51 protein-coding genes (2 of these 51 cut by a window edge) are annotated in these 57,671 nt (G+C 31.0%); 30 read left to right on the forward strand and 21 right to left on the reverse strand.

Translation table 11 applies throughout. The annotated features are described in order from the left end of the window. The 4 genes from pfkA to IEW41_RS07140 all read left to right on the forward strand — a co-directional run. Positions 1 to 244 carry the 3' end of a 6-phosphofructokinase gene (gene pfkA / locus IEW41_RS07125; RefSeq protein ID WP_188605651.1) on the forward strand. It extends 743 nt beyond the left edge of the window, so 244 of the gene's 987 nt are visible here — the last part of the coding sequence; the start codon falls outside the window, past its left edge; its stop codon occupies positions 242 to 244. A gap of 28 nt (positions 245 to 272) precedes the next feature. Beyond that, on the forward strand, positions 273 to 1,274 hold the full coding sequence (gene gap, locus IEW41_RS07130) for a type I glyceraldehyde-3-phosphate dehydrogenase (protein ID WP_188605652.1): 1,002 nt from the start codon (positions 273 to 275) through the stop codon (positions 1,272 to 1,274). Between the two features lie 80 nt (positions 1,275 to 1,354). Then, the gene (locus IEW41_RS07135; RefSeq protein WP_188605653.1) at positions 1,355 to 2,215 is read left to right on the forward strand and encodes an N-acetylglucosamine kinase; all 861 of its coding nucleotides are present in this window, start codon (positions 1,355 to 1,357) and stop codon (positions 2,213 to 2,215) included. Further along, positions 2,215 to 2,577, forward strand: a complete 363-nt coding sequence (locus IEW41_RS07140; protein WP_188605654.1) for a methylglyoxal synthase — start codon at positions 2,215 to 2,217, stop codon at positions 2,575 to 2,577. The genes IEW41_RS07135 and IEW41_RS07140 overlap by 1 nt, the downstream gene beginning before the upstream one ends. 6 nt (positions 2,578 to 2,583) lie before the next feature. Here IEW41_RS07140 and IEW41_RS07145 read toward each other — a convergent pair whose 3' ends face one another. Continuing rightward, complete coding sequence (locus tag IEW41_RS07145) at positions 2,584 to 3,624, reverse strand: GMP reductase (RefSeq protein WP_188605655.1); 1,041 nt, start codon at positions 3,622 to 3,624, stop codon at positions 2,584 to 2,586. Between the two features lie 217 nt (positions 3,625 to 3,841). Here IEW41_RS07145 and IEW41_RS07150 point away from each other — a divergent pair, with 217 nt between their 5' ends. Together IEW41_RS07150 and IEW41_RS07155 are read left to right on the forward strand one after the other, a co-directional pair. Continuing rightward, entirely contained in the window at positions 3,842 to 4,615 is a 774-nt protein-coding gene (locus IEW41_RS07150; protein ID WP_188605656.1) for a hypothetical protein, read from the forward strand. 197 nt (positions 4,616 to 4,812) lie between these two features. Further along, positions 4,813 to 4,995 (forward strand): hypothetical protein, encoded by a 183-nt coding sequence (locus IEW41_RS07155; RefSeq protein ID WP_188605657.1) that lies wholly within the window; start codon positions 4,813 to 4,815, stop codon positions 4,993 to 4,995. 68 nt (positions 4,996 to 5,063) lie between these two features. Here the strand turns inward: IEW41_RS07155 and IEW41_RS07160 are convergent, their stop codons facing one another. The 4 genes from IEW41_RS07160 to prfB all read right to left on the reverse strand — a co-directional run bounded on the left by IEW41_RS07160 (position 5,064) and on the right by prfB (position 9,483). Next, on the reverse strand, positions 5,064 to 7,520 hold the full coding sequence (locus tag IEW41_RS07160; RefSeq protein WP_188605658.1) for a TonB-dependent receptor: 2,457 nt from the start codon (positions 7,518 to 7,520) through the stop codon (positions 5,064 to 5,066). A 5-nt stretch (positions 7,521 to 7,525) separates the two neighbouring features. Continuing rightward, entirely contained in the window at positions 7,526 to 7,942 is a 417-nt protein-coding gene (locus IEW41_RS07165; RefSeq protein WP_188605659.1) for a hypothetical protein, read from the reverse strand. Between the two features lie 92 nt (positions 7,943 to 8,034). Then, complete coding sequence (arsC, locus tag IEW41_RS07170) at positions 8,035 to 8,376, reverse strand: arsenate reductase (glutaredoxin) (protein ID WP_188605660.1); 342 nt, start codon at positions 8,374 to 8,376, stop codon at positions 8,035 to 8,037. Further along, positions 8,373 to 9,483, reverse strand: a protein-coding gene (gene prfB / locus IEW41_RS07175) for a peptide chain release factor 2 (RefSeq protein ID WP_188605661.1) whose coding sequence is annotated in 2 segments (ribosomal slippage) — positions 8,373 to 9,419 and positions 9,421 to 9,483 — 1,110 coding nt in all. Because the reading frame shifts where the segments join, the coding sequence is not laid out codon by codon here. The genes arsC and prfB overlap by 4 nt, the downstream gene beginning before the upstream one ends. Before the next feature lie 107 nt (positions 9,484 to 9,590). On the opposite strand from prfB, the gene IEW41_RS07180 reads away from it, so the two are divergent. Next, on the forward strand, positions 9,591 to 12,008 hold the full coding sequence (locus IEW41_RS07180; RefSeq protein ID WP_188605662.1) for a zinc-dependent metalloprotease: 2,418 nt from the start codon (positions 9,591 to 9,593) through the stop codon (positions 12,006 to 12,008). Between the two features lie 8 nt (positions 12,009 to 12,016). Continuing rightward, positions 12,017 to 13,042 carry a threonine aldolase family protein gene (locus IEW41_RS07185; RefSeq protein WP_188605663.1) on the forward strand — a complete coding sequence of 342 codons (1,026 nt, stop codon included), beginning with the start codon at positions 12,017 to 12,019 and terminating at the stop codon, positions 13,040 to 13,042. Positions 13,043 to 13,075: 33 nt separating this feature from the next. Here IEW41_RS07185 and IEW41_RS07190 read toward each other — a convergent pair whose 3' ends face one another. Then, a complete protein-coding gene (locus IEW41_RS07190; protein ID WP_188605664.1) occupies positions 13,076 to 13,399 on the reverse strand; it encodes a YbaB/EbfC family nucleoid-associated protein in 324 nt (107 codons plus the stop codon). 126 nt (positions 13,400 to 13,525) lie between these two features. Here IEW41_RS07190 and IEW41_RS07195 point away from each other — a divergent pair, with 126 nt between their 5' ends. The 3 genes from IEW41_RS07195 (at position 13,526) to capB (ending at position 18,199) form a co-directional block, all read left to right on the forward strand. Continuing rightward, positions 13,526 to 15,589 carry a S9 family peptidase gene (locus IEW41_RS07195; protein WP_188605665.1) on the forward strand — a complete coding sequence of 688 codons (2,064 nt, stop codon included), beginning with the start codon at positions 13,526 to 13,528 and terminating at the stop codon, positions 15,587 to 15,589. Positions 15,590 to 15,661: 72 nt separating this feature from the next. After that, positions 15,662 to 16,702, forward strand: coding sequence for a cysteate synthase (gene capA, locus IEW41_RS07200; RefSeq protein WP_188605666.1), 1,041 nt, complete (start codon positions 15,662 to 15,664; stop codon positions 16,700 to 16,702). Positions 16,703 to 16,939: 237 nt separating this feature from the next. Then, positions 16,940 to 18,199: a cysteate-C-fatty acyltransferase gene (gene capB, locus IEW41_RS07205; RefSeq protein ID WP_188605667.1), complete on the forward strand. Its 1,260-nt coding sequence runs from the start codon at positions 16,940 to 16,942 to the stop codon at positions 18,197 to 18,199. A 53-nt stretch (positions 18,200 to 18,252) separates the two neighbouring features. Here the strand turns inward: capB and IEW41_RS07210 are convergent, their stop codons facing one another. Further along, positions 18,253 to 19,374 (reverse strand): GTP cyclohydrolase, encoded by a 1,122-nt coding sequence (locus IEW41_RS07210; RefSeq protein ID WP_188605668.1) that lies wholly within the window; start codon positions 19,372 to 19,374, stop codon positions 18,253 to 18,255. Continuing rightward, positions 19,371 to 20,345 (reverse strand): transporter, encoded by a 975-nt coding sequence (locus IEW41_RS07215; RefSeq protein ID WP_188605669.1) that lies wholly within the window; start codon positions 20,343 to 20,345, stop codon positions 19,371 to 19,373. Before IEW41_RS07215 ends, IEW41_RS07210 begins: the two co-directional genes overlap by 4 nt. A gap of 113 nt (positions 20,346 to 20,458) precedes the next feature. Between IEW41_RS07215 and IEW41_RS07220 the strand changes: the two genes are divergently transcribed. The 4 genes from IEW41_RS07220 to IEW41_RS07235 are packed head-to-tail and all read left to right on the forward strand — an operon-like array spanning position 20,459 to position 25,916. Beyond that, positions 20,459 to 20,734, forward strand: a complete 276-nt coding sequence (locus IEW41_RS07220; protein ID WP_308419847.1) for a DUF4834 family protein — start codon at positions 20,459 to 20,461, stop codon at positions 20,732 to 20,734. A 31-nt stretch (positions 20,735 to 20,765) separates the two neighbouring features. Further along, positions 20,766 to 23,189: a YfhO family protein gene (locus IEW41_RS07225; RefSeq protein ID WP_188605671.1), complete on the forward strand. Its 2,424-nt coding sequence runs from the start codon at positions 20,766 to 20,768 to the stop codon at positions 23,187 to 23,189. Beyond that, positions 23,182 to 24,459 carry a glycosyltransferase family protein gene (locus IEW41_RS07230; RefSeq protein WP_188605672.1) on the forward strand — a complete coding sequence of 426 codons (1,278 nt, stop codon included), beginning with the start codon at positions 23,182 to 23,184 and terminating at the stop codon, positions 24,457 to 24,459. Before IEW41_RS07225 ends, IEW41_RS07230 begins: the two co-directional genes overlap by 8 nt. Further along, positions 24,459 to 25,916: an oligosaccharide flippase family protein gene (locus tag IEW41_RS07235; protein WP_188605673.1), complete on the forward strand. Its 1,458-nt coding sequence runs from the start codon at positions 24,459 to 24,461 to the stop codon at positions 25,914 to 25,916. Before IEW41_RS07230 ends, IEW41_RS07235 begins: the two co-directional genes overlap by 1 nt. Positions 25,917 to 25,998: 82 nt before the next feature. Here the strand turns inward: IEW41_RS07235 and IEW41_RS07240 are convergent, their stop codons facing one another. Further along, positions 25,999 to 27,192 (reverse strand): hypothetical protein, encoded by a 1,194-nt coding sequence (locus tag IEW41_RS07240; protein WP_188605674.1) that lies wholly within the window; start codon positions 27,190 to 27,192, stop codon positions 25,999 to 26,001. Positions 27,193 to 27,390: 198 nt separating this feature from the next. Between IEW41_RS07240 and IEW41_RS07245 the strand changes: the two genes are divergently transcribed. Continuing rightward, positions 27,391 to 29,235, forward strand: coding sequence for a hypothetical protein (locus IEW41_RS07245; protein WP_188605675.1), 1,845 nt, complete (start codon positions 27,391 to 27,393; stop codon positions 29,233 to 29,235). Between the two features lie 111 nt (positions 29,236 to 29,346). Here IEW41_RS07245 and IEW41_RS07250 read toward each other — a convergent pair whose 3' ends face one another. Continuing rightward, positions 29,347 to 30,018, reverse strand: a complete 672-nt coding sequence (locus IEW41_RS07250; protein ID WP_188605676.1) for a hypothetical protein — start codon at positions 30,016 to 30,018, stop codon at positions 29,347 to 29,349. A 128-nt stretch (positions 30,019 to 30,146) separates the two neighbouring features. Between IEW41_RS07250 and IEW41_RS07255 the strand changes: the two genes are divergently transcribed. Continuing rightward, complete coding sequence (locus tag IEW41_RS07255) at positions 30,147 to 31,313, forward strand: DUF3667 domain-containing protein (protein WP_229660193.1); 1,167 nt, start codon at positions 30,147 to 30,149, stop codon at positions 31,311 to 31,313. Between the two features lie 34 nt (positions 31,314 to 31,347). Here IEW41_RS07255 and IEW41_RS07260 read toward each other — a convergent pair whose 3' ends face one another. Together IEW41_RS07260 and uvrA are read right to left on the reverse strand one after the other, a co-directional pair. Continuing rightward, positions 31,348 to 31,668, reverse strand: coding sequence for a GIY-YIG nuclease family protein (locus IEW41_RS07260; RefSeq protein WP_188605677.1), 321 nt, complete (start codon positions 31,666 to 31,668; stop codon positions 31,348 to 31,350). A 101-nt stretch (positions 31,669 to 31,769) separates the two neighbouring features. After that, positions 31,770 to 34,553, reverse strand: coding sequence for an excinuclease ABC subunit UvrA (gene uvrA, locus IEW41_RS07265; protein ID WP_188605678.1), 2,784 nt, complete (start codon positions 34,551 to 34,553; stop codon positions 31,770 to 31,772). A 228-nt stretch (positions 34,554 to 34,781) separates the two neighbouring features. Here uvrA and IEW41_RS07270 point away from each other — a divergent pair, with 228 nt between their 5' ends. Both IEW41_RS07270 and IEW41_RS07275 read left to right on the forward strand, forming a co-directional pair. Beyond that, positions 34,782 to 35,366: an RNA polymerase sigma factor gene (locus IEW41_RS07270; RefSeq protein ID WP_188605679.1), complete on the forward strand. Its 585-nt coding sequence runs from the start codon at positions 34,782 to 34,784 to the stop codon at positions 35,364 to 35,366. A 57-nt stretch (positions 35,367 to 35,423) separates the two neighbouring features. Then, the gene (locus tag IEW41_RS07275; protein WP_188605680.1) at positions 35,424 to 35,570 is read left to right on the forward strand and encodes a hypothetical protein; all 147 of its coding nucleotides are present in this window, start codon (positions 35,424 to 35,426) and stop codon (positions 35,568 to 35,570) included. Positions 35,571 to 35,598: 28 nt separating this feature from the next. Here the strand turns inward: IEW41_RS07275 and IEW41_RS07280 are convergent, their stop codons facing one another. Continuing rightward, positions 35,599 to 36,255 carry an endonuclease III domain-containing protein gene (locus IEW41_RS07280; protein ID WP_188605681.1) on the reverse strand — a complete coding sequence of 219 codons (657 nt, stop codon included), beginning with the start codon at positions 36,253 to 36,255 and terminating at the stop codon, positions 35,599 to 35,601. 37 nt (positions 36,256 to 36,292) lie between these two features. Between IEW41_RS07280 and bcp the strand changes: the two genes are divergently transcribed. Further along, a complete protein-coding gene (bcp, locus tag IEW41_RS07285; protein ID WP_188605682.1) occupies positions 36,293 to 36,745 on the forward strand; it encodes a thioredoxin-dependent thiol peroxidase in 453 nt (150 codons plus the stop codon). Between the two features lie 30 nt (positions 36,746 to 36,775). On the opposite strand, the gene IEW41_RS07290 is transcribed toward bcp, so the two are convergent. Then, positions 36,776 to 38,227 (reverse strand): TonB-dependent receptor, encoded by a 1,452-nt coding sequence (locus IEW41_RS07290; RefSeq protein WP_188605683.1) that lies wholly within the window; start codon positions 38,225 to 38,227, stop codon positions 36,776 to 36,778. A gap of 90 nt (positions 38,228 to 38,317) precedes the next feature. Between IEW41_RS07290 and IEW41_RS07295 the strand changes: the two genes are divergently transcribed. Both IEW41_RS07295 and IEW41_RS07300 read left to right on the forward strand, forming a co-directional pair. Further along, positions 38,318 to 39,079: an MBL fold metallo-hydrolase gene (locus IEW41_RS07295; RefSeq protein ID WP_188605684.1), complete on the forward strand. Its 762-nt coding sequence runs from the start codon at positions 38,318 to 38,320 to the stop codon at positions 39,077 to 39,079. A gap of 2 nt (positions 39,080 to 39,081) precedes the next feature. After that, positions 39,082 to 39,585 (forward strand): hydrolase, encoded by a 504-nt coding sequence (locus IEW41_RS07300; RefSeq protein WP_229660194.1) that lies wholly within the window; start codon positions 39,082 to 39,084, stop codon positions 39,583 to 39,585. Here IEW41_RS07300 and IEW41_RS07305 read toward each other — a convergent pair. The 4 genes from IEW41_RS07305 to IEW41_RS07320 are packed head-to-tail and all read right to left on the reverse strand — an operon-like array spanning position 39,582 to position 43,744. Beyond that, positions 39,582 to 40,229, reverse strand: a complete 648-nt coding sequence (locus tag IEW41_RS07305; RefSeq protein WP_188605685.1) for an alpha/beta hydrolase — start codon at positions 40,227 to 40,229, stop codon at positions 39,582 to 39,584. The genes IEW41_RS07300 and IEW41_RS07305 overlap by 4 nt on opposite strands. Position 40,230: 1 nt before the next feature. Beyond that, the gene (locus IEW41_RS07310; RefSeq protein ID WP_188605686.1) at positions 40,231 to 40,563 is read right to left on the reverse strand and encodes a magnetosome magnetite crystal formation protein family; all 333 of its coding nucleotides are present in this window, start codon (positions 40,561 to 40,563) and stop codon (positions 40,231 to 40,233) included. 5 nt (positions 40,564 to 40,568) lie between these two features. Further along, positions 40,569 to 41,822, reverse strand: a complete 1,254-nt coding sequence (locus IEW41_RS07315; protein WP_188605687.1) for a dihydroorotase — start codon at positions 41,820 to 41,822, stop codon at positions 40,569 to 40,571. Further along, on the reverse strand, positions 41,819 to 43,744 hold the full coding sequence (locus IEW41_RS07320; protein WP_188605688.1) for a BatA domain-containing protein: 1,926 nt from the start codon (positions 43,742 to 43,744) through the stop codon (positions 41,819 to 41,821). The genes IEW41_RS07315 and IEW41_RS07320 overlap by 4 nt, the downstream gene beginning before the upstream one ends. Positions 43,745 to 43,957: 213 nt before the next feature. Between IEW41_RS07320 and IEW41_RS07325 the strand changes: the two genes are divergently transcribed. After that, complete coding sequence (locus tag IEW41_RS07325; protein ID WP_188605689.1) at positions 43,958 to 45,847, forward strand: M61 family metallopeptidase; 1,890 nt, start codon at positions 43,958 to 43,960, stop codon at positions 45,845 to 45,847. A gap of 65 nt (positions 45,848 to 45,912) precedes the next feature. Here the strand turns inward: IEW41_RS07325 and IEW41_RS07330 are convergent, their stop codons facing one another. Continuing rightward, positions 45,913 to 46,689: a TIGR02757 family protein gene (locus IEW41_RS07330; protein ID WP_188605690.1), complete on the reverse strand. Its 777-nt coding sequence runs from the start codon at positions 46,687 to 46,689 to the stop codon at positions 45,913 to 45,915. Positions 46,690 to 46,937: 248 nt separating this feature from the next. Between IEW41_RS07330 and IEW41_RS07335 the strand changes: the two genes are divergently transcribed. Then, on the forward strand, positions 46,938 to 47,795 hold the full coding sequence (locus IEW41_RS07335; protein WP_188605691.1) for a transglutaminase domain-containing protein: 858 nt from the start codon (positions 46,938 to 46,940) through the stop codon (positions 47,793 to 47,795). A gap of 164 nt (positions 47,796 to 47,959) precedes the next feature. Next, on the forward strand, positions 47,960 to 48,733 hold the full coding sequence (locus IEW41_RS07340) for a hypothetical protein (protein WP_188605692.1): 774 nt from the start codon (positions 47,960 to 47,962) through the stop codon (positions 48,731 to 48,733). Positions 48,734 to 48,887: 154 nt separating this feature from the next. Here the strand turns inward: IEW41_RS07340 and IEW41_RS07345 are convergent, their stop codons facing one another. Together IEW41_RS07345 and IEW41_RS07350 are read right to left on the reverse strand one after the other, a co-directional pair. Beyond that, positions 48,888 to 49,268, reverse strand: a complete 381-nt coding sequence (locus IEW41_RS07345; RefSeq protein ID WP_188605693.1) for a RidA family protein — start codon at positions 49,266 to 49,268, stop codon at positions 48,888 to 48,890. Positions 49,269 to 49,372: 104 nt separating this feature from the next. After that, positions 49,373 to 52,126 carry a putative LPS assembly protein LptD gene (locus IEW41_RS07350; RefSeq protein ID WP_188605694.1) on the reverse strand — a complete coding sequence of 918 codons (2,754 nt, stop codon included), beginning with the start codon at positions 52,124 to 52,126 and terminating at the stop codon, positions 49,373 to 49,375. A 112-nt stretch (positions 52,127 to 52,238) separates the two neighbouring features. On the opposite strand from IEW41_RS07350, the gene IEW41_RS07355 reads away from it, so the two are divergent. The 5 genes from IEW41_RS07355 to serB all read left to right on the forward strand — a co-directional run. Next, positions 52,239 to 53,390, forward strand: a complete 1,152-nt coding sequence (locus IEW41_RS07355) for an N-acetylmuramoyl-L-alanine amidase family protein (protein ID WP_188605695.1) — start codon at positions 52,239 to 52,241, stop codon at positions 53,388 to 53,390. Positions 53,391 to 53,445: 55 nt separating this feature from the next. Next, a complete protein-coding gene (locus IEW41_RS07360) occupies positions 53,446 to 54,399 on the forward strand; it encodes an MlaD family protein (protein ID WP_229660195.1) in 954 nt (317 codons plus the stop codon). A 12-nt stretch (positions 54,400 to 54,411) separates the two neighbouring features. Then, positions 54,412 to 55,719 (forward strand): 4Fe-4S dicluster domain-containing protein, encoded by a 1,308-nt coding sequence (locus IEW41_RS07365; RefSeq protein ID WP_188605696.1) that lies wholly within the window; start codon positions 54,412 to 54,414, stop codon positions 55,717 to 55,719. A gap of 105 nt (positions 55,720 to 55,824) precedes the next feature. Further along, positions 55,825 to 56,616 (forward strand): (Fe-S)-binding protein, encoded by a 792-nt coding sequence (locus tag IEW41_RS07370; protein ID WP_188605697.1) that lies wholly within the window; start codon positions 55,825 to 55,827, stop codon positions 56,614 to 56,616. A 49-nt stretch (positions 56,617 to 56,665) separates the two neighbouring features. Further along, on the forward strand, positions 56,666 to 57,671 hold the 5' portion of the coding sequence (gene serB / locus IEW41_RS07375) for a phosphoserine phosphatase SerB (protein WP_188605698.1). It continues 218 nt past the right edge of the window; the window shows 1,006 of its 1,224 coding nt (coding positions 1–1,006); its start codon is at positions 56,666 to 56,668; its stop codon lies off the right edge, out of view.

A 57,671-nucleotide genomic window follows, 5' to 3' on the forward strand; every position in this document is an offset into this window, starting at 1 on the left:
ATATGAAGTTAGAGTTTCAGTTTTAGGCCATATGCAAAGAGGAGGTTCTCCTTCTTGTTTTGATAGAGTTTTAGCAAGTAGAATGGGAGTAAAGGCTGTTGAAAGTTTATTAGAAGGTAAAACTAATTATATGGTTGGTCTTCTTAATGATGAAATAGCATTAACACCTTTAGAGCAAGCAGTAAAAGGAAAATCAAAAATTAATAAAGAATTATTACGCGTGTCAGACATCATGTCGACATAATAAACAATTAAAAAAGAAAGAAATTAAGATGTCAAATTTAAAATTAGGAATTAACGGATTCGGTAGAATTGGACGTATAGTATTTAGAGCAACTCTAAAAAAACCAGGAGTAGATGTAGTTGCAATTAACGATTTATTAGAAGTAGAACATTTAGCATATTTATTAGAGTACGATTCTGTTCATGGCAGATTTGATGGTACTATTGAAGTGAAAGATGGACATTTAGTTGTTAACGGAAAAACAATTAGAGTGACTGCAGAAAGAGATCCAAAAAACCTAAAATGGGATGAAGTAGGAGCAGATGTTGTTGCAGATTGTACAGGTATTTTTACCACTTTAGAAACTGCAAATTATCATATTATAGCTGGAGCTAAAAAAGTAGTTATTTCAGCACCAAGTAAAGATGCTCCAATGTTTGTAATGGGAGTAAATCACAAAGAAGTAAAGACCTCAGATAAAATTGTATCTAACGCATCTTGTACAACAAATTGTTTAGCTCCAATGGCTAAAATACTAGATGATAATTTTGGTATCGAAGAAGCTTTAATGACAACTGTACATGCTACTACAGCAACACAATTAACGGTTGATGGTCCTTCTAGAAAAGATTATAGAGGTGGTCGTAGTGCTTTAGTTAATGTTATTCCTGCTTCAACAGGAGCTGCAAAAGCAGTAGGTAAAGTTATTCCTCATTTAAACGGAAAATTAACAGGAATGGCATTTCGTGTACCAACAGCTGATGTTTCAGTGGTAGATTTAACATTCAGAACCAAAAAAGAAACATCATTAGAAGAAATTAAAAAAGCATTTAAAGAGGCTTCTGAAGGATCAATGAAAGGTATTGTTGGCTATACTGAAGAAATGGTGGTTTCATCTGATTTTATTGGTGAAACTTGTACTTGTGTTTTTGATGCTGATGCTTCAATAGAGTTAAATTCTAGATTCTTTAAAACAGTAGGTTGGTATGATAATGAGTTTGCATATTCAACTAAATTAGTTGAGTTAGCACAACACATACATTCTTTATAATTATAACAATATATTCCGTGAAAGTTCTGCTATATTTGTTATAGTGATAATTTTTACGGAATTTTTTATTCATAAAATATATGATTTTAATTGTTGATAGTGGTTCTACAAAAGCAGATTGGATTTCTGTAGATAATAATGGAAAACAGCTTTTAGAAAAAATAAGAACACTTGGTTTAAATCCAGCAATTCTTAAAGAGAAAAAGATTTATAAAATAATTAAATCTAGTGATGAATTAATGCAGCATAGAAAAGATGTCACACATATCTTTTTTTATGGAGCAGGCTGTGGTACAGAAAAACCACGTTTACAATTAAAAGCTATACTAGAAGATATTTTTATTAATGCTGAAGTAGATGTGCAAGAAGATACTTATGCAGCAGTAAGAGCAACGTTAAGTCATGATGATGAAGCTGCAGTAGTTTGTATTTTGGGGACAGGTTCTAATTGTAGTTATTATGATGGAGAACGTTTACATCAAAAAATAAAGTCGTTGGGTTACACGCTTATGGACGACGCTTCAGGGAATTATTATGGTAAAGAATTAATAAGAGATTATTACTTTAATCATATGCCAGAAGTTATTAAAGTATCATTTGCAGATAAGTATAATCTAGATGCAGATTATATTAAATACAACCTTTACAAACAGCCAAATCCTAATGCGTATTTAGCGAGTTTTGCTGAATTTTTATTTTTGAATAAAGACTCAGAATACATTCAAAACCTTATTAAACAAGGTATAAGACGTTTTGCAAAAAACATGATTTTACAGTTTAAAAATGAAATTGAAGTTGTTCCTGTACATTTTGCAGGTTCGATTGCATTTTTCTGTAAAGATGAAATACATGAAGTAGCAAAAGAACTTAATTTTAAAGTCGGTAACATTGTTAGAAGACCAATTGAAGGATTGGTAACTTATCATACAAATCAATTATAATGGAAATTGCATTAATTGCTCATGATGGAAAAAAAGCCGAAATGGTTCAGTTTTTAAATGAGCATAGAGAGATATTACATCAAAAAGAAATTACACTTGTATCTACTGGTACAACAGGTAAAAAGGTAAAAAAAGCAGGTTTTGAGGTTTTAAGATTGTTGTCTGGACCTTTAGGTGGAGATGCTCAAATAGCTGCAAGAGTCGCTGAAGGTAAATGCAATATGGTTTTGTTTTTTAGAGACCCTTTAGAAAAGCATCCTCATGAGCCAGATGTTTTAATGCTTATGCGCTTATGTGATGTACACGACGTACCATTAGCTACAAATCCTGCTACTGCTGCATTATTAATGAAAGGGCTTTAAACTTAACTATTCATTGTAAACCCTGTTTTCTTGCTCTTCAACTCTTATAAAAGTTGTACGTTTTGTCAGTTCTTTAAGTCGTTGTGCTCCAACATAAGTACAGGTGCTTCTAACGCCTCCTAAAATATCTTGTAATGTAGTTTCTACTTTACCTCTGTAAGGTACTTCAACAGTTTTACCTTCGCTTGCTCTATATTCTGCAACACCACCAACATGCTTATCCATTGCTGTTTCAGAGCTCATGCCATAAAATAGCTTATAAGTTTTTCCGTTTTTCTCAACAATGTCACCACCACTTTCATCGTGTCCAGCAAGCATTCCACCAAGCATAACAAAATCTGCTCCAGCACCAAATGCTTTAGCAACATCACCAGGAGTTGCACAACCACCATCACTAATAATTTGTCCTCCTAATCCATGAGCAGCATCAGCACACTCAATAATAGCAGATAATTGCGGATAACCAACACCTGTTTTTACACGTGTTGTACAAACCGAACCTGGACCAATACCAACTTTTACAATATCTGCTCCAGCAAGCAAAAGCTCTTCAACCATTTCGCCAGTAACTACATTACCAGCAATAATAACTTTATCAGGATATTGGTTTCGAGTTTGTTTTACAAAGTTTACAAAGTGCTCAGAATAGCCATTTGCTACATCTATACAAATAAATTTAAGATCGTTTTGCAACTCTAAAATAGCTTTTAGCTTTTCAGCATCATGTTTTCCTGTTCCTGTGCTTATAGCAATGTAATCGTGTAAGTACTTAGGAGCGTTAGATAAAAATGCTTCCCATTCTTGTATAGAGTAGTGCTTATGTATTGCAGTAAAAAGTTTGTGTTTTGATAGCGTTAAAGCCATTTCAAAAGTGCCAACAGTATCCATATTTGCAGCCATAATAGGTATGCCTTTCCAAACAGTTGTACTATGTAAAAACTTAAATTCTCTATCTAAATTTACCTGAGCTCTACTTTTTAGGGTAGAACGTTTAGGTCTAATCATAACATCTTTAAAGCCTAGCTTTATATCATATTCTATTCGCATTGTCGTGACATATTTGGTTACTATCAAATGTACGTACTATGCATAAATTTTAAAGCTATAATTTACTATTTTGAAGAACGATTTATTAACAACTGTTTATATAATGGTTAATATCGTAAATGTAAGTTTATTGATTATAAAATTAAAAAAAGCTAACTTCGTTTAACTAGTGATATAGATAATTAAAACAATCTATATTGTTGCATTAGCTACAATTATGAGTAAAATCGATAAGAAAGAAATATTAGTTAGTAGTGCAAAATCCATTTTTGGAGTAATTCCATTTGCTGGTACTGCACTTAATGAACTTTTTTTTGAATATAATGGTTCCATAAAACAAAAGAGGCTAAATAATTTTATTGATATTCTATCAGAATATTTTGCGAAAAATTCAGATGTCAAAATTGAGAATATAAAAACAGAAGATTTCAATGATATCTTTGAGTCTGTTTTAAGAAGAGTTGTACAAACAAAATCAGAATTGAAATTAATTCGCTTTAAGGATATATTAATTACTCAACTAAATAATCCAATTCAAGAAATTGAGCTAGTGGAGTTATATTTAGATTTGATAAGTTCTTTGTCTGAAGAAGAAATTTCCATTTTACATGGCCACAGAAATTTTGACCTTAACTATGAAGAAGAAATAAATAATCTCAACAAACTACGAGACGAGTTGAATCAAATAACTGAAAAACAAAAACGAGAAACGATAATTATTAATCAATCTAGATACCATGATGATGAAGTTAGAGTGAAATCTGGAATTGAAGAAATTGAAGACAAAATTGAACCACTAAAAAAATTAAGAACATCTGAATATTACGAATTATCATATCAAAAATTTGAATTCTATAAACAAAGATTATTTTCAAAAGGTTTACTAGTTGATAATCGTATGAATAGAAATGGAAGTTTTGCTTTTCAAAATATGGGAATCACTGAATTTGGACTTGAGTTTCTTGATTTTATAATTAATAGTGAAAAATAACAGTAGCTAACAACGTGTATAATTAATTACTACGAATTTTATAGTCGGAAAATGATTCGCGCACTTTTCCGTAACAAGCCATACACAACAGTGTTAAACAACTCTCTTAAAAACTCTGTTAATAAATCTTAAATTTGGTATTGTGTAACAAATTGGTTTGACTTATCTTTGCCATAGTTATAAAAAAAGAACACCACATGTTTGAATTTGATCAATATTTAGGATTTTTAGCATTTTTAACCATATTAACTATCGGTTTTTGGTTAATGATATTTTTAATAACTTTTGTAATTCCTTATTGGATTGGTGGTTCATTAATTGAGCGCCTTAAAGAAATAAGAGAAGAAAAGAAAGCAAAACGTGATGCTGCAACACATTAATTGTGTTTAAATAATATAAAAAAAAGGAAGCTAAATAGCTTCCTTTTTCTTTTTATAGTGTTTTGGGTTTATCCTTCAAATTCAAAATCATCTCCACCACCATTGTTTTGACCTCTGTCTCTTTGTTGTTTCTTTTGTTGATTAAAACGGTAAGTAAACGATACATTAAAGCTACGTTGTCTCCATTGAAACTCAGAATAGCTATCAAAAGTAGACGTAAATGAATCTGTAACACGTTTTCTGGTGTTAAACACATCACTAATATTAAATGCTATTGACGCTTGATCTTTAAAAATATCTTTACTAAACGCTAAATCTGTAGAGAACATTCCTTTGCTTTTATTTTGTGCATCTTCACGTGGTCCCATATAAAATAAACGTGTTTGCCAATCTATATTTCCAGGTAATGTGTATTTGTTATTTAATCTTACAAACCAGCTTAAGTTTTCTGCACCATAATCTACACCATTATAAAAACCTTCTGTAATAGATTGGAATAAGTTGAAATTTCCATTAATATTCCAGTCTTTAGTTGGTCTGTATGTTAATGTAAACTCAAATCCATAACGATCGTTAGTTGCCAAATTTATTGGAGAACGTCTAATAACTGGTACTTCTGTACCATTAACTGTTGCTGTTTCACCTGTATCTTCAGTTATAAACGTAAAAGCATCAGTACCTCTTTCATAATAAATAGAAGAGTTTAAAGTTACTTTTCCGAAACGGTTTAAATATCCTAAATCTACTTTGTTAGAATAACTTGGGTCTATATCAGGATTTCCTTGAAATAGGTTAGTAGCACTACTTCTTGAAGGGAACGGATTGATAAATCGAGAACGAGGACGACTAATTCTTCGGTTGTAACCTAATTGTAAACTTTGTTTATCTGAGATTTCATAACCTAAATTAACAGTAGGAAATAAACCTATATAGTCTTTTTTCTGTAAATCATTAGTAGTTAATTGGTTTATACTAATACGTGTAGATTCCATTCTTAAACCAAGTAAATAAGAGAATTTGGTTTTTATTTTGCTACCAAACTGTGAATACACAGCATTTATTTGTTCTTTATAAATTAAGTTATTACTAACATCTGTATCTAAAACAAAGTCTCCATTTTCATTAAACTCTAAAGTATAATCAGTATCTAACTCATTAAAATTACCTCTATATCCAACTTCAAATTGGCTGTTTTCACCAATTGGTAAAACATAATCTGCCTGTAATAATACCTCATTTTGTTCTTGTATTGTTTTTACACGCTCTGCATCATTACCATCTTGAGAAATTAAAGATTTTTCAGTTTCATCATTAGTTTCATATTGAAAGTCGAATGTTAACTTATGTTGACTATTACCACCAAATTGCTTATCAAAATTTAGCGCATATTGGATTGTTTTGTCATCTTCAAATTCTGGATCGAAACGAAATGAACGGTTAATTAGGCTACCATCTGTATCTAATCTATCAATTGTATTTGTAGTATTATTTTCTTCATCACTATTTCTGTATACAATAGAAGTAGTTAGTGAAGCAGTATCAGTTATATACCATTCTACACCAAAATTAGTGCTTAACCCTTTACTTTGACGATCTGTTTTTCGTGTTTCATTTAAAAAAGTATCTGGATCGTCAGAAATTAAGTTTCCGTTATCATCAAAAACTCTATTAAAATACTGTGTTTCGGTTAATGATCTTCCTGGAGACTCTCTATAGCTATAACCTGTAGTATTAAAAAAGTTAAAATCACCTGTTCTGTAGTTAATGTTTCCTGAAATACCTGCACTTGTAGGATGACCAGCATTTGCTGTTATAGCACCATTTAAACCTTGAAGTTTACTTCTTCTTAAAATAATATTTAAAATACCAGCAGTTCCTTCGGCATCATAACGTGCTGAAGGAGATGTGATAACTTCAACACGCTCAATAGATTCAGCAGGTAATTGACGTAAGGCATCAGTGGAGTTTAAACCAACTAAACCAGAAGGTTTACCATTAATTAAAATTCTAACATTTTCATTACCTCTAAGTGATACATTACCTTCAACATCAACTGAAACAGAAGGTACATTATCTAGTACATCACTTACAGTACCACCACGAACAGTTAAATCTTTACCAACATTATATATTTTTTTGTCTAGCTTTATTTCTACTGTAGTACGTTCTGCAATAACTTCAACTTCACCTAACGATTCAACATCTATTGCAATTCCTAATATACCTAAATCGGTATCTTTATTTAATATTTTATTAGGTATTGATTTGGTTTTATATGAAATATACTCAACACTCACATCATAAGTGCCAGAAGGAACTGTAATGCTAAAATTACCTGAAGCATCTGTAATTCCTCCTGTTATTATTTTGTTTTCTTTTTTACTAAAAAAGACAATAGTTGCATATTCTAAAGGTTGGTTTACATCTTTATCTAATACAGTCCCTGTAACGGTAACTTCGGTTTGTGCAAAAATAAAACTTGTAAATAATGATAAAATAATGGTTAATTTAAATGGATTCTTCATAGTAATTAGTTAGATTTTTTATTTCTTTTCTTCTTCTGTTTTTTTATTTCTGAATTGTTATTCTGGGTGAAGTTTTTAATAGCATTCATTGTATCTTCTGAGACAATATCCTTTATATCAGCAAAATGATTAATGTCTAAAGACTTTAATTGCTCTTCTTTTTCAAAATATTTTAAATCAGCTGTTTGTATTGCCTTTTTTTCTTGGTAATACGATTGAATTTTTTGCTTAATAATTTCTTTTTGAAAATCATCAGCATTTAATAGCTTAATAAATTCTAGAATACGATCATTATGATCTTCTATAAATTTTTTTTCAAGACGTTCTCTTTGTATTTGTTCATCACTTTTGTTTTGCGCATGAGATTGCGAAACAGATATTAGAAGTAATAAACCAATGGTGTAAAAAATTCTTACAGACATAAACCTTGTATTGACATTATATTAAAACATAAGACTACAAAAATAGAGCTTGGTTTAATGCCTATTGGTTAAAGTTCTGTTAAAGAAAAAACTTATAAAATGTCTAAAACCTTTTCTGTAGGACGACCTATAACTGCCTGATTACCATTGATTACAATTGGTCGCTCAATAAGTTTAGGGTTTTTGGTCATTAAAGTGATTAGTTTAGCATCAGAAAGATTGAGGTGTTTGTAACTTTCTTTCCAAAGTGCTTCATTAGTTCTAATAAGCTCAATTGGCTTTAGTTTTAGAAGTTTTAAGAGATTTTTGAGTTCATCTCTTGTTGGTACATCATCAAGATAGTTGATAATTGTATAAGGTTTTCCAGAATTTTTAAGTAATTCTAAAGCACATCTCGATTTGCTGCACCTATTATTATGGTAAATAGTAATCATAAATTGTTGTTATCTTCTTCTTTTTGACCCATCATCATTAAATATGCTTTCAAAAACTCGTCAATATAACCATCCATAACATCATCAACATTACCAGTCTCTTGACCAGTTCTTACATCTTTTACTAATTTATATGGATGCATCACATAATTACGAATTTGACTTCCCCATTCAATTTTCATCTTACCAGCTTCAATATCATCACGTTGTGCTAATTGTTTTTGTAGTTCAATCTCATACAATTGTGATTTTAACATTTGTAAAGCTCTTGCTCTATTGTCATGTTGTGAGCGTGTTTCTGAACATGAAATTTGAATGCCAGTTGGTTTATGTGTTAACTGCACTTTAGTTTCTACCTTGTTTACATTTTGTCCACCAGCTCCACTAGAACGAGCAGTAGTAATTTCAATATCAGCAGGATTGATTTCTATTTCAATTGTATCGTCAACTAAAGGATACACATAAACAGATGCAAAACTTGTATGACGTTTTGCATTACTATCAAAAGGAGAAATACGTACCAATCTGTGCACTCCATTTTCGCCTTTAAGCCAACCAAAAGCAAAATCACCTTCAATTTCTAATGTTACCGTTTTTATACCTGCAACATCACCTTCTTGAAAGTTAAGCTCTTTAACCTTAAAACCACTTTTTTCAGCATACATTAAATACATACGCATAAGCATACTTGCCCAATCGCAACTTTCGGTTCCGCCAGCACCAGCAGTAATTTGCAAAACAGCACTCAATTTATCACCTTCATCAGAAAGCATGTTTTTGAATTCTAGCTTTTCAATTTGGTCTGAAGCTTTATTGTATTGTGTATCGACTTCTTCGGCTGAAACGTCATCAGCCTTATAAAACTCATAAAAAACTTCTAATTCTTCAATTAGAGTTTTGGCAGTAGTGTAATCTTCAACCCATTTTTTCTTTTCTCTAAGCGATTGCATAATAAGTTCAGCTTGCTTGGAATCGTTCCAGAAATTTGGGTCAAATGTTTTTTCTTCTTCGTTAGATATTTCAATAGTTTTGGCATCTATGTCAAAGATACCTCCTCAACGCTCCAAGGCGTTCTACAAGATCCTTTATTTGATCAGATGTAGTCATAGTAGTTTAAATTTTAAGCAAATGTAAAGCTTAATGTTTCATTGTAAAACCATTTTTCATTAAATTTTTAAAGTAATTTATGTAGTTTTATGAATTAATTATCCATTATGAAAAAAATCACAAGTATCCTCGTATTTCTTATCGTTGTAAGTAATTCATTTTCACAAGTTTTAAAAGATAAAAAACTTCAGAATTATAAAGGTTATTTTAATTTTTATTATGAAGAATCTCAAGATAAAATCTATCTAGAAGTGGATAAATTAGACCAAGAGTTCTTATATATAAGTTCTTTAGCAAGTGGTGTTGGTTCTAATGACATTGGATTAGATAGAGGTCAACTAGGAGCAGAGCGAATTGTAAAGTTTGTTAAAGCAGGAAATAAGCTTTTATTAGTGCAGCCAAATCAAGACTATAGAGCCATAACAGATAATGCTCTAGAGAAAAAAAGTGTAGAACAAGCGTTTGCAAAATCAGTTCTATTTGGATTTAAGATTGAAGAGCAAAGTGAAGGTAAGTATATTATTGATTTTACGCCATTTTTAATGGTCGATAGACATGAAGTTGCAAATAGACTTAAAGCGCAAAATGAAGGTGTTTATAAATTAGATTTAAGCAAAAGTGCATTATCATTAGAACGAACTAAAGCATTCCCTAAAAATGTAGAGTTTGAAGCTTTATTAACATTTGAAGGTGAACCTAAAGGTAGAAATATTAGAAGTGTTACACCTACATCATCTTTAGTAAGTGTTATTCAACATCATTCGTTTATTGAGTTGCCAGATAATAATTATAAACCAAGAGGATTTGATACGCGTAGTGGTGCAATTTCTATTTCATATATGGATTATGCTACACCAATTCAAGAATCAATTACCAAACGTTATGTGACACGTCATCGATTGGAAAAGAAAAACCCTGAATTAGCTATTAGTGAAGCTGTTGAGCCTATTATTTATTATCTCGATCCAGGAACTCCAGAGCCAGTACGTTCTGCTTTATTAGAAGGTGCGCGTTGGTGGAATCAAGCTTATGAAGCGATAGGTTTTAAAGATGCGTTTCAGGTGCAAATGCTACCTGATGATGCAGATCCAATGGATTGTAGATATAATGTAATACAATGGGTTCATCGCTCAACAAGAGGGTGGAGTTATGGTGGTAGTGTTACAGATCCACGAACAGGAGAAATTATTAAAGGTCATGTAAGTTTAGGAAGTTTACGTATACGTCAAGATTTTTTAATTGCTCAAGCGTTGCTAAACAAACCATTTGCTGAACGAGACGATAATTATCAACCAATGTTAGACATGGCTTTGGCTAGAATTCGCCAATTAAGTGCTCATGAAGTTGGTCATACAATAGGTTTTGCTCATAATTTTGCAGCAAGCACAAATAACCGAGCATCTGTTATGGATTATCCACATCCTTTAGTGAGTTTAACTAATGGCAATATCGATTTAAGTAATACTTATGCTACAGGAATTGGCAATTGGGATAAAGTCACTGTTGCCTATACTTATACACAATTTGATAAGAATACAAACGAAAAAGAAGCGCTAAATTCTATTTTAGAGAAAGCACAACAAGACGGATTGCGATTTATATCAGATTCTGATGCTCGTGCTGAAGGTGGAGCACATGCTTACGCTCATTTATGGGATAATGGTAAAAGTGCTTCAGAAGAATTAGAAAATGTATTAAAGGTCAGAGAAAAAGCAATTTCTAATTTTTCAAAAGACAATATTCGTACAAATGAGCCTTATTCAGTTTTAGAAGATGTGTTTGTGCCTTTGTATTTCTTTCATCGTTATCAAACAGAAGCTGCAGCAAAAGTTGTTGGTGGTTTAGATTATAATTATTCAGTTAAAGGAGACAATCAATTTACTTCTAGAGTTGTTGATGTTAATTTACAGAAAGCGGCTTTAAATGCGCTTTTAAAAACAATCTCAGCTGAAACATTAACTATTCCAAAGGAAAAACTCAATTTATTTCCTCCTAGAGCTTTTAATTACTCGCGTACTCGTGAGTCGTTTGCAAGTAAAACTGGTGTTGCTTTTGATCCTTTAAGCGCTGTATCAACATCTAGTGATATGACATTAGGTTTATTACTTCATCCTCAACGTGCAAACAGATTAATTCAACAAAAAAGTTTGGATAACACTCAAATTGGATTGGATGATGTTTTTAAAAGCCTAATAGACAATTCATTCAAAAAAGCATATAAAGATGATTATTTAAACGAAGCACAACAGATGATTAATGCTAATGTGCTTAAATATATAATGAATTTGGCTGTTAATGATAATGCATTCTTACAAGTAAAAGCTTTGGCAAACGATGCTATTTATGAAATTTCACAAAGTTTGTATGCTAAAGATAAAAAGTATGAGAATAAATATGCTTCGCAATATGGACGTTTAATTTCAGAATTTAGAGAGCATCCTGAAAAATTTAAACTTGAAGAATCACCTAAAATTCCTGATGGTTCACCAATTGGAACTGATATATGTAGTTATACCTCAAATTAAAAAATAAAATGATAATAGATTTAAGAAGCGATACGCTTACAAAACCAACACAAGGCATGTTAGATGCTATGATGAGTGCCAAAGTTGGTGATGATGTATATAAAGAAGATCCAACAGTAAATGAGTTAGAAGAGCGCATTGCTGATATGTTTGGCAAACCTAAAGCACTGTTTTTTCCAACTGGGACAATGGCAAACCAAACAGCAATTAAATTACATACTAATCCTGGAGATCAAGTTATTTGCGATTCTAATGCACATATTTATCATTATGAAGGAGGTGGTGCTTCATTTAATAGTGGTGTGTCTTGTAAATTGCTTCAAGGTGAAAGAGGTATGTTTACAGCAGAGCAGGTTATTGAAGCTATAAATCCACCAGATTTTTATCATAGTCCGCTAACAGCTTTGGTTGAAATTGAAAACACAGCAAATAGAGGAGGAGGTTCATGTTGGGATTTTGAAGAACTTAAAAAAATAAGAACCGTTTGTAATGAACACGAATTAGGATACCACCTCGATGGAGCTCGTATTTGGAATGCTTTAGTAGCAAAACCAGAAACTGGTAAAGATTACGGACAAATATTTGATACTATGTCGGTTTGTTTAAGCAAAGGTTTAGGTTGCCCAATTGGTTCAGTATTAGTTGGAGATGAAGACATTATGGAAAATGCTATTAGAATTCGTAAAATACTAGGAGGTGGAATGCGCCAAGTTGGATTTTTAGCAGCTGCAGGATTATATGCATTAGACAATCATATAGATAGATTAGCTGAAGATCATCAAAAAGCTAAAGAAATTGGGCAAGAATTATTTGCTTTAGATTTTATAAAAAGAGTTGAGCAAGTTGAAACCAACATCATCATTTTTGAGTTAGAAAACAAAGCTGATGAGCCTAAATTTTTAAAAACACTTGCAGATAAAAATATACGTTTAAGTGGTATGGGAAATGGAAAACTTCGCATTGTTACTCACTTAGATTACACCAATGATATGCACGAATATTTTTTAAATGAATTGAAAGGTTTAAAATTTTAAATAATAAAAAAAGAAGCTTGAGAGCTTCTTTTTTTATTTAAACATATCTAATCCAGGAATATTAGGCATTCCATCTTTCGCAACAGCAGCTAATTCAGTTTCATTAACTCTAGTTGCTTTTTCTATGGCTTTGTTTAAGGTAAGAATTAAATAATCTTCCAACATATCTTTATCTTTCAATAAATCATCATCAATTGATATTGACTTGATGGTTCTATTGGCTGTCAACGTGACTTTCAGTTTATCGTCGTTGCTTTTTTCGTCAACTAGCACATGATTTAAGCGCTCTTTAGTTTCTTCAACTTTCTTTTGGGTTTCTTTGAGTTTATTCATCATTCCCATCATATCTCCAAACATAATCTTGCTGTTTTAAAATTAGATGTCAAAATTAATAAAAGATTGAAAATATATTTGTCTTTTTCTACCTATTCTTTATTCTGAATAAAACCCTATTTTTGCAAACTTCTTAATGGGATTAATACAATGACAAAAACAGTGGTTTTGCCTCCAAAAGCAAAAAAAATACCTAAAGAACTTATAGCACATAACGATGTTAGAGTTGATGATTACTTTTGGTTGAACGATAGAAAAAACAAAGAGGTTATTAAATACTTGAATGACGAAAACGAGTATTATGATGCAATGACTTCTAAATACAGAGATTTTGAGAGTTCTCTTTTTGAAGAAATGAAGGCTCGCATAAAGGAAGATGATGAGTCTGTACCATATAAATATAATGGCTATTGGTATATTGTTAAGTACGAAACAGGTAAAGATTACCCAATATATATACGAAAAAAAGATACTTTAAAAAATCCTGATGAGTTGTTATTTGACTGTAATGAAATGGCTATAGGTCATGATTACTTTAAGTTAGTAGGATTGAGTGTTAGTCCAGATAACTCTATGATTTCGTTTGCAATTGATTTAACAGGACGACGAAACTATACATTACAAGTTAAGAATTTGGTTACTGGTGATATTATGCTTGATGCTATTAAGAATACAACAGGTTCTTCAACTTGGGCTAACGACAACAAAACCCTATTTTATACTAAAAAGGACTTAAAGACCTTACGTTCAGATAAAATTTACAAACATAAGCTAGGCACAACTTCAAGAAAAGATACTGTTGTTTTTCATGAAGAAGATGACACGTTCGGAGTGGCAGTTTATAAATCGAAATCAAGAAAATATTTAGTTATTGCTTGCTATAGCACTCTTACAAACGAATATCATGTTTTAAATGCAGATACTCCAGATGAGCCATTTAAAGTATTTCAAGAGCGTGTTAGAGGTTTAGAGTATAGTATATCACACTATGACAATCATTTTTATATAGTTACAAACCTGAATAACGCAACTAACTTTAAATTAATGAAAACTCCAGAAACAGCAACCCAACTTGCTAATTGGACAGATGTTATTCCTCATAGAGACAATGTATTGTTAGAAGATATTGACATATTTAAAGACTTCCTTGTTATTAGTGAAAGAACTAATGGATTGAATCTTATAAGAATTAAAAGTTGGGATAATTCTGAAGATTACTATTTGCCATTCGATAACGAAACGTATTCGGCTTATACATCTACAAATGTAGATTTCGATACAGTTATTTTACGTTATGGTTATAATTCCATGACAACACCTTCATCAACTATCGATTTTAATATGGTTACCAAAGAAAAAACTGTATTAAAAGAACAAGAAGTACTAGGAGGTAAGTTTGATAAAAACAATTATGAATCTGAGCGTGTTTGGGCAACTGCTGATGATGGTACAAAAATTCCAATATCAATGGTTTATAAAAAAGGAATGCAGCACGATAGTAACAATCCTACATTGCTTTATGCTTATGGTTCATATGGTCATACAGTCGATCCTTATTTTTCTAGTATAAGATTAAGTTTGTTAGATAGAGGCTTTATTTATGCCATTGCACATGTTAGAGGAGGAGAATACCTTGGTAGAAATTGGTATGAAGATGGGAAATTACTTAAAAAGAAAAACACATTTTCAGATTTTATAGCTTGTTCAAAGTTTTTAATCAATGAAAAATATACTTCATCAAAGCATTTGTATGCATTAGGAGGTAGTGCTGGAGGTTTACTTATTGGAGCAGTCATAAACCAAGCACCAGAATTATACAATGGAGTTATTGCTGCTGTTCCCTTTGTTGATGTGGTAACAACAATGTTAGATGACAGCATTCCGCTTACTACAGGAGAATATGACGAATGGGGAAATCCTAACGACAAAACATATTATGAGTATATGAAATCATATTCGCCGTATGACAATGTAAAGCGTCAAAATTATCCACATATATTAGTAACTACAGGATTGCACGATTCGCAAGTACAGTATTGGGAACCAGCAAAATGGGTTGCTAAACTTCGTGACTATAAAACAGATAGTAATAAATTGCTTTTAAAAACCAATATGAAAGCAGGACATGGTGGTGCTTCAGGGCGATTTGAAGCTTTAAAAGAAGATGCAGAAGAGTATGCTTTTTTACTAGACTTGGAGAATGTTAATACTTAATTAAAAAAAATCTTGTATTTTTGCGAGGTTTTAGGTTACATTTTTATAAATTGGAACTGGTAAATAGCATTTATGAAAGAAAATATTCAGGTATTTGATAACGTTTTACAGTTAATAGGTAAAACTCCACTTATCAAATTAAATAGTATGACTTCTGGGTTTAATGGTGAGTTTTACGCAAAAGTAGAAGGATTTAATCCAGGTCATTCATCAAAAGATAGAATAGCATTACACATTATTGAAGAAGCTGAACGTCAAGGTATTTTAAAACCAGGCGACACTATTATTGAAACTACTTCAGGTAATACTGGTTTTAGTATAGCTATGGTAAGTATTATCAAAGGTTATGAATGTATTTTAGCTGTAAGCTCAAAATCGTCAGCAGATAAAATAGATATGTTAAAATCTATGGGAGCAAAAGTTTATGTGTGCCCAGCACATGTTAGCGCAGACGACCCAAGGTCTTATTATCAAGTAGCAAAACGATTACACGAAGAACTTAAAGGTTCAATATATATAAATCAATATTTTAATCAATTAAATATTGATGCACATTATAGCTCTACTGGTCCTGAAATATGGAAACAAACCGAAGGAGAGATTACACATTTAGTAGCTTGTAGTGGAACAGGAGGAACAATTTCTGGAACAGCAAAATTCTTAAAAGAGCAAAACCCAAATATTAAAGTAATTGGAGTTGATGCATTTGGTTCTGTATTGAAAAAATATCATGAAACAAGAGAGTTTGATGAAGCAGAGATTTATCCTTACAGAATAGAAGGTTTAGGTAAAAACTTAATTCCTACTGCAACAGATTTCGATCTTATAGATAAGTTTATTAAAGTAACAGACGAAGAAAGTGCACATACTGCAAGAGAAATCTCAAAATCTGAAGGTTTATTTGTAGGTTACACAAGTGGAGCAGCAATGCAAGCACTTAAGCAGCTAAATGAAGAAGGAGAATTTAAAAAAGGAGATAAGATTGTTGTTATTTTTCCAGATCATGGTTCACGTTATATGAGTAAAATATATAGTGATAAGTGGATGGAAAAGCAAGGCTTTTTTGATAGCGAAAACGAAGCTACAGTAGAAGCAATTCAATATATAAAATAGCAAAATGATAAATAAAAATGTCCTATTGCATTGTATAATGCGGTAGGATTTTTTTGTGATGAAAATGTTATAAACTGATGTTTATAATTAAATTATGCTATGAAAAGATATTTATTTAATTTTGTCCCAACTAACAAAGACTAATTTAAGTTAAATGGAAACCCTAATGATTGAATATGTTCCAATTTGTTCAATACTTATAGTTACATCTGACCGCTAAAAACAATTGATTGATTTATGAAAGATTTATTTGAGAAAATATACAAGGATAAAGGTCCTCTTGGCAAATGGGCTGCTCAAGCAGAAGGTTATTTTGTCTTTCCAAAATTGGAAGGTCAAATTTCTAACAGAATGCAATTTCAAGGCAAAGATGTTATTACTTGGAGTATTAATGATTATTTAGGTTTGGCAAACCATCCAGAAGTTCGTAAAACAGATGCTCAGGCAGCAGCAGATTATGGTTCTGCTTATCCTATGGGAGCACGTATGATGTCTGGTCACACAAACCTACACGAAACTTTACAAAAAGAGTTAGCTGAATTTGTTAATAAAGAAGCGGCTTACTTATTAAATTTTGGTTACCAAGGAATGGTGTCTACTATAGATGCATTGGTAAGCAAAGACGATATTATTGTTTATGACGTAGATGCTCACGCTTGTATTATTGATGGTGTGCGTTTACACATGGGAAAACGCTTTACTTACAAGCATAATGATGTAGAAAGTTTAGAAAAAAACCTGGAGAGAGCTACCAAAATGGCTGAACAAACTGGAGGAGGAATTTTAGTGATTTCTGAAGGTGTATTTGGAATGCGTGGAGAACAAGGAAAACTTAAAGAAATTGTAGCGCTTAAGAAAAAATACAATTTCAGATTTTTAGTTGATGATGCTCATGGTTTTGGTACATTAGGTAAAACTGGTGCAGGTGCAGGAGAAGAACAAGGCGTTCAAGATGATATTGATGTATACTTTGCAACATTTGCTAAATCATTAGCTAGTACTGGTGCTTTTATTGCAGGTGATAAAGAGATTATGGATTATTTAAAGTATAATTTACGTTCTCAAATGTTTGCAAAATCACTACAAATGCAATTGGTAGTTGGTGCTCGTAAGCGTTTAGAAATGCTTAAAACAATGCCAGAACTTAAAGATAAGCTTTGGGAAAACGTAAATGCACTTCAATCTGGTCTTAAAAAACGTGGATTTGATATTGGAACTACGCAAAGTTGTGTAACTCCTGTGTATTTAAAAGGAAGTATTCCAGAAGCCATGGCTTTAGTTAAAGATTTACGTGAAAACTACGGAATATTCTGTTCGATAGTTGTGTATCCAGTGATACCAAAAGGATTAATTTTATTACGTTTAATCCCTACTGCTACACATACTATGGAAGATATTAATGAGACACTTAATGCTTTTGATGGAATTAGAAGCAGATTAGAAAACGGTACCTATAAACGCCTTTCTGCTGCAGTTGCTGCTGCTATGGGTGAATAGAGAATACCATTTTATATATAAATAAAAATCCGATGCTAAAACATCGGATTTTTTTATATAATATCTTTCTTTACAGTTTTTCGTCGCTTAAAAACTTCTGGAGAAAAATGCTTCCATATTTGGTGAATTGCATAATTATCTTCTAGCTCAGGAGTTCTAATACAATTTTGAATGCCTTTTTTTGTAAATATATTGTAGTATTCATTAAAAATTACTGCATGAACGCCTTTGTTTTGATATTCTGGATGCACACCTATTAAGTAAAACACTACATCTTTACTGTTCTTTTTTGCACTTATAATATGTCTAAACCCAAACGGAAATAACTTTCCTTTAGTTTTTTGTAATGCTTTTGAGAAAGAAGGCATAACTATAGCAAATGCCACTAAATTATCTTCTTTGTCAACAACAAACTTGATATACTCAGGATTTATAAAACTGATAAACTTCTTTTTAAAATATTCTTTTTGAATATCTGTAATAGCCACAAACGATGATAAAGAGGCATATGAAGCATTAAATAAATCAAACATTTTGTCTGCATAAGGCATAACTTCCGAAGTCTTTTTAAAATCTAACGCTCTTAATTCATAGCGTTTTTTAATAAGCTCTTGTGCTTTTAAGAAAAATTCTGGTTTTACATTTTTAAAAGGGAATCTGCTTTCAGAGTATAGTTTTTCATCTTTAAAACCTAGCTCTGCAAAATGGTCAACATAATATGGATAATTATACCAAGTAATCATATTACCTAGATGCTCATATCCTTCGGTCATTAAACCAACTTTATCTAAATTTGAAAATCCAACAGGACCTTCTACATACTCAAGATTATTGGCTTTACCTATTTCAAAAACTTTATCTAAAAGCGCTTTAGTAACCTCTACATTATCAATAACATCAAACCATCCAAAACGCATTTTTTTCTGACTCTGATTTTTTACCTCCAACCAGTTAATTATAGCAGCAACACGACCAACAACTTCATTGTTCTTGTAAGCTAAAAAGAAACGAGCCTCTGCATCATTAAAAATTGGATTTTTCTTCTTGTCAAAAGTGTCTAACTCTTGCGATATAATGGGAGGAACCCAATATTTAGAATCTTTATATAAGTTAAAAGGAAACTTAACGAACGTAAGCATATCCTTTTTGGTTACTGCTTCTTTAATTTCAATCATAAAGTGCCATCATCTTTAAAATCAACATCTTTTTTATTCTTTTTATTTCTAGATTGACGTTTTCCTTCTTCTTTAGCTGAATTACCATTATCAACTTCCTTATCTCTATGAAAATCCAGTCTATAAGAAGCACCAAAATTAACACTAAATACAGAAGGAGTATCTTTTGTATTAAATGTTAAAGCAGTATCTAATTGAAAATCTTTACTCCATAAATAAGCGCCTCCAAAACGGAATAAATTATCGGCATAAAAATCACTTTTAATTCCTTGTGCTTCTCCAAAAATCACCCATTTAGGATTAAATGAATGTGTAAGTGTTAATATATATTGAAAATCTGAATAATCAGAACCAATTCTGTCTTTAACTAAATTCATAACAAAAACCCATCCACCATTAAAATTATTTTGTGTAATAATAGCAACTTTAGGGCTAAAGCCTTCTACATCTGGAGCCACATAAGGATTGTTTTTAGTATCATAATTTGCACCAGCATAAACCGCTACAGCAGGAATTAAACTTTTCCATTTAAACTTTTGATTTGCTTTCCAGCTGTATATATTTGGTTTTTCCTCGCCAGCTTTTCTATAAGGATCGTAGACCATGTATTTTGCTCCAAGTGTAAAGTTTTTAAAATTAGAGCGTTTATCTTCAAATGGAATAGACGAACTATTATAAGTTTTAGTATCATTCTGGTAAGTCCCTTGAAGATTTATTTCTAATTCTTCTAATAAAAGACCATATCGCGCTGCAAAATCAATTCCAAAACCAGACACGTCATACCTTAATGGTGTATGCTCTTCCTTTAGTATGTATGGTCCTGCTTCAAATTGAATTACTCCTGGTCCAACAGCAAATGCACTTTGCGAGACACCTGGTCTGTTAGAATTAATAACCTCTGTATACTGGCTATAAGCAGAGTAGGTTGCTACTAAAAAAAGTAAAGTCAAATAGGGTTTAATTGAATTCATAGTGCTTCAGATTAAGTTCAAATATAGAGATTTTATATTTTTTTTAAGAATATATAACTGTTTTTAAATAGCGATAATTGTATTTTTGAAAAAATATTTTTTTCATGTTACAAATGGCATCCTTTACAGGTTTTTTAAGAACCATTTTAATTATTTTATTAATCTATTACGGATTAAAAATATTAATGCGAATTTTTGCTCCTTTTTTAGTTCGTTATATGTCTAAAAAAATGCAGGAACGCTTTGGAGATCAGTTTCAACAGCAGCAACATGCTAATGACAGAAACCGTCCAAAAGAAGGTGAAACAGTAATTGATAAAATGCCTAACAAAGCCAAAACTTCAGATAAAAAAGTTGGTGAGTACATAGATTACGAAGAAATTGATTAATTTTCACATCAATTTTACATCATAAACATTCATGCAAGCATCCTTAAAAAAGCTATTACCTCATATTTTAGTAAGTATTGGGTTTATCGTTATTTCTTTATTATACTTTAATCCTGTTTTGAGTGGAAAGCAGATATTTCAGAGTGATATAATGCACTATATTGGGATGTCTAAACAACAAAACGATTTTAGAGCCAATAATCAGGAAGAAACTTATTGGACCAATAGTGCTTTTGGTGGTATGCCAACGTATCAATTAGGTGCAAAATATCCTCATAATTATATAAAAAGTTTAGATTCTGCGTTACGCTTTTTACCAAGACCTGCTGATTATCTGTTTCTGTATTTTTTAGGGTTTTATATTCTATTGTTAACGTTAAAAGTAGATTTTAAACTCGCAGCACTTGGTGCATTAGCCTTTGGCTTTTCTACATATCTTATTATAATTCTTGGTGTAGGTCATAACAGTAAAGCACACGCTATTGCATATATGCCTTTAGTGTTAAGCGGAATATTACTCACTTTTCAACAAAAATATGTATTAGGTTTTTTACTCACAACTGTAGCTATGGCTTTAGAAATTGGTGCAAATCATTTTCAGATGACCTATTATTTAATGCTATTGGTTATTGTATTAGGAATTGTATACTTAATTGATGCTTACAAAAAGAAAATATTACCTCATTTTTTTAAGGCTGTAGGCTTATTGGTTGTTGCTGTAATTATTTCGGTAGGACTGAATGCTACAAATATTATGGCTACACAAGAGTATGTTAAAGAAAGTACTCGTGGCAAAAGTGAAATTACAATTAATCCTGACGGAACAGCAAAAGAAGTTACAACAGGATTAGATAAAGACTATATTACAGAATACAGTTACGGAATATTAGAGACTTTTAACTTGTACATTCCTAGATTTATGGGTGGAGGTAATGGTGAAGATGTTGGTAAAGATTCTGAGATTTATAAATTTTATACAAATATTGGAGCCAGTCCAGTTGAAGCGCTTAACGAATCGAAAAGCACACCTACATATTGGGGAAAACAGCCTATAGTTGAAGCTCCTGCGTATATTGGAGCAGTTGTTTTATTCTTGTTTGTGTTTGCTTTGTTCTTAGTAAAAGGTCGTTTAAAATGGTGGCTTGTAGGTGGAACAATTTTATCACTTCTTTTGTCTTACGGAAAGAATTTAGATTTCTTAACCAATTTCTTTATCGATTATGTGCCTTTATATAACAAGTTTAGAGCTGTAAGTTCTATTCAAGTTATTTTGGAATTATGTATTCCAATACTAGCAATCTTTGGGCTAGTGAGGTTATTTAATGATTTTGAAGGTGATGACAAAAAACTAAAAGCACTAAAATATACAGCAATAATTACAGGTGGATTAGCTGTTCTTTTCTTGTTGTTTAAATCGTCATTTAGCTTTGTTGGAGCAAATGATGGCTATTACAGACAAGTTTATGGTGAATATGGTGAAAGTTTTGTTAGAGCATTAAAAGACGATAGAAAAGCAATGTTTACTACAGATACGCTTCGAACTTTAGTGCTGGTATTACTTTCGGCAGGAACAATTTTTATGTTTTTGAAGAAAAAACTATCTGAAAAATTAGTAGTCGTAGTTTTTGCAGTATTGATAGTATTCGATTTAGTTAGTGTAGACAGACGATATGTAAATGAAGACAACTTTGTGTCGTCTATTCAAGTTAATAAACCATATTCAGCTAATGAAGCCGATTTAGAGATTATGAAAGACACAACACACTTTAGAGTGTTTGATGTTACTTCTGGAGCAGCAAGAGCATCTTATTTTCATAACTCATTAACAGGATATCACGCAGCCAAATTAGGTCGTTATAATGAATTATTCGATTTTCATATTGCCAGAAACAATATAAATGTACTGAATATGCTAAATACAAAGTACATTATTGCTGATGATGATAAAGGCAATATATTTCCTTATGAAAATGAAGATACTAATGGTAATGCTTGGTTTGTAAGTGAAGTAAAACAAGTAGGTTCTGCCAATGAAGAGTTAACAGGTTTAGAGAGTTTAGATAATAAAAATATTGCTATTACTACACAATCAATACCTAAACGTAATTTTACAGTAGATTCAACTGCAAGTATCAGTATTACAGAATATAAACCTAATTACTTAAAGTATAAGTCTAATAATATTAACGATGGATTTGCAGTGTTTTCTGAAATTTATTATGCTGACGGTTGGCAAGCTTTTATTGATGGAAAAGCAGTTCCTCATTACAGAGTAAATTATGTTTTAAGAGCTTTAGAAATACCTAAGGGTAATCATACTATAGAATTTAAATTTGAGCCTAAAGTTATTCAAACAGGAAGCAGCATTGCACTAGCAAGTTCTATTTTACTAGGCTTATTAATTTTAGGCGGATTGTTTTACGAGTTTAAGTATAAAGCCAAAGAAAGTGCATAAAAAAGCACTCATCATAACGTATTATTGGCCACCAGCTGGTGGTCCTGGTGTACAACGTTGGTTAAAATTTGTAAAATATTTACCAGATTACAATATTCAACCAATTGTTTATTGCCCAAAAAACCCAAGCTATCCTATTGTAGATGAGAGTTTAACTAAAGAACTATCAAAAGACATTGTAGTATTAAAGCAACCTATAAAAGAACCTTATAAACTTGCTAGATTGTTTTCAAAAAAGGCAGCTTCAACGATTAGTTCTGGTGTTATTCCAAAAGAGAAAAAGCAGTCTGTTATTGAAAAAGTAATGCTCTTTGTTAGAGGTAACTTTTTTATTCCAGATGCTCGTAAAAACTGGGTTAAACCATCTGTAGATTTTCTAACAGATTATATTCAAAAAGAGAATATTGAGACCATAATTACAACTGGTCCTCCACACAGCTTACATCTTATAGGTTTACAATTAAAACAAAAGCTAGATGTAAAGTGGATTGCCGACTTTAGAGATCCTTGGACAACAATAGGTTATCACAAAAAACTTAAGCTCACAAAGGCATCGCAACTAAAGCATCAGGATTTAGAACTTAAAGTATTAAATTCTGCTGATCAACTTATTGTAACTAGTGAGAATACAAAGCGTGAGTTTGAATTTAAAACAAATCAGCCAATAGCAGTGATTACTAATGGTTATGATACTACAATTTCAGAAAAGCCTAAAAAGGATTCAAAATTTACAATAGCGCATATTGGCTCCTTATTATCAGAGCGAAACCCTAAACATCTTTGGGAAGCTTTAAGCGAACTTATAAATGAAAATGAAGCGTTTAAGGCTGATTTTGAATTGAATTTAATTGGTGTTGTAAGCGACGATGTATTGCAAGAGATATATTCGCATAATCTTAAAGATTATACTAATGTTGTAGGTTATGTTAGTCACGACGATGCTATTAAAGCTCAAATGCAATCGCAAGTATTGTTATTAATTGAAATTGATTCAGAAGACACTAAAGCAATTATTCCTGGAAAGCTATTTGAATATATGATTTCTAACACACCAATATTAGCTATTGGTCCAAAAGATTCAGATGTTGAACGTATAATAAAATCAACAAACACAGGAGCTTACTTTTTTTATGAAGCGAATAACACTTTAAAATCGCAAATTTTAACGTATTTTAATGCCTATAAAGAAAACACATTGGTTACTCAACCAATAGGTTTGAAGCCATATAGTAGAAAAGAATTAACAAAAACCTTGTCAGAACTCATCTAATGGGAATAGTTACAAGTCAATCGTTTAAAAACACAATTACTACCTATTTAGGTTTTGGTATTGGAGCCCTAAACACGTTGTTTTTGTACACGTATTTTATTTCAGACCAATATTATGGTTTAGTGGCTTTTATTCTTTCTACAGCTAATATTATGATGCCATTAATGGCGTTTGGAGTTCATAATACCATTATAAAATTCTACTCAACATTTAAAACAAAAAACTCGCTCAATAGTTTTTTAACCTTGATGCTGTTTTTACCTCTTTTGCTTATTATTCCTATTGGTTTAATAGGTTGTTTTACTTATGAGGCAATTGGAGAACTTATCTCACAAAAAAATCCTATTGTAAAAGATTATGTGTGGTACATTTATGTTACTGCAATTGCAATGGCTTATTTTGAAGTCTTTTTTGCGTGGTCTAAAACACAATTGCAAACGGTGTTTGGTAACTTTATGAAAGAAGTATTTCATAGAGTAGGTGTGATGCTTCTTTTGTTTGCTGTGTATTTTCAGTGGATTAATGTCGATGAGTTTATTTTAGGTGTTATTGGCGTTTATATTTTAAGAATGATAATCATGAAGCTTTATGCGTATAGCGTGAAGTTTCCTGTGCTTAAATTTTATAAGATTGAAAATATTGGTGCCATCTTAAAATACTCGTCTTTAATAATTATTGCAGGTTCAATTGCGACTATTATTTTAGATATCGATTCTTTTATGTTAGGGCTTTATATTCCTATTGAAAAAGTGGCGTATTATGGTGTTGCAATTTACATAGCAACAGTAATTGTAGTGCCTTCACGCTCAATGCAGCAAATACTTCAACCTTTAACTGCTCAATATCTTAATGATAATAATAAAGTCGCGCTTAAAGATTTGTATGTAAGAAGCTCGCAAACACTATTTGTAATTGGTGGTTTCATATTTTTAATTATTGTATTAAATATCAATCAATTGTACGAACTAATTCCTGAAGAGTTTAGTGGTGGACTTATTGTTGTGTTTTTAGTTGGAGTTGCCAAATTGTACGATTGCTTAATGGGTTGTAATAACGTTGTATTATTTAATAGCGATTATTATAGAGTTGTATTGCTATTTGGAGTACTATTAACAATACTTACTGTGTTTTTAAATATGCTGTTTATACCAATGTTTGGAATTAACGGTTCAGCTTTTGCGACATTTTTAGCTATTTCAATCTATAATACTATAAAAATATACTTTGTAAAGAAGAAGTTTAATATGATGCCTTTTACTATAGATACAGGCAAAGTATGTGTTTTAATAATTGTAAGTATAGTATTGTTTTACTTCTGGGAATTTCCTTTTCATCCCATTGTTAATATTGCATTAAAAACAATGTTAGTGACTCTACTTTATGTTTTGGTGATTTTAAAACTTAATGTCTCTGAAGATATTTCACTTGTAATTAAAAAGTATTTACGACTTAAATAAAAAGGGAAAATCCCGCAAGGTGCTTTGAGGCATACGACATGCAGGACTTTCCAACTAACCAACCAAAAAAATATGTATGTTTTTAGTTGCCTCTTTTAGAACGTGAGCTAGAGCTTCTTTGTTGTGTTGCTCCTTTTGAGTTATTTCTACTCGTTCTTTGTGAGGCACTGTTTTTACTTTTTTCTTTACGTACTGTATTAGATGTACGAGTTTTTGAGCTATTTGGTTTTCTTTCAGTCGAGTTTTTATTAACATTTACTCTTGTGTTAGAATTTACCGAACGTGTTTCTCTTCTTGGAGATGTTGTTCTAACACGTTCATTAGTTCTTGTTCGTGTTTCATCATTCACTCTAGTATTACTATTAGTTCTTATATTTTGATTATCTCTAGTAGAACTAGATCTTACTCTTTCGTTACCACGAGTATTGCTATTAGATCTCACACTTCCATTATCTATATTTTGTCTAACACGAGTATTACCTTGAGTAGCATTTAAATCTCTAGTATCTCTTCTGTTTTCTGCTACACTTCTTCTAGGTGTTGCTTCTTGTCTGTATCGATCACTAATACGAGATGTGTTGTTTGCTACATTACCACGACGACCATTATTATAATTTGTTGTACGACGTGTACTGTTATAACTTACAGCTTGTCTGTAGTTGTTAGCATAAGGTCTGTAATAGTGGTGACGTACAGGAGTATAATATTGTCTGTAAGGTCTGTTATAAACTATACAGTAGTTACGTGCAGGAACAGCATAATACACATGCCAAGGTCTGTACACATAGCTTCTGTTGTAAATGTTTATAAAACCAGTGCAGTGACTAAAAGCTCTGTTTCTATTGTAGTATACATATAATCCACCAACTCTAGTAACATAACCATAACTGTTATAACGTATATTAACATTACCAGCTTGAGTAATACGACCGTAATAATCGTAATAAATAGGTACGTTTTCTATTTGAATAATAGCTCCAAAATCGTCGTATTGTACATAAGGATTATAATCGTATCCAGTATTAAAACTTATTGATACGTTTGGAGAGCTAAAACCAACATTTACATTTGGACCATAATTAGGCATATAAAAGTCGAATTGACCATCAGGAAACACAGAAAACTCAATACCACCTTCGGTAAAAATAAACGAATTGCCATAATTATAACCATAAAGATTAAGTGAAGCATTAACTTCTGATGCGTTGGTGGTTTTTGCGTTTACTGTAGTTCCTATTAGGAACACTGCAGTAAAAAATAAAGCTAATTTTTTCATGAGTGTTTGTTTTAAGTTTAACATATCTTATGATATTCAAACAACGTGCCAAAAAATGTTAACAGCATTTAAGTGCTTGATAATGAGGTAATAAATATTTTAAAGCTTTTAAAAAATGCGTAGAACTACGTATAGGATATTTGAAATGGATAATCTAATTTTAAAGCTAAATAAATTTTAATTTGAAAATAAGCATTTATGAAATTAGAGAAGATATTAGATAAGCTTGGTTCGTTAGAGAAAAACTCATTTATAAAAATTATTGATAATATAATTTCCAAAAACCCAAAAAACGGAAAAGAAATAGAAAAAATTTTAAGTTCAACTGACAAAGGATTAAAATCTGTTGATAGTCAAAACATTACTAATATTTTTAATTTGATTTCAGCTGAATTTGAAGAGTATATAATTTGCGAATTCCAAGAAGCTAACTCTCAACTTGATATTTTAATTGATATTATTATTAGGGATGGAAATTGTATAATGAAACAAGATTGGTTTTCAAGGTTATATGAAAATGAAATAAAAAATTTGAAGAATAAAATTAAAACTTTGAATAGTGAATTAGAAAATGAAAAATCAGAATTAAGCGAAAATAGAAAAAGAGATTTTAGAATTTATAAAGCTTGTTTAACTACAGCATATACTAATGATGTTGGTAACAATAGAGAGGCAAAAATTACTTCAGATGAATTATCAATAATTTTAACTCTGTCTAAACAATTAGGATTATCTCAGGAAGATGTTAAACTAATTAATTATTCAATTTTGCCAATAAGAAAAGATGACATTCAAGATGTTATTAATAATTTAAAAAATATTGGAGTTGTGTTTTTTTCCAAAAAAGAGAACACTATCTATGTTGCTGATGAAATGGTGAGAATATTGCGAAAAGTTAGAAAAAAAGAAGTCGCAGATAAGTTTTTTAGAAGAACTTTGAAATTATTAAGAGAGCCAATTATAAATCAAATTGCTAAAGAGCACAATATTGATAAAAAGTTATCAAATTCTCATAAAATAGAAGAAATCATAAAAGAAGGAATTTCGTTTTCTGATTTGCTAACTTATGAAATTCATAAAGATGGAATCACATTAACAGAAAAGAAAAAATCTCTAAATGAGCTTTGTGAAAAAGGCTTAAATATTTCTAGTCTTAAAGGAAGTACTTTAGAAGAAAAAATATCTAGTCTAATTGATTACTTTGAAAACATTGAAAAGGATGAAAAAGTAGGTATATCAATCGATGGTTTTTCAAAAATGCTTTCAGAGTTAAATGATTCATTACCAAAATTGAATAGAGAATTAAAAATTCAATTTGAGCTTCAAGAGGAATTCGTTTTAAATGCAGAATTATTACTTGATTATAATATTAAGCCTAGAGATATTTTAGATTTAATTCCAAAACATGATTTAATTAAATTCATTAAAGAAAATGGAATTAAACAACGTGGTGAAGACATATTAAATATTTTAGAACATTATAAAGATGTAGAAAATTTATACTTGGAAAACTATGTAAATGTTGGTTATAGAAACTTAAATTTATTGAAGGAAAATGGCATTTCAATTAAAGAAAGTGAACTAGGTTTAAAATTTGAGGAGCTTACTGAAACTATTTTTAAAGCGTTGGGTTTTAATGTTGATAATAATTTAAAAATGCAACTTAATACTCAAAAGGATATGATGGATATTCTCTTAAATTTAGGTAATAATGAAATAATAATTGTAGAATGTAAAACAATTAAAGAAAAGGGATATAATAAATTTAGTACAGTATCAAGACAGCTCAAATCATATCAAAATGTAGCATTAAAAAATAATTTTAGGATAGTAAAAATATTACTTATAGCTCCAGAGTTTAGTGATGATTTTGTTTCTGATTGCGGAATGGATACTGAAATGAATATTTCTCTATTAACAGCTTCAACTTTATCTAAAATTAATGAAAGTTTTAAAACTTCTAAATATCAAGAATTTCCCCATGTTCTATTTAGAGACATTGTAATTAATGAAGAACGAATTGTAAAAGCATTAAGTAAATAATCATTAAAAAAATCCCGAGGTTTGGGGAAACCATCGGGATTTATATCATCTAACTATATATATTCTAGTAGACTATCAACCAATAAAAATGTAGATTAAATTGTATTTTTATTATCGTTTAATTTTCTTTTGTTTTTTTACTTTATCTCCTTGTTTATAGTAGTAGTAATCGTCGTCGTCATCCCAATCATCATCATCTCCATAGTTTCCTCCATGTCCATTACCAACTCCACAGTTTAAAGTTGCGTTATTGTAGTTTACAATTCCAGAAATATTAACTATTTCTCCCCAACGGTTATACGTTACTCGTAAACCACCAACTTGAGATAATCGTCCAAATCTATCATAACTAATATATACAGATCCTGCACGTTTTATTTTGCCAGCTCTGTCGTAGTTGATAAATACGTTACCAATACGTCTTACCTTACCATCAAAATCGTGTTGTATTAGTACACCACCAGATCTTGGCGCAGAATAACGAACTCTACTTACAGTTCCTGGAGCACCAACGGTTACATTTACTGAGCCTCGTCTTGTATTGGTACCTCTGTAGTACACATTATCATCATAATGAGAGTCTCCAATGTTTGTATTGAAATCAAAACTTCCATCAGGAAAGATTAAAAACTCAACACCTCGCTCCACAAACATAATTGGTTCGGCATAACGATAGCGTGTTGTATTTTTAAAATCTTCACCTTGTAGTACAGCAGCTTTTGCTGTAGTTGTTGCAGATGTTAATCCCATTAACACCATCGCACTTAGTAATAACTTTTTCATAATAAAAGGATTTAAGATTTTGCCTACTCATTAGCTTTTCGGCTTACGCTATACTTTTTGAGATATTCAATTTGCGTGCCAAAAATTTTAACTATTTGATTTGCAAATAATTAAATACTTATTAGAATATGCTTGTTACTACTGGTAATTTCTTTTTAAAGAAAATTGAAATAAAATTTTACTACATTTATGCTAATCAATCACAATTTTCAATGCCAAGAAAACTAACCGAATGCAGTAATTGTTCCAATCATTTTGAAGCACACTATCCTTATTGTCCTTATTGTGGACAAAAAGCTAATGATGATTTAACTCTTGGTGTGTTATTTAATAACACTATTAATAATTACTTTTCTGTAGATGCTCGCTTTTTTAGAAGCTTTATTCCTTTAATGTTAAAACCAGGTTATTTGGCGAAGCGTTTTGTAGAAGGAAAACGGTTACTATATCTGCATCCTGCTCAAATGTATTTGTTTGTTTCTGTGGTGTTTTTCTTTTTGTTTTCGTTTATTTCCAGACAGCAAGTACAAAGTATTGATTCTGCATTAAAGAGTGATATTGAGAGGTCTAGAGCTATTAAAGATTCTATAGACCAAAAAAAACAAGACTCAATAATTCTACAAGAAGCCATAAAGCCTTTTAAAGATAATCAGCAACAGCTTGGTATTTCTGATGAAAGTATGAAAGTAATTGATTCTACAATTACAAATAACAAGGTAAAAAACACTGGTTTTAATGGTAAAATTGGTGGTGTTAACTTTAATGAGACAGCAATAGATTCTATGATTCAAACTGGAGCTTCAGATGTTGAGATTTATAAGTTTATGGGAATGAATGACGATGATGGCATTTTCACCAAACGCATGTACAAACAAGTGCTTAAGTTTTTTAAGAATAAAAGTGGAGGTTCAATTTTACAGGCTTTTTATGATAGTATTCCTTTAGCCATGTTTATACTGTTGCCAATTTTTGCTTTTTTACTTAAGATTTTTTACTTCAACAAAGGACGTTTTGCGTACCATTTGGTATTTACCTTTTACTTTTTTGCCTTCTTATTTATTGTTTTTGGCTGGTTGGTTTTTGCAACTTTAGTTTGGAAAGATTTTCCAACCTCGATTATTGCTTTAGTTATGTTGTCGACCTATTTCTACTTGTTTTTAGGTGTCAAACGATTTTATGAGCAAGGTTATTTTTTAAGCTTTATAAAGAGTGGTGTTATAACATCGTTATTTTTAATGATGGTATTGCCATTTGCAGCCATTATTGTTGGACTTATGGCGTTTTTGTTTTATTAGAAGTTTTTAAGAATAAAGAACCAAATTTAGTTTGTCATACTGAACTTGTTTCAGTATCTAAAGGATTCCAAAGGTTTTCCCAATTTGGGTTTATGCTTTCAATTAAATTAATTTTCCACTGTCTATGCCAATTTTTTAATTGCTTCTCTCTTAAAATAGCATCATTGATATATTGAAATTCTTCAAAATACACTAATCGTTTAAGTTTGTATTTTGAAGCAAATAGACTACCTATTTCACTTGTATGTTTCTCCATTCTATCATCAATTCCACCAGTTACGCCTATGTATAAAGTTCCTTTCGGTTTGTTTGTTATGATATAAACCCAATAATTATGGTAAACTCGTCTTGGCATTTTTGAATTCTTTATGTAATAGTGGTAGATGCTGAAACAAGTTCAGCATGACAAAGATAATAGGATTATTACTAGAACCATAACTGGTTCAAGATCTACTATTATAGTTTACCTTTTAAGAATGTTCCTGTAATAGAGTTTTTATTTTTCACTAACTCTTCAGGAGTACCTTGAGCTACTAATTGTCCACCACGTTCACCACCTTCAGGACCAAGATCAATTATATAGTCAGCACATTTTATAAGTTCTAAATTATGCTCAATAACTATAATTGAATGTCCTTGTTCTATTAACGCTTGAAAAGATTTTAGTAATTTTTTGATGTCGTGAAAATGCAATCCTGTAGTAGGCTCATCAAAAATAAATAAGGCATTATCGCTTTTTGTTCCTTTACCTAAAAACGTAGCTAGTTTAATACGTTGAGCTTCACCACCAGAAAGGGTAGATGAGCTTTGTCCAAGTGTTACATAACCTAAACCAACATCTTGAAGTGGTTGTAACTTGCTTTGTATTTTGGTTTGACCATGTATATCAAAAAACGCAATAGCATCATCGATAGTCATATTTAGAATATCGTCAATGCTTTTATCTTGAAAAGCAACTTCTAAAACTTCCTTTTTAAAGCGCTTTCCATTACAGGTTTCACAAGTTAAATGCACATCTGCCATAAACTGCATTTCAATAGTAACTTCACCATCACCTTTACAGGTTTCACAACGTCCACCATCGACATTAAAAGAGAAATGTTTAGCTTGATAATTACGTATTTTACTCAATTTTTGATTGGCATACAAAGCTCTAATATCGTCGTAAGCCTTAACATACGTCACAGGGTTTGAACGAGATGAACGACCAATTGGATTTTGGTCTACAAACTCGATATGTTTTATGTTTTTAAAATTACCTTTTAACTCTGTAAATTGTCCTGCTTTATCACCAAAGCCAGTTAATTGCTTTTGAATTGTTGGAAAAAGAATTTTTTTAACCAATGTACTTTTACCACTTCCTGAAACTCCAGTAATAACCGTTAGCATTTCTAAAGGGAAAGTGACATCTATATTCTGAAGGTTATGCTCACGAGCGCCAACTATATCTATTTGATATTTTGATGTTCTTCTTTTTTTAGGCACTTCAATTTCTAAGCTTCCATTCAAATACTTAGCAGTAAGTGAATCTGAAATTAAAATATCATTATAAGTTCCTGCAGCTACAACTTCACCACCAAAAGTACCAGCTTCAGGACCAATATCTATAATTTCGTCTGCTGCTTGCATGATATCTTCATCATGTTCAACCACAATAACTGTGTTTCCTAAATCGCGTAAAGCTTTTAAAACAACAATTAGTTTTTCGGTATCTTTTGGATGCAAACCAATACTTGGTTCATCTAATATATACATTGAGCCTACTAAGCTACTACCTAACGATGTTGCTAAGTTTATACGTTGGCTTTCTCCACCAGATAAAGTATTTGAGCGTCTGTTTAGAGTTAAATAATCTAATCCTACGTTTGATAAAAAAGAAAGTCTGTTGGTGATTTCTTTTAATAAGCGTTCAGCAATTTTGCTGTCGTAATCATTAAGTTCTAATTGCTTGAAGAAATTAATAAGCTTATCAATAGGCATTTCAACTAAATCTGTAATGGTAACACCAGCAATTTTTACATAATTGGCTTCTTCACGCAAACGTTTACCATGACATGTATTGCACTTGGTTTTACCTCTGTAGCGTGATAGCATTACTCTATTCTGAATTTTATATGCTTTAGATTCTAATTCAGCAAAAAGAGAATTTAAGCCTTCAAAATATTGATTACCATCCCAAACGAGTTGCTTTTGTGCAGCACTTAACTGAAAGTAAGGCTTATGAATAGGGAAATCGAACTTATGCGAATTGTTTACTAATTGATCTCTATACCAACTCATACTTTCTCCACGCCAAGGAAAAATTGCATTTTCATAGATTGATAACCCTGTATTTGGAATAACTAAATCTTCATCAATACCAATAACATCACCATAGCCTTCACACTTTGGGCAAGCTCCATAAGGATTATTAAAACTAAACAGATGCACATTAGGCTCTAAAAACGTAATGTTATCTAATTCAAATTTATTATTAAAGGTGTCTTGTTTGTTATCTGATAAAGATTCTATTATTGTTGTTCCTTTTCCTTCAAAAAAAGCAGTTTCAATAGCATCAGCCAATCTGTTATAAAAATCCTCTTCATGCTTAACAACAATTCTGTCTACAACTAAAAACACATCTTTTTTAAGTCCTTTTTCGATGGCATCTTCAATTCGTAAAACATCATCTTTATATTTTACTCTTGCATAACCTTGTTGCTGTAATACTTTTAGTTTGTCTTCCATTGTTCTGTCTTTCTCCAAAGTAATAGGAGAGAGGAGCAATAGTTTTTCACCATCTTTGAAGGATTTTACTAAGTTTAATACATCAGCAGTTGTATGTTTTTTTACCAAATTACCCGATACTGGAGAGTATGTTTTACCAATACGAGCAAATAGTAATTTTAGATAATCATAAATTTCAGTCGTTGTGCCAACAGTAGAACGAGGGTTTGTAGAATTTACTTTTTGCTCTATCGCTATTGCAGGAGCTATGCCTTTAATATAATCAACTTTAGGTTTGTTTAAACGCCCTAAAAACTGACGAGCATAGCTTGACAAACTCTCAACATAGCGACGCTGACCTTCAGCATATAAAGTATCAAAAGCTAAACTAGACTTTCCTGAACCAGATAATCCTGTTATTACAACTAGCTTATTTCTTGGAATAACAACATCTATATTTTTAAGGTTGTGAAGATTAGCACCTTTTATAATAATGTTCTGTTTTGGATTAACTTCGGAAAGGTTAATTTTCATATGCTTTTTGTGTCTAAGAATGCAAAGATACATTAACTATTTATGTCTTTAAAAAAACTTATTGTGCAATAAAATGTTAAAATTTAACACGAAATCTTGCTTTTTAGGAATGATTGTTGTTATATTTGGAGCATAAACATCTAAAACATAGTTGCCTATATCATAATATTACTTTAAAAGATTAACCCCAAGCTAAGAAGTTTTCTTCTTTGCCTTAAAGTAAAAATTATGAAACAAGAACTTATCACTGACGCTGTTTTAGTAAGCAATTATCTGCAAGGAGACGAAAGTGCTCTCTCGGTATTAATTACCAGACACAAGCAAAAAATTTACAGTTTTATTTATTCAAAAGTATATGATAGAGACATCACTGAAGATATCTTTCAGGATACTTTCATTAAAGTTATTAGAACTTTAAAACTAGGAAAATACAATGAAGAAGGTAAGTTTTTACCTTGGGTAATGCGTATTTCACACAATTTGGTTATTGATCATTTTAGAAAAAACAATCGTATGCCAAAATTTGATAATACTGGTGAATTTAGCATTTTTTCTGTACTAAGCGATTCGTCGTTAAATGCTGAGAAACAAATAATAAAAGAGCAAGTTGAAAGCGACTTAAGGCGTTTAATTGAAGAGTTGCCAGACGATCAAAAAGACGTGTTAATGATGCGTATGTATCAAGATATGAGTTTTAAAGAAATATCAGATAAAACAGGCGTTAGTATTAATACTGCACTAGGAAGAATGCGTTATGCGTTAATTAACCTAAGAAAGGTAATAGATCAAAAAAATATAATTTTAACGAATTAATATAATAAATAAAGTTTTGATGCGTTATTAGGATTATAATTAACTAAAAATCCAAAAATGGCAAAACTTTACTCTGAAAAAACTCCCCAAATTAAAAACGATTTGAACCCAAAAGAGGAAACAGTAAATTTTCTTCTTAATTATTCTAAGGCTTTAAGTGTTATTGATTATAATAAATTGAAGTTTGAAGCACTTCTAAACTAAACTTGGAAAAGTCCTGAAAGTTAGCTCATCAGGACTTTTTTTTATTGTATTCATTTATAACGGAAGTTCTACCAATGGTTTTGGTAATAATATCTTTATCCAAATCCCAACCTCTTGCTGGAGAATATTCGCGTCCGTACCATATAATTTGAAGATGTAAATCGTTCCATAATTCTTTTGGAAATAGACGTTTAGCATCTTTTTCAGTTTGCACAACATTTTTCCCATTAGAAAGATTCCAACGATACATAAGTCTGTGAATGTGTGTGTCGACTGGGAAAGCAGGAATACCAAAAGCTTGAGATAAAACAACAGCTGCTGTTTTATGACCAACAGCAGGTAGTTCTTCTAAATCTTCATACGTTTTAGGCACTTTACCATTGTGTTTTTCGATTAAAATTTTTGATAGACCATAAATACCTTTACTTTTCATAGGTGATAAGCCTACAGGTTTTATAATTTCTCTTATTTCTTCAACAGATAGTTTAATCATGTCATAAGGATTATCTGCTTTTGCAAATAATAAAGGAGTAATTTGGTTTACACGTACATCTGTGCTTTGAGCTGACATTAAAACAGCAATTAATAATGTATATGGATCTTTATGTTCTAAAGGAATAGGAATTGTTGGATATAACTCATTTAACGTAGTTATAACAAAGTCTACCTTTTCTTGTTTGGTCATATGTTGTATTTTTACAAAAATCAAAGTTAAACTAAATATGACCAAATTAAAAGTAGGAGATAAGGCTCCAAATTTTTCAGCAAACGATGAACAAGGAAACACAGTTTCACTATCAGATTATAAAGGAAAAAAATTAGTAGTTTTTTTCTATCCTAAAGCAAATACACCAACTTGTACTGTTGAGGCTTGCAACTTAAGAGATAATTATAAAGATTTAAGTAATAAAGGTTATGAAATTTTAGGTGTTAGTGCAGATAGCCAGAAAAAGCAATCAAACTTTAAAAAGAAATATAGTTTTCCTTATCCTTTATTAGCAGATGAAGACAAAGCTGTAATAAAAGCTTTTGATGTTTGGGGAGAAAAAAAGTTTATGGGACGAACGTTTGATGGTATACATCGTTTAACCTTTGTTATAGACGAAAATGGCGTTATTGAAAAAATTATTGATGATGTGAAGGCTAAAATTCACGCAGAACAAATTCTATCTTAATAAAAAAGCGACCAATTGGTCGCTTTTCTTTTATTCTTTATGAATCACTTCTTCCGATTCACAGCCAAATAGGCTTTTCTCTTTTATGATATTTGCAACTCCTTTTGGTAACATAGATTCCCAACCAACTTTCCCATCTGAAATAGCTTTTAAAACTGTACGTGAGAAGATTGATAAAATAGATCTATCATAATCTGTTATATCAACAACTTTACCATTGTATTTAAAGAATTTATATAATTCTTTCATACGTGGATGCACTTTTAAGTTTTCGCTATTAGTGATTGTTCCATCTTCATTTTCCATTGGGTATAGGTAAACGCGTAAATCTTTAAAGAACAGTTTACCAAATGCTTCTAAAATACCTCCACTTAAGTGACGATAGTATTTTTCATCAAAAATATCAACTAAATTATTTACTCCCATAGCCAATCCCATACGAGCTTTTGAGTATTGAGAGAAATATTCAACGAGTTTATAATATTCCTGGAAATTAGATATAAGAACTGTATGTCCTAAAGAACATAACAATTCAGCTCTATCCATGAAATCTTGTTCATCAATTTCGCCTTCAGCACGTAAGTTAGATAATGTAATTTCAAATACTACTTGAGTGTTCTCTACATCAACCTTGTTTTCTTTAACAAACATATCATATGATTTTTCAAACATATCAATGTTTACTTTAGTTACAGGTCTAAAACTACCACGAAGCGCTAATATATTCTTTTTATAAAGTACTCTTGCTGGTAATACATTATTACCATCAGGAGCAAACATTACGGCATCTGTCATTCCGTTTTTAACAAGCTGTAAACTCATTAAACGATTATCGACATCTTTAAACACAGGACCAGAGAAGTTAATAGTATCAATCTCTATTTGGTCTTTATCTAAATGGTCATATAAATAACGAAGTAATTTTTTTGGAACATCATATTTATAAAAAGCTCCATAAATAAGGTTTGTTCCTAAAATACCAAGTGTTTCTTGTTGTAATCGCGCGTCGTTTTCTTTAAAACGTAAGTGTAAAATAATCTCGTTATAGTCTTGGTCTGGCTCAATTTGATATTTTATACCAACCCAACCATGTCCTTTATATTTTTTTGCAAAATCTATTGTAGCTACAGTATTAGCAAACGAAAAGAACATTTTGTTAGGATGTTTATCTCTAGTAATACGCTCTTCAATCAAATCGATTTCATGAGTTAGCATTTTGCGTAATCGAGCTTCAGTTACGTAACGACCATCATCTTCAATACCATAAATAGCATCACTAAAGTCTTTATCATAAGCAGACATAGCTTTTGCAATTGTCCCAGAAGCACCACCAGCTCTAAAGAAATGACGTACAGTTTCTTGACCTGCACCAATTTCGGCAAAGGTTCCATAAATGTTTTCATTTAGATTTATTCGGAGTGCTTTAGTTTTTAGAGAAGGAATTTCATCAAATTCTTTATCTCCTTTTAGGGTAATTTCCATTTTATAGCTTGAGATTAATACAGTACAAAGGTATTAATTTGCTTACTTAAACAAAAAAATAAACTTACTTTTGTTGTAAACTTAACACTCTTGAAAATTACATTTTTAGGCACAGGAACATCTCAAGGAATTCCAGTTATAGGAAGCTCTCATCCTGTATGTTTAAGTTCTAACCCAAAAGACAAGCGTTTAAGAGTATCTGTGCTTATAGAGTGGGACAATTATGTGTATGTAATTGATTGTGGTCCTGATTTTAGACAACAGATGCTAAATGCTAAATGCACTAAGCTAGATGGCATTATTTTTACACACGAACATGCTGATCATACAGCTGGTTTAGATGATATTAGACCATTTTATTTTAAGCAAGGAGATATTCCTGTTTATGCACATAAAAGAGTGATAAAAGCCCTTGAAGACCGATTTGAATATATTTTTGAAACAGAAAATAAATATGCTGGTGCTCCAGGAGTTACAACTCATCAAATAGAAAATAAACCATTTACACTTGGTGGTATTAATGTTATTCCAATTAATGGTATGCATTATAAGCTACAGGTTTTTGGTTTTAGATTTAATGATTTTGCTTATCTAACAGATATGAAAACTGTAGAGGATAAGGAAATTGAAAAATTAAAAGGTGTAAAAGTGTTAGTTGTTAATGCTTTAAGAGAAGAGCAGCATGTGTCGCACTTTAATCTAGATGAAGCACTTGCTTTTATTGATAAAGTAAAGCCAGAAAAAGCATATTTAACGCATATTAGCCACTTATTAGGATTCCACGACGAAGTACAACAAAGGCTTCCTAAAAACGTTTTTTTAGCATACGATAACCTCCAAATAACTTTATAATTATGAAGAATAAAATTTTCATGTATTTGTTCATTTTTTCAGTCTTACTATTGATTTTTCAATTCGTTAATTCGAAGAACATTTTTGAATCTTACGAGACTAAATTCACAAAATTTGAACAGCGAGAACAATCATATAAAGATTCTATTGCTAGTCTGCAAAATGAAAACTCTGATTTAAAGCTTTTTAATTTAGAATACAATGATGATGCATTAAGCTATTTTGATGATAAAGGTTATAACTCGTTAGAATTGATTCCTTTTATAAAAGACGAACTATATAAGCTTAACAACTATAAAGGAGACGATCACCCAATTGTGCCTTATGTATCTATGACAGATGGTAAAATGCTAATAAATAATGTTAGGTTACTTAATCACAAATGGATAATTGCTAATTTTAGTGACGGTAAACATTGGGGAGAACTATTTATCACTTACGAGTTAATAGAAGGGAATGAACTTAAATTTAAATTGGTTGAGTATTTTTTATATCCAATAAACTAAATTTTATCTTCTAACCAATTTCTGAATTCATAAAAATTTTGTGGTGCTACACCATGTCCAACAGGAAATTCAGAATATTTGTGTTTTATATTTAAGTTCTCTAAAAACTGAGGTGTTTTCCTTGCCCAATCTACAGGTATTACTTGATCAACACTTCCATGTGAGCAATAAAAATTAAGATGCGAATAATTTTTTGAATCTAGATGCTCTGGCAATATATCTTTATTTATATAACCACTTAAAGCTACTACATTTTTAATCTTTTCAGGATATGTAAGTGCAACAGCATAGCTTAATATAGTGCCTTGGCTAAAGCCTAAAAGTGTAACGTTATTAGGATTTACTGGGTAGTTATGGCAAGCTTCATCTATAAACTTAGCTATTAAATCTCTAGATGCTTTTGCTTGTTCATCGTCACTCCATTTATTCATTTCTGCATCAAAATTAATAGCATACCAAGCATTGCCATAAGGCTGCATCGCATGAGGTGCTCTTACAGAAATAATAAAAAGTTCTTCAGGTAACTCAGTTGCAAAAGAAAACAAATCGTTTTCATCACTACCATAACCATGAAACATAATAAGTAGTGGTGCGTTTTCTTTTAAAGTTGAAGGTCTTGTAATGTGATGTAATAAACTATTCATTCTATTGGCCTATATTTTTAAATAATTTTTGAAAAAAATCACCTAATAAAGGCACAGAGTATAACTTTCCAGTAATTGCTCCAAAAATTGCATACAAAAATAAAACAGCAATAAATATCCAAAAAGAGTAAGTAATCATCCAGTTATCAAAACCGCTAACAACAAATCCTAAAATCATTTCTAATAGCCATAAACCTAAAGCTTGTCTTGTATGAAAAGCCGTAAATTGGTTTCTTTTTTCATTATTCATAAAAAAAGCTATAAGTGTACCTATTAGTGTAAAATAACTAACAATTGCTAAGGTTTTTCCTTCTTGAATCGTTTGATCTGTCATTATAATTAGTTTAATATAAGTTGATTATTTGATAGTATTCCATAAACTTTTCCTTTAAGTTTATGCTGTTCAAAAATTGAATTTTTTGAAGCTGAATATATATTTTCTTTAGTAAAACTATGCTCAATATTTGGATTAAAAAGTGTTACATCTGCCTTGTTTCCAACAGATATGCTGTGAGATGAAATCCCGAATCTTTCTTTACCTTTAGTTAGCAAATCAATGGTTTTTTTAATTGTAAACACTGTATTTAAAGCTCCAAAGGCAGATTCCAGTCCAACGGTTCCGTATTTTGCATAATCAAACTCTATTTTTTTATGCTCAATATCTATTGGGTTATGGTCGCTTGTAACCATATCTATAGTGCCATCCTTTAAACCTTCAATAAGAGCATTGCAATCATCTTTAGTACGTAAAGGTGGTAATACTTTCAAGTTTGTATTAAAGGTGTGCAACTCATCATCAGTGAGCACTAGATTATGTATTGCAACACTACAACTAACATTTAATTTTTTCTGTTTTGCTTCTCTGATCAATTCTACAGATTTAGCTGTTGAAATTGTTGGAATATGAAGTTTTCCACCTGTATATTCTAGAAGAAACAAGTCTCTGACAATTTGTAATTCTTCGGCCAGAGTTGGGTTTCCTTTTAATCCAAGAGAGGTACTTGTTACATTCTCGTTCATTACTCCGAGTCCAGAAATTCTAGATTCTTGCGGAAAAGAATAGACTAATCCTTCAAAATTACTAGCATATTGTAATGCAAGTTTCATTAGGTTAGGATTGCAAATTGGTTTTTGGTAGTCTCCAAAAGCTATTGCGCCAGCGTTTTTCATATCAAACAGCTCCGCTAAATCCTCTCCTTTACTTTCTTTTGTGAGTGCTCCAATAGGGTAGAGTGCAACTGCGTTTCCATTCGCTTTTCCCTTTAAAAATGAAACATCTGAATTACTATCAATTACTGGATTAGTATTTGGGTTGACTGCTACAGACGTAAATCCTGATAAAGCAGCTGTTTTAAGTCCGTTTTCAATAGTTTCGCGTTCTTCATAACCTGGTTCTCCAAAACTAACACTACTATCAAACCAACCTTGCGAAATATGAAGATTGTCGAGTTTTATTTCCTTGTAATTTTTAGGGTTTTTTATCTGCTTTGAAATTTGAGTAATAACTCCTCTTTCAATTAAAATGTCTAAAGTTTGATTGTGAAAATCGCTTTTGGAATCAACTATAGTTGCAGATTTTATGAGTACGTTCATTTAAAATATTTTAAGATGAGCATTTCAATAATTAAAAAAGCTAGTGCAAAAATAACAAACCATTTCCATAGCTCGTTAACATTAGTAACACTTTTTATATCATCAATAGTTGTTGCAATAGATGAATTGACATCAATATTGTTATTTGAAGCCATATCATAGTAACTCAATTGGCTTTCACTTCTATTAAAATTAAAACTCAAATTTTGCAAGTTATTGTTCTTGTTTTTTACTTCAAAAACACCAGCTATATCAGGTGATTCGTTTGTTTTTAACTCTACTTTATTAGTATAGGTTTGTTGTAAAGGCACAATAGATATATCATTAATTGTAAGTGTTAGAATATCGTCTTGTAGCAGTTTGGTGTTTATATCTATAGTATTTTCCTGAGCAATGTTATAATAAAGCTTAGGGAGCTTTAAACTTTGCTTTCCAATATTATAAATTACAGGAACAATTAAAGGCGAGTTTTTAAAATTTGAATTCTCTTCATTTATTGGAGCAGAAAACGCATAAGCATTATTAGATTTGGTTAAAAATGAAGAGCCATCTTCATAATTAAGAATTGTTGAGCCATTTGAGTTTCCAAAAGGATAAAAAGAATTCACCTTTGGGTACTGAAAATTATTTACTTTTTTATCAAAAACATTCGCTAATAATGGATGAGAAAAATTTATAGATGTAATTTGCTTTTCAATTGGACTAATTGAATTATAATTTGGTAAATTATAATTTATAAGCAATTGATTGTAAGATGATAAACTAATATTATTTGAAGGGATTATTAATATATTTCCTCCATCATCAGTAAATGATTTTAATGCTGTGATTAACGACGCAGGAACATCTTTAAGCTCATTTAATACTATTAAATTTTGGCTATCAATTGTATTATAATTTAATTCGTTAAAAAGGTTAGAGGTATAAACAAACTCATCGTCAGTAAATATTTTTTTTAAGAAGGTATCATCAGATTCATTAATCGATAACACTCTAATTTTATCTCGTTTGTTAATATTAAAAAACAACACATTGTCATATTGAAGTCCTATATCATCAACAATAATTTTACCATTAAACGATGTATTAGCAGGAATTGTAAAAATTGTAGAAGCATCATTTTTAATAGACACCGAACTTTTAGCCATTAAATTATCGTTTTTATATAGCGAAACAGGAAGCGTTTCTATTTCATCGCCATAATTTTTAAGATTTACTGTTAATTCAATGTTCTCTATATCAACTTTAGAAATAAAAACAGAATCTACAACTATATTTTTTACTGATTCTGGTTTTAATTGAACAAGTTTGAAGTTCACTAAACTATCTTTTTCAATAGTTATCGACTTTTTATTTTGCTGAAAATCTGATATTAATACTAAGTTTTTAATGCTGCTTTTATCTTTTGAAAACGCTTTCTTTCCTTTAAGTATAACAGCTTCATAAGCTAATTGATTAGGTGAATGTTTTAATTGGATTAATTCATTTTTTATAGCCTTAATACTGGTATTTATAAACGTATTGTCGTTTGTAAACAATGTAATTTGCTCATTTTCATCAACGTTTTCTAAAATGTCTTGTATTGCTTTATTTAAAAGTGTTCCATTTGTGCTTTTAGCTTGCATACTAAACGAATTATCTAAATAGATAACTGTTTCACTTTTTACGTTAAAAACATCTGAATTAGCCAAAAAAGGCTGTGCAAAAGCTATAATTGCACAAGCAAGTAATAGCATTCTTGTAATTAGAGTAAGCCATTTTTTAAGTTGAGAGCTTTTACGAGTTTGTAAAGTGATATTCTTTAAAAACTGAACATTAGTAAATTCAATCTTCTGAAAACGACGTAACTGAAACAGATGTATAATAATAGGAATGATGAGCAGAAATAGTGCGTAAAGTAATTCTGGGTGTTTAAACTGCATTCCTTATCTGTTTTGTAGCATTTTTAAGTATTCAAATATAGAAAATGATAAGAGATTAAGACTTGTAGATTTTGAGAATTTTAACTAAACGAGTATTCTGTTCTGTTATTATAAGCTATTAGAATGTTTTTTAACAAAATCTTTGCTTTTATACTTGTAACAGATTGTAGTTTTGCGCTACTTATCTAAGAATTTTAAAAACAAATTATAATAATGAAGAACATTTTAAGTATTGTTTTAGTTGGATCTATTCTACTTAGTTGTGGCACAACTAAAAAAACAACTAACGATTTAGCAATTAGCAATCCAATAGTTACCTCAATGGACCTTACTAAAGTTGTAGATGATAAAGTACCTGTGATTATAAATCCTGGTCGTTTTACAACAGAAACAGTAACATACCATTTACCTAAAGTTGTACAAGGAACATACAGTGTGAGTAGTTTTGGTCGTTTTGTAGATGATTTTAAAGCTATTGATTATAATGGTAAAGAGTTAACTGTTACACATCCAGATGAAAACACTTGGGTTATTGCAAATGCAGCACAATTAGATAAACTTATTTATAATGTTAATGATACGTTTGATATTGAAACTGTTGGCGGAATTGGAGGCGAAATGCCTTTTTCACCTTCAGGAACTAATATAGACCCAGAAGTTTATGTATTAAACCTACATGGTTTTATTGGTTTTTTTGATAGCTTAAAAACCAATCAATATGAGTTAGATGTGACTGCTCCAGCAACTTTTAAGCGTTCTTCTGCTTTACAAAATGTTGGAACAAAATCAAGTCCTGACGGAAGATCAATAACTACAAGTTATATTGCTCCTCGTTATTTTGATATTACAGACAATCCGATGATGTATGGTAAACTAGATGTAGAAGAGTTTATGGTTGGCGATATTAAAATTGTATTAAGTGTTTACTCACCAAATAAAGTACATACAGCAGCTAGCTTAAAAGAAACTATGTACAAAATGATGGAAGGTCAAAAAGCTTATTTAGGCGATGTTGATAGTACACCACGTTATGACATCTTTTTATATTTAGCAGATAGAGGAGAAACAGCTCCTAAAGGTTTTGGTGCTTTAGAGCATCACACATCTACTGTTGTAGTACTTCAAGAAGCTATGCCTAAAGAAGCATTAGCAAAATCGATGGTCGATGTAGTAGCACATGAGTTTTTTCATATTGTAACGCCATTATCAGTACACTCTGAAGATGTACATTACTTTGATTATATAAACCCTACATTTTCTAAACATTTATGGATGTATGAAGGTGTAACTGAATATTTTGCACAACATTTTCAAGTGTACGAAGGATTAGTTACTCCAGATGAGTTTTATAAAGAAATAATGAGTAAAATCAGAACCTCAAATTATTTTGATGATACGATGAGTTTTACTGTAATGAGCGAAAACATTTTAGAAAAACCTTATGCAGACAATTATATTAATGTGTATTCAAAAGGTGCATTAATAGGTATGTGTATTGATATTTTAATGCGAGAAGAAAGTAATGGACAAAGAAGCATGTTATCGTTAATGAAGGAATTGTCAACAAAATATGGCAAAAACAAACCATTTAATGATGACGATTTAATTAGAGAAATTTCAATAATGACTTACCCAACTGTTAGTCAATTTTTAGAAACTTATGTTGAAGGTACTACACCAATTGATTATAGCGAGTTTTTCAAAAAAGTTGGTTTAACATTAAAATCATCGCGAGTAGAAACTAACTACATCCAAAGTGGAGCTGGTTTTATTTTTGATGGCGACCAAGAAAAAGGTACAATTTTCTTTTCTGCAGGTGTAAAAGACAACAGTTTTTGGGCAGAACAAGGTGTTTTACCAAACGATGTTATTAAAGAAGTAAACGGAACTGTTTTAACTCTAGAGAACGTAAGAATGGTTTTAGGACAAATGTATCAATGGAAACCAGGTCAGGAAATAGATGTGAAGTTAGAGCGTGATGGAAACCCAATTGAAATTAAAACAACATTAAAGCAATCATACACAACAAGTGAGACTTTAATGGAAGATGAAAATGCTAATGAATTGCAAATTAACTTAAGAAAAGCTTGGTTAAAAGGTTAATAACCAAATTTAAACTATAAACAAAAAGCGATTGATGAATTATATTTGTCAATCGTTTTTTTTGCTTAAAATCCTTCAAAAACACCTAAACCAAACAGAGCAAAATCATACTTTACAGGATCATTTTTATCTAGCTGTCGTAACGCACTATCTAGTTCAAACAAAGCTTTAGCATCGTTTTGTTTTCGTTTTAATAAACCTAGTTTTCTGGCAACATTACCTGAATGCACATCTAAAGGACAAGAGAGTTGAGCAGGAGTGAGGCTCTTCCAAATTCCAAAATCAACACCATTATTGTCATGTCTAACCATCCATCGTAAAAACATATTAATGCGCTTAGCTGCTGAATTTTTTAAAGGATTACTAATATGTTTTTGAGTTCTTGGCAAATGTTCTATTTCAAAAAAATGATTTTTAAATTGATGAATAGATTCTTGTAACGAATCTGGTTTGGCATATTTTGAGAATACAGATTCTAATCCGTTGTGGTTTTTATAAATATGCTGTAAACAAGCAATAAACTGAATAAAATCGTCTCCATTAAACGTTCTGTGTACAAAAGGTAGTAAAGCTTCTAAATCTGATTCTTGATGCTGCATAACAAACTCATGTGGTGCATTATCTAGAAGCAACATCATACGCTTTGCATTATTAATTATACTCTTTCTGTTTCCCCAAGCAATAGTGGCAGTTAAAAATGCAGCAATTTCAATATCTTCTTTTTTACTGAATTGATGCGGAATTTGTATAGGATCACTCTCTATAAATCGAGGATGGTTGTATTGTTCAACTTTGTTGTCGAGAAAGTCTTTAAGGTCTTTTTTTGTTAATTTTACAGGCATTAAGCATGAATGATTTTTTCAAAAATAGTATTATTAGCAATAATTACTTAATAACTTTAAGTCTTTAGCTATTGAAATAGTAAATTTAAAAAACTAACTTCGCTTATCGTCTGATATAGAACATTTAAACGATTCCATATCATACCGTTGGCACCAATATGAACAAAATCGCACTTAAGATATTATTTCTGCTGACTTTTAGCGTTTCTAACAGTCAAAATAATAGGACTTTGGAAATGGCTAAATCAATGAGTAATGTAAAAGTCGAAATTAATGACTTAACTGATTTTGTAGCAAAAAATATTTCGGACAAAAAGGAGATAGCTAAATTCTATTATTATTGGATGAATCTGAACATAGTTTATGATTTTGAAAAAAGAGACAAATGGAGAACCGAAAAAGCAACTGATAAAGAAATAGATGATTCGGAAAACCCACTACTAGTATTTAAAGAAAAAAAAGCTGTTTGTATTGGATATTCTAGTCTTTATAAAATGTTTATGGATTCTTCGGGCATTGAATGCCTAATTATCACTGGACACGCAAAAACTCTGGAAAACCTTACTCTAGAACTTGAATTGGATGATGACTATAGACACGCTTGGAACACTATAAAAATTAACGATGCTTGGCTTTTAATAGATACGACTTGGGCTCAACAATTTGAAGAAAGTATTTCAGATTTCTATTTTAATGTATCACCTGAAAAATTAATTCTTTCACATTACCCAGAAAATGCTGAATGGCAATTAATGGAAAAACCTATTTCTATTAACGAATTTAACACACAACCATACGTGCATTCTTTTTATTTTGATACTGGTTTTGAAAAATTACCAGAATTAACAGAGGATAAAGACTACTACTATATTGAATTTCCAAAAATAGCTAGTAACAATTGGCTAACTAAACTGACTTACGATTCTGACAAGAAAATTAATGAATCCATTTTTCCAGAATATGAAGAAAAAGAAAATTCCAATCTTTTCAAATTTAAGAAAAACGGAATTCCGAAAAAAGCAATTTTAAATGTCGTAGTCACATATTTTGATTGGGATAAACAGACTAAATCTGAATATAATAATATAATTAAATATCAACTCTGAAAAAATACTGGTGGCAACACTGTATATAATTTATTGCTTGGTTCTAGCCTACTTACGAAAATCCTCGCGGATTTTCTATTCGGTTTTTATTTGCTAAATTATGTGCTTAAAACACGCAACGAAATCATACACAAACATGTTGCCTGCGTGCCATATAACCACAAATGAAACTTATAGCCATAACATTAGGATTTTTACTGCTAACCAACTTGACTTTCTCTCAAATAAAGAAAAAGGAATTAGATGGAGAATGGTATTCTGATAATGATTTTGGACAATACTATAAAAATGACACAATCCGATTTACAAGCCGAATTAAAAATCCAATTAAAGTAAAAAGAGACTGCGAACAAATAAAGTGGGAAAAAGAAAATAGGATATTCAAACTGACCGAAGTAAATATTTGCGAAGCCAGAGCAAAAGTCACAAAAGGTTTTTCAACGCAAAAAATTAAATTAAGAAAAACGGATTTCGGACAAACATTAGAATATTATCAAGACAAAAAAATAGTAGATAAGTTCAGAATCGTAGAATTGAAAAAAGATATTAAGTCGGAACTCAAACTTATGCGATTTGACAAGCTATCTGAACAAAAGGTCTATAAATATGTTGACTCTTTAATTTTTAAAGTTCTAAAATACAATCCAAATGCGGATGGAAGTGAAAGCAATTATGGTGTAACAGCTTCTCACGGTAATCCGAATGTAACAATCAGGGCGAGAGATGGTCAAAATTTAAATCCTGAACCTCTAATTGTTGTAAATGGTTATCCTTTGAAAAATAAAGAATTACTAAAAAAATTGCTATTAGTGGAAACTTATGGGATTACATATTTGACGAAAGAAAAATCCGCAAGTCTTTATGGTTCACAGGCAATAAATGGAGTAATAATTTTACAAACATCAGAAAAACGATTTAAAGCAGCGCGAAAAAAATAAGGCAGGTAACAACGTATATAATCCATTGTTAGTGAGAGCCTAATTACGAAAATCCTCGCGGATTTTCAGTTTGGTGTGTACTTGCAAAAGTTAAGTGCTAAACCGCGCAACTACTCATAGCCGAAAGCGATAAGCGCAAATAAAATACGTCTCTCTATTTCACAGCAATCATACTAATTTCAACATTTACAAATTTTGGCAAATTAGCAACTTCTACAGTCTCTCTTGCAGGAGCTGTATCTTCATTTACATATTGAGAATACACTTCATTTATTTGAGCAAAATTATGCATATCGCTAATAAAAATTGACGTTTTAATTACATTCTCAAAAGTCATTCCAGCGGCTTCAAGTATAGCTTTTAAATTTTCCATTACTTGTTTTGTTTCAGTTTTAACATCAGTTAATACCAATTCGTTAGTTTTAGGATTAATAGCTATTTGCCCTGAAGTATACAAAGTATTGCCAACTAAAACAGCTTGACTATATGGACCAATTGGAGCAGGTGCGTTTGGTGTATTAATAATTGTTTTCATGTGTTAAAAATTATTGTTTTTTAATGGTCACATGGAACATCTTTATTATCATATCACTGTGTGTCTGATATAAGGTATAGATGTTTCATGATGTTTTAATGATTTTAAAGTTGTTGATCAGGACGCTTACGCTGATCGTATTTAATATCTTTTAATAAGCTAGACTTAATACCTATAAAGAAATTCCAAGAACTTCTGGTGCTAAATGGTATCCAACTAAAGTTCATTCTCCAGCTTAATAAATCGCGTTCAAAACGCAATTGAGTATAGGTGAATCCTTGGTTTTTAAAATCATATCCTGATGATGCACCAACTGTCCATTTTGGAGATAATTCAATATCTCCCGAAAACATTAAAGAGTGAGATGATATTTCATTTTCTCTCGCGTTGTTTGAATAATTAACAGCATAAGCCAATCGTAAACTCCACGGAATTTTATAATTGTAAAACTCTGATGGCTCTTCGTCTTTTTCCGACCTATCTTCATCAGTTAATCGTTTGTCAGCAAAATCTTGAGGTTTTCCAAATAAGTCATCAGATCGACCACCACTTCGCAATGATTCCAATTCTGCATTTCTATCTGTATCAGTTTCACCAGAAAAACTTTTACTAGATAAAGTATAACTCATGTTAATATTAGCATTAGTTAATCTAAAAAGACTTCCACCATTATTAATATTAAATTGGTCTATTTTATTATTGTTATTATCTAAAGCATAAGGGTCTAAAACAGCTCCGAAGTTTATGCTCATTTTATCATTTAGTATTTGTGTTCCTCCAGAAACTCTTACTGGACTCCATCTTAAAGAATCTGCTGCAAAATTGTATGATGTAGCAAAGTTAAGATTGTTTAATAGTATGATTTTTTTAGGCTCAGTAGCTGTTGAGTCTTTATCTCTAATTTTTGCTTCAAAATTATTTGCTACAGATATTCCTAATGAACTAGAAAAGGTCTTGTTAGGAGCACCAAAGATAGATTCTTCAAACCTACTGTATTCTTGACGTGTTGTTCCGTTTGCAGTAATTACATCGAAAGTGTCATAATACTCATCAAAAGCAGGATTAATATTATAACTTATAGATGGTCTCATTACGTGACGTATAGCTTGTATTTTAGGGTCTTTTCCTTCTTTTTTAAAGTCGAACATACCATAAATAGTTGTTCCAATACTTGTGCTAAAATTATACGTTCTAAAGCTATCAAAACCTCTAATGTCTTCCGTTACAACTTCATCATTTGTAGTATCGTAATATCTTTTAATTGTGTTTAATGTCCAATTTTCATCAAAATTTGCATTAGCACTTAAACTAAAGTATTTGAATAACTTAAAATTTGTAGTAAAAGGAATACTATGCTGTACACCTGTAAGGGCATCATCAAACATTTCTTTTTTAAAGAATAAAGAATCTGTTGTTTGAATTCTGTTTTCTGCTCTTACATTATATTGAAAATTGACATTCTGTATAATTCCTTTTTTCGTTCCTGTTTTAGGTTCAAAAGGAAAAATACGACTTACACTAGCTTGAAAAGTAGGCAAAGTCATATTAATTTGTTGTGTATTTGTATTTTGCGAATGTGTCGCAGTAACACTCATATTTACTTGTGGCTCTCCTTGAAATGTTTTTGAATAAGACACCGAAGATGATAACGTATTATTTAAAAAGTTTGAAGCGTTTAACTGATTTAATGATTCTTGATAATAACGACTACTACCTAAGTTAACCGAAGCAGAAAAACGAGAACTTGGGTTAGATTTTTGGTCTTGGTTATGTGACCATCTAATATTATATACAGACGATTTTGCGTAGTCTGGAAAACCACGCTCGCTAGTAATTAAGTTTTCATATCGAAAACCAATATTTCCTCTAAAATGATAACGCCATGCATAACTAGATTCTACACGAAGTCCATAACTTCCATTAGTATAATAATCACCTAATACAGCTAAATCAATATAATCACTTATAGCAAAATAATATCCACCATTCTGTAAAAAATAACCTCTCTCATTTTCTTGTCCAAAAGACGGAAAAATGATACCAGATGTTTGTTTATCTGTCATTGGGAAATATGCAAAAGGCAGACCTATTGGAGTTGGTACATTATAAATGTACATATTAGTTAAACCTACTACAACCTTCTTATTAGGAACTATTTTAGCTTTACGCATGTAAAAATAAAACTCAGGATCATCTCTGTTTTCAGAGGTGGTAAATTTTCCATCTTTAATAAAATACACCGAATCGTTTTCCTTTTTAGTCAATGCAGCATCTATATAGCCACCACTTTGTTCTGTACGTGAATTATATATAAGAGCCTTTTTAGTTTCTGTATTAAAAATAATAGAATCAGGCTCAACTAAATTTGCGCCTTGTTTAAACTTTGGTGCTTGAGAGTATACACCAGCAGAATCTTTTAAGCGTCCTGCATAAACCAAATTTTTACTATAATCGATAACTATAATACCAGATTTAATTTCCATATCCTGGTAGTATACTTCAGCTTCATCATAAAGGTAAATTTTTTGAAGACGCTGATTTATAGATACATACTCTTTAGCTTTATACTTTACAACATCTGTTAAAAATTCTTTTTTCTTAGGAATACTATCAGATACTAAAGTGTCTTTTTCTTTTATATTTATTGGTTGCGAGAATAACGAATCTACACCTACAACTAAAGTGTCATTTATAGGTTTGGGTTTTATAGGATCTTTAGGTTTAGGAACCTCTTGAGCATAGCTAAAAGTGTTAATAAACACTGTAAAACTTAAGATAAAAACTATGTAAAAGTTGTTTGTACGCAATGCTTTTAAATGTATTTTTGTAAAAGTATGGCTCGGTTTTTGAAAAGCCAAAATTACATATATTTTTTTGTGATTAATTTATTAATCAAATTAAAATTTAAAAATTAACTTATACTCAATACTATTGAGTAATAAATAGCATTTTTTATCCGTTAAAACCGTTATGAGAACGAACTTACAATCTATAATCGTATTTGCAGTAGTTATATTTACATTTTCTTTAACATCTGGTTACGCTTTTCAAAAAAATAAAGACAAATTTATTGTTGTTTTAGACGCAGGCCATGGAGGAAAAGATCCAGGTAAGAATTCTAAATATGGCTATAAAGAAAAAGATATAGCGCTTCAAGTAGTTTTAGCTGTTGGTAAAATGCTTGAAGAAAATCCAAATATTAAAGTAGTTTATACACGTAAAACAGACGTGTTTGTTGAGTTAAAGGACAGAGCTAAGATTGCGAATAATGCAAAAGCAGATTTGTTTGTATCTATTCATTGTAACGCTCACCATACTGAAGCTTACGGAACAGAAACTTATGTTTTAGATGTTGGTAATACTAATAGAAACTTCGAGGTTGCCAAGGCAGAAAACGAAGTAATCTTTTTAGAGGATGATTACGAAAAGCATTATGATGGTTTTAATCCAAATTCGCCAGAATCTGTTATTGGAATTTCAATACAACAAGAAGAGTTTACAGAGCAAAGTATACTATTGGCAACATTAATTGAAAAAAACTTTTCAAATAAAATTAATCGTAAAAGTAGAGGTGTAAAACAAGCTAGTTTATGGGTTATTCACCAAACTGCAATGCCAAGCGTGCTTATTGAAACTGGTTTTGTAACCAATAAAGAAGAAGGAGCATATTTAAATTCTTCAAAAGGTCAAGATGAAGTATCAACATCAATTTATGACGCTATTGTTAGTTACAAAAAGGTTTTAGATCAAAATGTTGGCGAAAATATTTATGCAACTAATGACACTGTAAAAACAAAACCAGAAAAGGAAAAAGTAGATGTTATTGTTGAAGAAAAGCAAACTGAGCAAATATATAATAATATTGTTTTTAAGGTGCAATTAGTCGCAAGTTCACGTAAAATAGACCCAAAACCGAATAATTTTAAGGGATTAAGTGATATTTCAAGAGAGAAAGAAGGCGGTTTGTTTAAATACTTTTATGGTTACACATCAGACTACAATAAAATAAAACAGTTGCAATCTGTTGCTCAGTCTAAAGGATATACAAGCTGTTTTATTGTTGCGTATAAAGATGGAAAGCGAATAGACCTCAATGATGCATTAAAAACAACCTCTAATTAAAAACATTCTTAATAGAATTATTCCTAATTTTGTGTGCAACCAAATATTCTAAGCATTGAAAATATCAAGAGAAGTAAAAACAGCCATTTTAGTTATTTTAGGAGTATTGCTCCTAGTGTTTTTAATTAACTATTTAAAAGGTGTAAATCTATTTGATTCAACTAGTAAATATCACACAGAGTTTGAATACAACTCATTAAATGCATCATCTCCTGTTACTATAAAAGGTAATAATATTGGTAAAATTGATGCTATAACTTACGATTATAAAACAGGTAAAACTAAAGTTACTATTTCAGTTGATAAAAACTTAAACTTCCCTAAAAACAGTAAAATACGTATGTACGAAACTGGTTTAATGGGAGGAAATGGTCTTGCTATTATTCCTGGAGATTCTAGCGAAAATGCTAAAAGTGGTGATTTGCTTGAATCTGAAGTTGAATTTGGTTTGGTAACAAGTCTATCAAAAAACTTTTCAGGATTAAGTGAAAACTTAGATACTACTTTACAATCTGTCGACACTTTATTAGGCAATCTTAATAAATTAGTTGTAGATGATTCAGAAATTGGATTAAGAAGAACGATGGCAGAATTAAATGCTACTATTGTTTCATTTAAAAACACATCTAACAATCTTAATTCGCTATTAGCCAAAAATGATAAAGACTTAACATCTGCAATTAAAAACTTTAATTCAATTACTGCAGATATGGCAACAGTTACTAACGATTTAAAAACTGTTGAATTATCAAAAACTGTTGCAGAATTAGATAACACATTACTTAATATCAATGCAATGATGTCTGATATTAAAAGTGGTAATGGCTCGCTAGGAAAACTATTACAAGACGAAGGACTTTATAATAACCTTGAAGGCGCTTCAAAACAATTAGAACAATTACTTCAAGATATGAAACTAAACCCTAAACGTTATGTTCATTTTTCACTTTTTGGAAAAAAAGCAAAACAATATGACGCTGAAGGTAATGAAGTAAAAGAAAAAAACTAATCACTAACCAACATGAATTACATTCCAAATATACTATTCGCTATCGCGCTTATTGCTGGCATTGGTTACTTTGCTAAAAATGTAAAAAAACTTATTCGCAATATTAAACTTGGTCATGATGTAGATGTCAGTGATAATAAATCACAACGCTGGAAAAATATGGCAATGATTGCTTTAGGGCAAAGCAAAATGGTACGTCGACCAATAGCTGGCTTTTTACACGTTATTGTTTACGTTGGTTTTGTTATTATTAATATTGAAGTATTAGAAATAATTATCGATGGTCTTTTTGGTACACATCGTGTGTTCTCATCAATAGGTTCGTTATATGGAGTTTTAATTGGCTCTTTTGAAATTCTAGCAGCATTAGTATTTATTTCTGTTGTCATTTTTTGGTTACGTCGTAATGTTATAAAGTTGCAACGTTTCTGGAAAGCAGAAATGACAAGCTGGCCTAAAAATGATGGTAATTTCATTCTGTATTTTGAAATGGTATTAATGACATTGTTTTTAGTAATGAATGCAACAGATATTTCATTTCAGGAAATGAATAGTGGTAATATTATTAGCCAATATATAGCACCCATTTTCAGTGGACTTTCAGAAGGAACAATTCATATTATAGAAAGAGCAGCTTGGTGGATGCATATACTTGGTGTTTTAGTGTTCTTAAACTATTTGTATTTTTCTAAACACTTACACATATTGCTAGCGTTCCCAAATACTTATTATGGTAAAACTAGACCAAAAGGACAATTTGATAACCTTGAAGCAGTTACAAAAGAAGTAAAAATGATGATGGACCCAAATGTTGATCCATTTGCTGCACCACCAGAAGGAGCCGAAAATGCTGTTCCAGCAAAATTTGGTGCAAGTGATGTTCAAGATTTAAGTTGGGTAAGTTTATTAAACGCATATACATGTACCGAATGTGGTCGATGTACTAGTGAGTGTCCTGCAAACCAAACAGGAAAAAAACTATCGCCTCGTAAAATAATGATGGATACCAGAGATCGATTAGAAGAAGTAGGCAAAAATATTGATGCAAATAAAGGCGAATTTAAACCAGATGGTAAGCAATTACTAGACGATTATATAACGCGCGAAGAACTTTGGGCTTGTACTAGTTGTAATGCATGTGTAGAAGCTTGTCCTGTAAGTATAGATCCACTATCTATTATTTTAGACATGAGACGTTATTTAGTCATGGAACAAAGCGCAGCACCAACAGAGTTAAATAATATGATGACCAATATAGAAAATAATGGTGCACCTTGGCCTTACAATCAAATGGACAGGTTAAATTGGAAAAACGAATAGAATAATAATGGCGTTACCACAAGGGTCGGGCTTTCACAAGTCGCTCTTTTTTAAGGAGCTCCAACAATAGTTCAATCCCTAACGCAATAAAACAAACTCAATACAATGAGCGAATTACTAAAAGTGCCTACAATGGCAGAATTTATGGCACAAGGCAAACAACCAGAAGTTTTATTTTGGGTTGGTTGTGCTGGAAGTTTTGATGATAGAGCAAAAAAAATAACAAAGGCTTTTGTTAAATTACTTAATAAATCTAATGTAGAATTTGCAGTTTTAGGAACCGAGGAAAGTTGTACAGGCGATCCTGCAAAACGTGCTGGTAATGAGTTTTTATTTCAAATGCAAGCTGTTACTAATATAGAAGTAATGAATGCTTACGAAGTAAAAAAAATAGTTACAGCTTGTCCGCACTGTTTTAATACCATTAAAAATGAGTATCCTGAATTAGGTGGTAAATATGAAGTGATGCATCACACTCAGTTTTTAAAAACATTACTTGACGAAGGTAGATTAACAATTGAAGGTGGTCAGTTTAAAGGAAAGCGTATTACATTTCATGATCCTTGTTATTTAGGTCGTGCTAATAATGTATATGAAGCACCAAGAGATTTAATTCGCAAACTTGAAGCCGAACTTATTGAAATGAAAAACTGCAGACGTAATGGTTTATGTTGTGGAGCAGGAGGAGCGCAAATGTTTAAAGAGCCAGAAAAAGGAAATAAAGATGTTAATGTTGAGCGTACTGAACAAGCACTAGATGTAAAACCTCAAATTATAGCTGCTGGTTGTCCGTTTTGTAATACTATGATGACAGATGGTGTAAAAGCCAAAGAAAAAGAAAGTGATGTTGCTGTAATGGATATTGCAGAACTTATTGCTAACGCACAAGATTTGTAATACCATTAATTTTAAGAAAATTTCAAAAACGGCAGAGAGAACAACTATAATGACGAAAGAGATTTTTTTATTAAATATTTCAGGGCAAGATAAACCAGGATTAACATCAAGTCTAACAAGTGTTTTAGCACAATATGATGCTAAAGTGCTCGATATTGGTCAGGCAAACATTCATGAAACTTTATCATTAGGAATGTTATTCGAAATTCAAGCAGGAGAACAATCATCTGCAGTACAAAAAGATTTACTTTTTAAGGCATACGAACTAGGAATTACAGCCAAATTTACATCAATCACACTTGAAGATTATGAACATTGGGTAAGCTTACAAGGAAAGGACAGGTTTATTGTAACTATTTTAGGAGAAAAACTCTCTGCACATCAAATCTCTGAAGTCACTAAAGTAATTTCAAACCAAAATTTGAATATTGATGCTATCAAAAGACTAACAGGACGTTTATCTCTCTTAAAAAAAGATGAATATCCAAGAGCTTCAATAGAATTATCGATTAGAGGTAAATTAGAAAATAAAGCAGCACTTACTGAAAAATTCATGCAAATATCACGCAATTTAGATGTCGATATTGCATTTCAAGAAGATAATTTATACAGACGAAATAGACGCTTGGTTTGTTTTGATATGGATTCTACACTAATACAAACTGAAGTTATAGATGAATTAGCAGAATTAGCAGGTGTCGGAGACCAGGTTAAAGCAATTACAGAAGCTGCTATGCGAGGCGAAATAGACTTTAATGAAAGTTTTATAAGTCGCATGAAACTTTTAAAAGGTTTAAGTGAAGAAGTACTTCAAGATGTAGCAATAAATTTACCTATAACTAAAGGCGCCAGAAGACTTATGGCTGCTTTAAAAAGTTACGGATTTAAAACTGCAATTTTATCAGGTGGTTTTACATATTTTGGCAACTATTTACAAAAAGAGTTAGGTATAGACTATGTTTATGCAAATCAGTTTGAGATTAAAGATGGCATTTTAACTGGTAATTATGTTGGAGAAATTGTAAATGGTGAAAAAAAAGCAGAGTACCTTAAAG

Origin of the sequence: Aquaticitalea lipolytica (assembly GCF_014641635.1) — a bacterium.
Classification (GTDB): domain Bacteria; phylum Bacteroidota; class Bacteroidia; order Flavobacteriales; family Flavobacteriaceae; genus Aquaticitalea; species Aquaticitalea lipolytica.

What these genes read in the sequence shown, in the direction of transcription:
- IEW41_RS07300 (WP_229660194.1), top strand. Translation starts at nt 39,082, where the DNA reads ATGAAGAATAAAATTTTCATGTATTTGTTCATTTTTTCAGTCTTACTA.
- IEW41_RS07225 (WP_188605671.1), top strand. Translation starts at nt 20,766, where the DNA reads ATGCAAGCATCCTTAAAAAAGCTATTACCTCATATTTTAGTAAGTATT.
- IEW41_RS07235 (WP_188605673.1), top strand. Translation starts at nt 24,459, where the DNA reads ATGGGAATAGTTACAAGTCAATCGTTTAAAAACACAATTACTACCTAT.
- IEW41_RS07150 (WP_188605656.1), top strand. Translation starts at nt 3,842, where the DNA reads ATGAGTAAAATCGATAAGAAAGAAATATTAGTTAGTAGTGCAAAATCC.
- IEW41_RS07155 (WP_188605657.1), top strand. Translation starts at nt 4,813, where the DNA reads ATGTTTGAATTTGATCAATATTTAGGATTTTTAGCATTTTTAACCATA.
- IEW41_RS07305 (WP_188605685.1), bottom strand. Translation starts at nt 40,229, where the DNA reads ATGAATAGTTTATTACATCACATTACAAGACCTTCAACTTTAAAAGAA.
- IEW41_RS07185 (WP_188605663.1), top strand. Translation starts at nt 12,017, where the DNA reads ATGATAATAGATTTAAGAAGCGATACGCTTACAAAACCAACACAAGGC.
- arsC (WP_188605660.1), bottom strand. Translation starts at nt 8,376, where the DNA reads ATGATTACTATTTACCATAATAATAGGTGCAGCAAATCGAGATGTGCT.
- IEW41_RS07340 (WP_188605692.1), top strand. Translation starts at nt 47,960, where the DNA reads ATGAAACTTATAGCCATAACATTAGGATTTTTACTGCTAACCAACTTG.
- IEW41_RS07270 (WP_188605679.1), top strand. Translation starts at nt 34,782, where the DNA reads ATGAAACAAGAACTTATCACTGACGCTGTTTTAGTAAGCAATTATCTG.
- IEW41_RS07190 (WP_188605664.1), bottom strand. Translation starts at nt 13,399, where the DNA reads ATGTTTGGAGATATGATGGGAATGATGAATAAACTCAAAGAAACCCAA.
- IEW41_RS07355 (WP_188605695.1), top strand. Translation starts at nt 52,239, where the DNA reads ATGAGAACGAACTTACAATCTATAATCGTATTTGCAGTAGTTATATTT.
- IEW41_RS07365 (WP_188605696.1), top strand. Translation starts at nt 54,412, where the DNA reads ATGAATTACATTCCAAATATACTATTCGCTATCGCGCTTATTGCTGGC.
- IEW41_RS07335 (WP_188605691.1), top strand. Translation starts at nt 46,938, where the DNA reads ATGAGTAATGTAAAAGTCGAAATTAATGACTTAACTGATTTTGTAGCA.
- IEW41_RS07165 (WP_188605659.1), bottom strand. Translation starts at nt 7,942, where the DNA reads ATGTCTGTAAGAATTTTTTACACCATTGGTTTATTACTTCTAATATCT.
- IEW41_RS07320 (WP_188605688.1), bottom strand. Translation starts at nt 43,744, where the DNA reads ATGCAGTTTAAACACCCAGAATTACTTTACGCACTATTTCTGCTCATC.
- IEW41_RS07140 (WP_188605654.1), top strand. Translation starts at nt 2,215, where the DNA reads ATGGAAATTGCATTAATTGCTCATGATGGAAAAAAAGCCGAAATGGTT.
- IEW41_RS07370 (WP_188605697.1), top strand. Translation starts at nt 55,825, where the DNA reads ATGAGCGAATTACTAAAAGTGCCTACAATGGCAGAATTTATGGCACAA.
- capB (WP_188605667.1), top strand. Translation starts at nt 16,940, where the DNA reads ATGAAAGATTTATTTGAGAAAATATACAAGGATAAAGGTCCTCTTGGC.
- IEW41_RS07280 (WP_188605681.1), bottom strand. Translation starts at nt 36,255, where the DNA reads ATGACCAAACAAGAAAAGGTAGACTTTGTTATAACTACGTTAAATGAG.
- IEW41_RS07145 (WP_188605655.1), bottom strand. Translation starts at nt 3,624, where the DNA reads ATGCGAATAGAATATGATATAAAGCTAGGCTTTAAAGATGTTATGATT.
- IEW41_RS07260 (WP_188605677.1), bottom strand. Translation starts at nt 31,668, where the DNA reads ATGCCAAGACGAGTTTACCATAATTATTGGGTTTATATCATAACAAAC.
- IEW41_RS07195 (WP_188605665.1), top strand. Translation starts at nt 13,526, where the DNA reads ATGACAAAAACAGTGGTTTTGCCTCCAAAAGCAAAAAAAATACCTAAA.
- IEW41_RS07315 (WP_188605687.1), bottom strand. Translation starts at nt 41,822, where the DNA reads ATGAACGTACTCATAAAATCTGCAACTATAGTTGATTCCAAAAGCGAT.
- capA (WP_188605666.1), top strand. Translation starts at nt 15,662, where the DNA reads ATGAAAGAAAATATTCAGGTATTTGATAACGTTTTACAGTTAATAGGT.
- IEW41_RS07330 (WP_188605690.1), bottom strand. Translation starts at nt 46,689, where the DNA reads ATGCCTGTAAAATTAACAAAAAAAGACCTTAAAGACTTTCTCGACAAC.
- IEW41_RS07250 (WP_188605676.1), bottom strand. Translation starts at nt 30,018, where the DNA reads ATGAAAAAGTTATTACTAAGTGCGATGGTGTTAATGGGATTAACATCT.
- IEW41_RS07240 (WP_188605674.1), bottom strand. Translation starts at nt 27,192, where the DNA reads ATGAAAAAATTAGCTTTATTTTTTACTGCAGTGTTCCTAATAGGAACT.
- uvrA (WP_188605678.1), bottom strand. Translation starts at nt 34,553, where the DNA reads ATGAAAATTAACCTTTCCGAAGTTAATCCAAAACAGAACATTATTATA.
- gap (WP_188605652.1), top strand. Translation starts at nt 273, where the DNA reads ATGTCAAATTTAAAATTAGGAATTAACGGATTCGGTAGAATTGGACGT.
- bcp (WP_188605682.1), top strand. Translation starts at nt 36,293, where the DNA reads ATGACCAAATTAAAAGTAGGAGATAAGGCTCCAAATTTTTCAGCAAAC.
- IEW41_RS07290 (WP_188605683.1), bottom strand. Translation starts at nt 38,227, where the DNA reads ATGGAAATTACCCTAAAAGGAGATAAAGAATTTGATGAAATTCCTTCT.
- IEW41_RS07160 (WP_188605658.1), bottom strand. Translation starts at nt 7,520, where the DNA reads ATGAAGAATCCATTTAAATTAACCATTATTTTATCATTATTTACAAGT.
- IEW41_RS07345 (WP_188605693.1), bottom strand. Translation starts at nt 49,268, where the DNA reads ATGAAAACAATTATTAATACACCAAACGCACCTGCTCCAATTGGTCCA.
- IEW41_RS07180 (WP_188605662.1), top strand. Translation starts at nt 9,591, where the DNA reads ATGAAAAAAATCACAAGTATCCTCGTATTTCTTATCGTTGTAAGTAAT.
- IEW41_RS07275 (WP_188605680.1), top strand. Translation starts at nt 35,424, where the DNA reads ATGGCAAAACTTTACTCTGAAAAAACTCCCCAAATTAAAAACGATTTG.
- IEW41_RS07220 (WP_308419847.1), top strand. Translation starts at nt 20,459, where the DNA reads ATGGCATCCTTTACAGGTTTTTTAAGAACCATTTTAATTATTTTATTA.
- IEW41_RS07210 (WP_188605668.1), bottom strand. Translation starts at nt 19,374, where the DNA reads ATGATTGAAATTAAAGAAGCAGTAACCAAAAAGGATATGCTTACGTTC.
- IEW41_RS07215 (WP_188605669.1), bottom strand. Translation starts at nt 20,345, where the DNA reads ATGAATTCAATTAAACCCTATTTGACTTTACTTTTTTTAGTAGCAACC.
- IEW41_RS07310 (WP_188605686.1), bottom strand. Translation starts at nt 40,563, where the DNA reads ATGACAGATCAAACGATTCAAGAAGGAAAAACCTTAGCAATTGTTAGT.
- IEW41_RS07325 (WP_188605689.1), top strand. Translation starts at nt 43,958, where the DNA reads ATGAAGAACATTTTAAGTATTGTTTTAGTTGGATCTATTCTACTTAGT.
- IEW41_RS07255 (WP_229660193.1), top strand. Translation starts at nt 30,147, where the DNA reads ATGCTTGTTACTACTGGTAATTTCTTTTTAAAGAAAATTGAAATAAAA.
- IEW41_RS07245 (WP_188605675.1), top strand. Translation starts at nt 27,391, where the DNA reads ATGAAATTAGAGAAGATATTAGATAAGCTTGGTTCGTTAGAGAAAAAC.
- IEW41_RS07135 (WP_188605653.1), top strand. Translation starts at nt 1,355, where the DNA reads ATGATTTTAATTGTTGATAGTGGTTCTACAAAAGCAGATTGGATTTCT.